The following is a 57671-nucleotide window of genomic DNA, read 5'->3' on the forward strand; positions in this document are numbered from 1 at the left end:
CACCACCGTAGTGCTGAAACTCAAAGTCAAAGTACCATTGGCAGGAACCGTTAAGTTCGTCCAGTTGATTGTTTGTCCGGTTAAAGTACCTCCATGACTGATCCCGGTAGCACCCGTTAATGTGGCAGGTAATACGTCACTTGCCGTAACGCCTGTTTTGGCGACGCTGCTACCGTTAGCCAATACTATCTGGTAAATCAAAGTTTGGCCGGCGGCAACACTTGTAGGGTTACCAAAAATAGATTTCGTGGCAGTCAGTTTATCAACTAAAGTTACAACCCCACTTTTTTTAATATTATTACTTACCCCACCGAAACCATTATTATCAATTTCAACATATGGATCAGTTGGTGGGACAATTGGAGTAATTGTACTTGTCGCATCGGGATCCGTTACATCATTGGGACGCATGATTGTGGCATCAACATTCATTGTACCAAAATTCGCTGAAGATGTTGCTCTTACTTTAAACACATAGGTAATTGCACAACCATTAGCTAGATCCAATTTTGAAGTATAACTAGTCTTAGAAGTAGAAATAGCTCCATCGTGCTCCACTGCAGCACAACTGGAAGTCGGAACTGGTGCTTCAATTATTTCAAAACCAGTCGGAACATTAAACGCAAATGGTGCTTTCAACACATCAGATGGGCCATTATTTCTCGCTATAACAGTATATACAATATCGTCACCAATTTTTACGATCACGCTAGGTGTAGTAATGCTAACGACTTCTAAATCGGCTGTTTTAACGCTGATATCAATTGCGCGTTCTTCCTGATCTCCTAATACATAAGTCCAGGTATCCATCGCTTTTTCATTTCCAAAACTATATGACCCTGTCCCACCGTTGCCTGAACCACCCGGATTATCAGCCGTATAACTTCCCCACTTATGACCATTAGGTGTTCCACTAGCGCTCGGCAAACCAGTTAAATTTGTAGTAGGATTTGACTTCTGATTTGCCTGTCCTCCTAACACCATGCTATCATCCCAATAAACAACATCTGATTCGACTGTAATATTGTCTGATTTTAATAGTTGTAACTTAATACCATCGGGATTTATTTCCATATCAATATAAGGGAAGTGAACCTCTGCCCCCTGTAACTGCACGGTTAATTTTGCCGGCACATTACCCGAAGGTAAAGGGTTACTTGCTACGCCATCCCCTGCCGGCCCTCCGTCCTTACCATCCCAACGAACGCTATTAGTACCTAGAACAGCATTCCCCTTTATTGTACGGGCAGGAAAATATAATGGGTCTCCTATGGCTTTTAAACTTGAAATAATCAAAGTATATCGCCCGGGCAAATTGGCATCAAATTTAATAAAACCACCTTTATTGCTTACTTGTCCAATCGTTCCGTCAACACCTTCTACATCAAGATTCTCAACCTTAGGAGCTAATCGACTATTCTTCAACCAGGTGCTACCTCCCGGTACCGCTCCTGTAGAAGTGCTTGGTAAGTCACTATTTGGAATTGTATAAAACATTTTATGTGTCACACTAGTCCCTGCATCCTGTTTTCTTGGATCCTGAAGCTCATCCACCGTAAATCCAAAGGATTTATCCATACTCTTGTATGACGGTTCAATAACTCCGGATAGCTTAGTTGTAAAACCTTGGTTATTTACAAAAGAGGTAAAACCAACGCCATTATTTCCATTATTATCAACTTTATAAACATACCCGTCGCTTGTTAAAACGTAGTAAACTGCTTTAAAACCTTTGCTAGAACTAGCCAGAGCCGACCCTCCATTTATCAAAAAAGTAAAGACATTTGAATACACTCTTCCTTTAATAGGTATAGTTCCTGTAGTTGCAGGAAATACTGATACATCCCAGGCAGCAATCAAGCTTGAGTTTGTAGCTTGACTCCAGCCTGAATTAGCACTAATATCAACTTGAGTTGCTGTGTTTGAATTCTCGCCTCCTGTCGGGACAAATTCTATTTTATAAATGCCCTCCTCGGCAGCGATGTGATTAAAAGGAGTATAACCAATTCTCGGTCCGGACAACTCATTTGCTCTCCTGTCGTTAGCAGTAGCTCCCCCTATCTGACCAATCGTATTACCTACCACACTTTGAACAACAACTCCATTAGGTCTAGTAATGTAAATCTGTCCATTTCCAACCCCCTGCGCACTCGAAGCAACTGCTATACTTTCTCCTACATTAGCATATACATAATGTACACCTAAATTTACAAATGGATAAGAACGGTCAGAAGTAGTCCCAAACGGATCCTTTTTACTCAACATAAATGCTCGATTTCCGCCAACCCCGCTTGGATACAAATCCTTTGATCCGTCAGCATAACTATACTGCCCCGAGAACAGAAAGCAGATCAATAATGATGTGAAATAATAAAATTTAGTAAAATGTTTCATGCGATAATTTTTATCCTTATAATAGGTGATGGTATAGTCTTGGCAGACCTTTGGTTTGGTTGTATCAATGTCGTATGACTTTTCTATATGACAGTTTGTGTGGGGGGGCGGAGGCTGATTTTTATGCTCTTAGATATGTCTTTAATCAAGATATCTCCGATTCGGATAGCGATTAATGACACCCGTGGAATCGAAATAAAATGTCTGTAGCACATTAAGACATTCCAGATGTGATTTCAAATATCCATCTCCTATTGTGTTCAATTTATCAAATCATAAACTGTGACCTTACAGGATTATAGAGAGCAAACAGCAGCCCGAAAGCGATAATGAGGTTAATTAGGCTTTTGTTTCATAATCTAGTTCAATTGTTGTTTTTCATAGGTTAGTGCGTTTATACTTTTTAAGCTGGTGTAGTTTAGATTTGTCATACCAACACCTAAAAGTACTACTGTACAACAACAGTGAAACAGATGTCTATGCATTATAACATCTTTTTATTACGATATTTAGTAGAATAACAATAATTTGCTATTGAAACATGAAACAAATAATACATGGGAATTAATGTAACCCATACAATTACAACAAGTGGGATTTAATAACGAAAATCCTAATATCGTTATTCAAATGACTTGGTATAATTCTACATAAATTGACTATCTTAAGCCTGGACTAACCAAAAATAGATACCTAAAAAATGCTATTATATGATTAAAACATGGCATAAATCAGCTATTCATATCCATTTGTTTACAATCATTCGTACTTATGACCAATCTAACACCATACTTTTGCTACTTTAAACAAAATTTATGGAGAAAACTAACGCAATTGCTATTGTCCTTGATGACCACCTTTTATTCGCCGATTCTTTTTCGTCATTGATAGAACGGGTGAATCTTTTCAGTGCTGTGCACACGCTTAATGATGAACGAGAATTAACCCGTTTTCTAGTTAAACATTCTCAAGCACCCATTTACTTATTTTTGGATTATTACCTGAAAGATGGAAATGGACTTACACTCATCAATGAGGCTAAACGATTGAATCGGCAGCTCATTATCATTGTAATGAGTTCCATCATCAGCCCTACAGCAGTGACGAATGTTCTGGATTATAACCCAAACGGATTTGTCAGCAAATCATCTGGATTCAATACAATACTCCAATGCCTGACAACAATAGCTCTTGGCGAACAATACCTTTGCCCGATAATCAGTGAAATTGTAGCGAATACAAATCATAGTAGTAAAATACCATTTACGGCGCGGGAACTGGAAATTTTGCAGTACTTTGCGAAAGGATTATCTATTGCCGACACCGCGGAACAGGTGCACCTTAGCAAACATACGATTGTGGCGCATCGGCGCAAGATGATGGGGAAGGCAGATGTAAACTCGATTACGGAATTATTAGCGTATGCGCGTGTGCAGGAGTTAATCTAACCATAGTTTTTATACCCATTATGCATCGCCTAAAACCCAGCCCCTGCTTGCTCCTGATTTTGTTATTTTGTCTTTGTAATAACTTTGCACAGGGCCAACTCCCGCAGATTAAGCAGGAGCTACGGGCACTGCCATTCATTAAGGATAGTGTTAGCATGGTCAACAGCCTAAACCGATTGGGAACACTTTACCGGAGCAGAAATGCAGACAGCTGCTTTTACTATGGAATGAAGGCCAAACGTATGGCAGCTAATATACATTATCAGGAAGGGCAAACAGAGGCAGAGCATATCATTGCTTTTGCTTTATTTAAAAGAGGATTATACGCACAATCGCTGGAATTACTCGGCAAATTATTACCGCAGTATCAGCAGTATAATGATATAGAAAAAATTGTCCGCGTATATCTGGACATGGCAGAAGTTGAGAATAAGGGTATCTCCGACAGGACAAAGATTCTATCGCTATTGCAAAAAGCTATACAAACTGGAAAAAAGCTAAAAAAAGACAGCATTATGTCTGAAGCATATGCGAACTATTATAATAGAAATTCGAGTCTTTCCAATGACTCCGTTAATTACTACATGGGCAAATCCAGAGCAATTGCAAACCGCTATAAAGATGAACGCATGCTGATTTTTAATCAATTGGGGCAGGCACGTTTATTGGATTCAAATGGTCTATCTCAGCAAGCATTGCCCCGCGCAAGATACTTATTATCAGAAGCACAGCGGGTTGGCAACGCAAATCTGCAGATCAATGCACTCTTCCTAATCACTGGTTTTTATGAAAACAAGCCCAGAGTGGCACTTAAATATCTGTACCAGGCTTATGAAGTAGCACAGAAAAGTGGGAGCTTGAACTTTGAAATCTACATTTTAAATTGTGCTTTAGAGACTGCTAACAAACTGGATGACAAAGACGAAATCATTAAAATCTATGTTGAACTGGAAAAAGCGATGGCAGTAGACTGGGAAAAATCAAAAAAATTTTTCGGGGATTACGTCAAGTATAATGATATACAGAATGATAACAAGCTCCTAAGTGAGAAAAATGCACAACGAACGCTATGGCTACTGGTCATTTCTATTTCCTCCATCCTTATTGTCTTAACCACCTATTTAATCATGCTCCGCCTGAACAGGAAAGCAAAAGCCCGAATAGAAAGCCTCAACAACGTGGCCAATTTGCAGATCATCGCCATGGAGGAAGCTAAACATCAGGCTGTAAGGGAAGAACAACAGCGGCTTGGCCAAGACCTTCATGACGGCCTTTCCTCGTCCATTGCCGCAATCAAACACCAGTTGGAAACGTTATCTATAGACACCAATGATGTTGACTTAAAAAAGAAATTAAGTGAATTACAAACAGACACAGAGCATGCCTACGCAGCAGCCAGAAACAAAAGCCATGAATGGTTTAGTGCCGCTGATAAACAACAAGAACAGTCTTTTGAAAAGCAGATCATATTACTTACCGACAGCTCCCTGCCTGATAGCCGCTACAATAAAGCTATTCACATTGACGATAGCTCATTAACAGGGGTCGGCATGGATACACGAATTGCATTACTCCGTATCATACAAGAGGCGATCACCAATATTATCAAGCATGCCAAAGCTAAAAATGTAGGTATCCTAATTTACGAGGAAGAAGATAACCTTATATTGACTATAAACGATGACGGGATAGGATTAGACGAAAAGAAATCCGTCAACGGAAAATCAACTATGGGCCTGCAATCCATCAGACGCAGGGTTCAATCCCTAAACGGTGAAACTAAAATACATTCAGACTCGAAAGGCACCGAAATAACCGTATCCATCCCGTTGGCGTAATATAAATATCCGTAATTTTCATACCACTATAGTATGATCCTCCTTTCCTTTGTAGCAACAAAGTTGCACATAATTTCAAGGAACATTTGGTCAGTCCAACATAGATAATGCATCTTTGTTGCATTATAAATTCAACTTACAGGAAATGAAAAAACTATTACTAGTTGCGTCTCTCGTGTTTTCGTCCTTTATGGCATCGGCACAGGTTAGTCCCTTATGGTTAAGGTACCCTGCGATCTCTCCTGATGGAAAACAGATTGCATTTGGCTATAAAGGCGATATATATCTGGTCGCCAGTACAGGCGGACAGGCTGTACCTTTAACTTTAAATGAGGCACATGATATGATGCCAACATGGAGTAAAGACGGCAAATCCATTGCCTTTGCTAGTAACCGCTATGGCAATTTCGATGTGTTTTTAGTGGCTACCACAGGTGGTTCCCCTACCCGACTCACCTTTAACAGCGCAAATGATTATCCTTATGATTTTACACCTGATAACAAAAATGTATTATTTGGAAGTGCCAGAAACGGTACTGCAGAAAGTGCAAGATTTCATAGCCCACGTATTTTCCAGAATCTTTATAAAGTAAAAACTGAGGGTGGGAAGCCTATATTGGTTAGTCCTGCGGGCATTGAAAATGCGAGCTATAACAAAGACGGAAGCTTGCTCGTGTTTGAGGATAAAAAAGGATATGAAGACAGTTGGAGGAAACATCATACATCATCGGTAACCCGTGACATCTGGATCATGGATGTAAAAACAAATACCTATACTCAGGTATCTGGTTTCGAGGGAGAAGACCGTAACCCGGTTTTTAGTCCTGATGATAAAAGCATTTATTTCCTCAGTGAAAAAAATGGAAATCAGAATATCTACCAAATACCTGCCAGCGGACAGAAAAACTATCAGCAGCTGACTACTTTTAAAAATAACCCGGTAAGACATCTGACTATCGCAAAAGACAATACGCTTTGTTTTTCTCAAAACGGAGAGATTTATACATTAAAAAACGGACAACCGAAAAAACTGAATATAAATATTCTGAATGATGGGCGGGATAACCTGACCAGAACGGAACCGATAATGGGTAATGTGAGTGAATTTGCACTTAGTCCGAATGGTAAAGAAATTGCTTTTGTTAATCGCGGCGAAGTGTTTGTAACCAGCGTAGAAAATGGTCAGACCAAACAAATTACAAAAACTCCTCAGCAGGAAAGGATGGTAACCTGGTCGCCGGATAGTAAAATACTTTATTATGCTTCTGAACGTGGTAGCAGCTGGGATATTTACAAAAGCAGCATTGTACAAAAAGAGGAACCATACTTTTTCGCGGCTACTGTAATACAGGATGAGCCCGTTATCCAGGGAGTATCTGAACAATACCAGCCTGAAATATCTCCTGACGGGAAAGAGATTGCTTATATCGAAGACCGGAACATTCTAAAAGTATATAATATCAAAAGTAAGAGCAGCCGTACGATTTTGCCTAAAGGGCATAATCATTCCTACAGTGATGGCGACTGGGGTTTTCAATGGAGCCCTGATAGTAAATATATTCTGACAGATGATCAGAAGGGATATATGTCGCGGAGCAATCTGGCTATCTTTAAGGCCGACGGATCTGGAAATGCACTTTACCCCGTAAATAGTGGCTTTGGTGAGTATTCCGGCAAATGGGCATTGAATGGAAAGATGATTACCTGGGCAAGTTCAAGAGAAGGGCGCAAATCACTGGCTATTCAAGGTAGCAGGGAAATGGACATATTTGGCCTTTTCCTGGATCAGGAAGCTTACGACCGCGCTTCTATGAGCAAAGCAGACTTCGACTTATTAAAGGAAAGAGAACAACGTGAACGCTTAACACCAAAAGACACCATAAAAACGACAGCAAAACCAGCTAAGCAGGATACCAGCAAAAAAGTGTTTGTTCCAGATTTCACTAACCTGGAAAACAGAAAAGTAAAACTGACCATAAACAGTAGTTCTTTAGGAGGTTATGTTTTAAATGCAGATGCTGGTAAATTATATTATTTATCATCATTTGAAAGTGGTTACGATCTATGGGTTACCGATACACGCAGCAGGGAAACTAAGATTTTAGCTAAGCTTTCCGGTAGTCCGGGAGGGATTGAAATAAGCAAAGATGGGAAATCATTGTTTGTAAGTAACCGTGGCAGACTTGTAAAAGTAGATAGCGAAAGTGGTAGGGTTACCCCTATCGGCATTAGTAGCGATATGATGATAGATGCCTCAGCCGAAAGAGCCTACATTTTTGATCACGCATGGCGACAGGTGAAAGCTAAATTTTATGATCCTAAGTTGCACGGTGTTGACTGGGCAATGTATAGAGAAACTTATGCGCGCTTCCTGCCTCATGTTAATAATAATTTCGATTTCCAGGAATTACTAAGCGAGATACTTGGAGAACTCAATGCTTCTCATACAGGCGGACGCTATACCCCAATGGTCAGCAATGCAGATGAGACAGCAAAACTCGGATTGTTATTTGATGAAACAAATGCAGGCGAAGGCTTAAAAGTTACCGAAGTAATTACCGGAGGTCCATTGGCGACAAAGAAAAGCAAAGTAAAAGCCGGTCATCTGCTAATGGAAATTGATAACGAGGTTATTACCGCTAATGTGGATTGGGCGAAATATCTGAACAACAAAAAAGGTAAGAACACCCTGCTAAGCTTTTATGATCCATCCAGCAAAAATAAATGGACAGAAACCATCAGGCCAGTAGGAATGGCTGAAGAGAACAGCCTGATGTACAAAAGGTGGATTGCTAAAATGGAGCAGATGGTAGATAAATTAAGTGGTGGTAAAGTTGGATATGTTCATGTAGAAGGCATGAATGATGCCAGTTTCAGAGAAACTTTTGATGTAGTTCTGGGCAAAAATCTCGAAAAAGAGGCGCTGATTGTAGATACCCGTTTTAATAGTGGTGGATGGCTGCATGATGATCTGAATACCTTCCTTTCGGGCAAAAAATACCTTGAGTTTTCGCCCCAGGGGAATAGGTTAAAAGGAGGAGAACCCAATGTGAGATGGTCTAAACCCAGTTGCGTAGTGATGAATGAAGCCAATTATAGCGATGCATTTATCTTCCCTTATATCTACAAACAAAACGGACTGGGCAAACTGATCGGTATGCCTGTTGCAGGTACGGGAACTGCAGTATGGTGGGAACGTCAGATAGACCCTACCCTTGTTTTTGGAATACCTATGGTTGGTACGATTGGAAAAGAAAACCGTACAACAGAGAATCTGCAGGTTGAACCTGACATTCGGGTTCCTGTTAAATACGAATCTTATTTAGGTGGATCAGATACACAAATAGAAATGGCTGTTATAGAAATGTTAAAATCAATTAAATAATTGTCAATCTGAAATATCTTTTTTAGGCCTAATCAAGATACTATCCAGTGCTGATTAGGCCTAAATTGTTATACACCTTAATTAAATAAATCAGATATATCAATCAATATTTCAGAGAAAATGAATAAAAAAAGAGGGAATCTCATTGCTGAAATTCCCTCTTTCTGTGGTGCTCCCCTTCGAACTGAACTCAAAAAAATTCATTGACGATTTAAGGAAAATTGCTCGGATTAGTGAGTTGGTTACCCAGGAACCCCTTAGTAGAGATTTTACATTAAAATATAAGCGGACCTGGAAAAAGAAAAAGGATAAAAAATAGCTCTTGTCGTGATAATTTAGCAGATAATGGTTTTATCCAAGTACTAAATAACTCAAATCAAATAATGCAATGCAATCTCTAGGAGAGTGTTTTTTATGTGTATAAAAAATCACATTTATCTCTACTGGGGATATGCTAAAAAATGATTTTATCTCTAGTAGAGTAGTTTGAAGTTTAAATAATTGTTTCAACTTTAAATCAGAAATACATATCCAATTCTTATAGGGCAAACTATTTGTAAATTCATTAGCCCCATGTTATGAGAACTTAGACAACCCTATCAGATGACTCTTTTAATAAAGCTAGACTTAGTTTAAGAGAATACGGCTATTGTAAAAAATCAGATCCTAATACTCATTGTATTTTGAATTAGGATCGATTATCTTGCCCCCCAAAGTAATGCTCATGATCCTACAAAACAGAATCCAAAATCCAAAAGAACTTGACCATCAAGTAATCGAAAAACAGATCAAATCAGGTTGGGATGTCATCGTACAATTTTCGGATAAATTTTATACCGATAAGCTTCTCAATGAGATTAATAATCTTTGCAAGCACTGTGATTCTCATTTTGGTGTCAGGTTCTATGGCCACACCTTCGATTGTAAAAACCTGGAAAGGATACCTGACGTAAAATATTTGTCTCTGGACTGCATGTTGGAAGTTAAAAACTTGGAGATCGTTACTAAACTTATGCATCTTGAACGATTTGGACTCGGCATTTTTGAAATGAAAGAAACCGAAATATTGGGTGCGGAAAATCTCCATAAGATTAAATACCTAATGCTGACAGATACCAGAACAAAGGCATTTAATTTGGAGCACCTAAGAAACTATCGCAACTTGACGACACTGATGGTTGGTGGACACACGAAAAACATTGATGCAATAGGAGAACTCAACAAATTGAATCAGCTTAATCTGAATTCGGTTTCCAAAGTCCCTCTAAACTTCATTAATAAACTCAAAGAACTTAAGACCTTAAAAATTATTCTTGGTGGTCGAAGCAATATTGAGGAGATAGAAAAAAATGATATTGAAAATTTAGAAATTGTTTGGGTACGAGGCTTTAATAGTTTCAATAACATATCCAACTTTAGCAAATTAAAGACTTTGCGAATTGAGGACAATATACAATTAAAAGAATTACACGTTGATCAGACCTTAAAAGATTTAGAGGATTTTAAGCTATTAAACTGCAAAACCTTTACCACACTTACAGGTATAGAAAAATTAAAAAACCTGAGTCATCTTAGAATTTATGAAACAGCAATTGACTTCGAAAATTTCGTTAAACTTCCTAGACCAGATTCATTGAAAATTCTTGCCTTTTATACCACTAAAGCTAAAATAGACAAAATTATAAAGGAAAGACTCAAATCTATGGGATACACCGACGGCCTAGACAGAGATTAGAATTACATTAAACGCAAAAAAGCCTTAGATTTCTCTAAGGCTTCTCTCTGTGCTCCCTTTCGAACTGAACTCAAAAAAATTTATTGATGATTTAAGAAAAATCGCAAGGATTAGCGAGTTGGTCAAACAAGAACCCCTTAGTAGAGATTTCGCATTAAAATATAAGCGAACCTGGAAAAAGAAAACGGACAAAAAATAGCTTTTAAAGTGATATTTGGCAGATAATTGTTTTATCCAAGCATCAAACAATTTAATTGAAATGGTGCACTTGCAGTCTCTAGAAGAGTGTTTTTATGTGTATAAAAATCACATTTTTCTCTACTAGAGATATGCTAAAAAATGAATTTATCTCTAGTAGAGTAATTTGAAGTTTAATCTATATGATTATTATGGATAATTTTAAAATCAATGCTGTAACCCTCCATTTGATTTTGCCAAAGATTCTTTTTGACCAACAACCTAGCGTTGGCTTTTATAAAAGAATAGTTTTGACCCTCTAAAATAGCTGTTTTAATCTCCCTAGGTAATATTTCTTCATATACGCCTTGATAAAGTGTTTCTGCACAATTCAGCAGTTCCTGTGTAGAAGTTGAGTCATCAATTGAACCATCAAATACTTTTAGTCCCAAATCAAGTTTCGTAGCGAACAGCTGCTTTCCAATTACCATAAGGGTTATAGTATCTGAAAATACGGAACTGCCGTAGAGCTTTACAGGAAAAGAAATAGCGGAAAATTCATCATCAATTGTATTCTTGTAATCAGATGTTGTTATTCCTTTTGTATCCAGAAGATCTTTCACCTGATAAGGTGACCATCCCAAACCTTCATTAACAGTATAAGGTTTTCGCTCTGACCTTTGTAAAGTCTTAATTAGATTGACAGCATTGTCGAGTTCAGCTTTACTTTTTAAGTTCTTGCTTAAAACCATCTGCTTCCACCGAAGCATTCCTTCCAGATCAGCATTGAACCTGATCATCGCCATAAACAATGCATATCGGTACATAGAACGGTGCCGAAAGTGCCGTTCCAAAACCTGAAAAGTACTTTCATAATGGACATACATAGCTAGTCCATATAATAGGGGTAAAAATAACAGGGACAAAAACAACGGCATTAAAAACTGCATTAGTACAAGGCGGTTTGTATACTGTTCGTAATACTGAAACAAGTGGATACAAATAAATATTAAACTTGTTAATCCCAAAAAGGTAACTGTTCCATTAAGTAACTTATGTACCTTCTGATATTCAGGATTTCGTTCACTTACAGCTATCATACCACCGATCATTACCATTAAGGGAACCGTAAGAAATTCTATCCACCATCGGAAGGTATACAAGCCGAAGATATATTCAAAAAGTATCGAAAATGCAATCAAAGGTTTAATGATCTCTTTTATGAACTCTTGGAAACTTGTAATCTTAGATGCTTTAAACATTAATGGCCAGGCCACAAATATCGTCCACATGATAGTATCTTTGACTAGAGTTTTATCCCATATTCCCATTTTATTAAGGAAAACTATACAACAGCCGATATAAATTAGTGCAATAAAATACACATACACAAACTGCCTGCAAAAAAAGGCCATCACAACACTTGCCAAGGAAGCACGCATATTTTCTGACGAAATCAACCAAATTAACAATATTGAGCACCAAAATATTAGGGATAATTCTCTGGTATTAAATAGCTCAACAGCGTCAGTTAAGAAAGAAAAATCAGCTTTCACCATGGTCAATTGATTAGATAAACTTTTTACCATTCATCCAAGGCTTTAGATTCGCATAAAAATCAGAATTTATTATTCTGTAATCGCTAAACTCATCATCAGTAAAATCATAATCTTTCCATTGCAAAAAATAGTTTTCGACAATGCGGTAAAGCTGAAGGTCAATCTTTCGCAATTGCCCGAGTTCATCTTCGTAGTCGAATGTGGGATTAGGATCGCACTTAAAAGCAAAAAACTTACCAATAAAATTTCTAACCGCTAATAAATTATATCGATTTCCTTGTTTATAATTTTTTCCTATCCGATTGATAAAACCTGCCTCGGCTTTAAAGGTGTGATAATCCAGTAAGAATTTTGTTCTGTCAAATCCCCTATCCAGATAAAGAGGCAACATCAGGGTATGGGAAATGCTATTTGTCAGATGCTCAGCCAGCTGATTGTCAAATAGTATTCTTAAGATATTGCTTTGCCACATAGTGTTCTTAAAATTACTGCCCAAATATATCTCAAAACAATCTATGTAGCCATGCAAAAGCTCATGGCTAAAACTATCCACACAATAATGATCAATAGGAATATAGAACGTCATCTGTTTATCAATTCGATAAACAGAGTACTCACCGTTAAACGAAGACTCAAACGCGACTTCAAACTTAGAGGTTATCAGCTCGTACAAATCTCTACTTCGGTCATCAATAAGGCTTAATATGTTGATTGCGTTGTTCATTTAGATAAATGTATATTTGATTAAGGTATTAATTCTTTAACAAATGACAAAAAAGCTGTGCCTCTATGATTGAGATGACCATCGGAATATTGGGTTTACTGATAGCTTGGTTTACCTATAAGAAAACCTTTCTTGACAAACCGAAAGAAGAAATTGAACATTTAATTATTCAGTTTCGGTCAACTCAAGCCACATCCATGAAAGTTCGCAATGACCTGATTTCCATTTCTAAAAAACATAGTCTTGGTTCTAGTGAACTTTTTCCCGGAATTTCAATCGACGCCTATGTAAAACTTATGGAGGAAAGCTATGAAAAAAATTTGTCAGATGAGCTTTTAAGTAAAACCATTGAACTCAACCCTTCCAAACTAATACTAAAATCTATGATCAACAGTTTGGAAAGGCAACATACTGAACTGATTAACATGGAGACAATGATATATGCACATTTTGGTAAATTATAACCAAGTTCCGCATTAATTGTCAATAGTAGGACAAATTAAGAATCTAATCATTTGGAAAACTAACAGCAAGATTTAAACCTTAAATTTTACGGTCAAAATGCTAGAAAGTGGTATTAAGTATTCCATTCTTTGGTTTCTTTAAATCTTCACGGAGGCATTCAGCCAGATCATTAATAGTACCTTTTTCGAGCATTTGGCTTTTTGTTTAGTATGTAGTTAAAATAGGTTTTTAAATTTCTGCCAGAACCCTTGTTTCATGGGCATTGAACTCTGGACAACTACTGACGTTTGCAATACCTGCTGCTTTACTAAATGTTGGTCAAGGCTTGTTACTATTGAATGATCTACAAAGGTTTCAGTTATATTTGCTTGCTCTTTCTCAGTCTTCTTTTCAAAATCAGGTTTAAAAAGATCCATAAAAAATTGTTCCAGTGCATAATTGTCAGGAATCAGAACTTCCCTAGCTTTGCTACCTTCAAAAGGACCAATGATACCTAGAACTTCCAGCTGATCTATCATTCTTCCAGCTCTGTTGTATCCGAGTTTGAGTTTACGCTGGATTAATGAAGTTGAGCCTTGTTGATGCATGACAATGAGCCGTGCAGCATCTTCAATCAAAGGGTCCAACACATCTAGGTCTATTTCAGGCTCAGGATTCGGATTGAATAGTCTATAACTGTCAGGATATCCCTTTTGTGCAGCAATGTCCTCTACAAGGCCTTGCAGTTCTTCGTATTCGACATAAGGCTGCTTTGCTTTAATAAGCTGTCCGCTGAAGTTATAAATCAACTCTCCTGGTTCAGTGAGCTTTTCTGCACCAATACTGTCAAGGATCTTTTTGGAATCACTTTGGGATATCAAGCGGAAAGCTAACCGCAGTACAAAGTTACTACGGAGCTGTCTGGATATGTTGGGGCTGTTAACTTGGCTGGTGGCAGCCATTACGTAGACTCCGGTGTGGCTATTTTTTTGGGTAAGCAGGATCAGCAGACTATCCAGTTCTTCAGTACAACTAAAGTTGTAGAGGTCATCTATAATCATCGCGATATCAGGCAGAAAGTGATGACCCTGGTTGTAGTTTAGCTGCTTTTTGATGATTAGTGCATTGTATTGCTTGATGGTTTTTACCCCCGCCAAGGTAAACAACCGGATGCGTTCGTCGATTTCAAAGATCACTCCGGCAGCAGTCTCTCTGAAATTTTCCACGCTGACAATACCACTACCTTTATCTATAGCAGCAAGAAAGTGCCTCTCCAATTTTCCAAACAGGTTATAGTCTATAGTCTTGCTACCACAGAAAATGAATTTCAACTGGGCAGGATGTTTATAGAAAAGCCAGAAAGCGATCTGGTTGTACAAGAACTGAGTCTTCCCGCTGCCAGTGGTTCCAGCTATCAGCAGGTTTGGGCGGTTGAACAAATCTTCCACTTGAATGCTAGGGTGGTCTCCCAACATCAATGGGAAGCTACATTCATCGCGTTTAGATATAGAGTTGGCTATTGTGCATCTGAATTTTTCAGATACTTGAGCGAGTTCAGGATATTTATAATTTGAGAGATCCATTATCGAATTAGATGACGCATCAGATAGATCGTTTTGGCCGGCTTGTCCCTGTTGTTCCATAATATTTTTAGTGGTGAACTACTCTTCTTAGAAAGTTTTTTTGAAGGCACGCATATTAGCAGATAAATTTATTTTTTTGTGAATTGCAATTATGTTCTCTCCTTCAGGATCTCATCTATCTCTCTTTTAGTTTTTAAAATAGCCGCATTTTCCTCTCCTTTCAAATGCATTTCTAATTGACTCATTAACGGATCTGCGTACTCGGAATTAATCCTTATTTCCTCTCTTGTGTAGTTTACAACTGCTAAATTGAAAACCAGTTTATTTTTTAATTTCCGAGCATCCTCTATCGCTAGATGATAGAAATGTCTTCCAGCATCAGGGAAGCCCGTTCTAAAGAAAAACAGCCCCTTCGTAGCTAACCAATAAATATTCTCGTGCTCAGTTTTCGCTAGGTTATCATATTTATTAACAAGAGTTTCTGCTTCTGTCAATTCATCCAAAATACAATAAGAGTAAATGAGATTATTTATTAGAATGGCATCATTTGGATGTGAGATAAGACCAATTTTTCCGAGTTCTATTGCTTTTTGATGATCATCTAAATGGGTCCGAGCAATATGAGAACCAAAAACAATAGGGCTTTTAGAAAAAGGCAAGTCAAGAAACCATTGTGTAGCATTCTCAAGCGCTCCTTTCCAATCCTTCTTGTCATAAAAACTCCTTGCTGCTGCTTCAAAATAATTTTCTTCGATCTGTTGAGCAGGCATTATTAAACCTAAATTCTGATCTTTTTTGAATGCCCATTCCGCTTGTGCTAGAGCATTATCATTAGGATTCTGTAAGGAAAATTGGAATAATTTTTTACTTTTCTTATGACTACCATTAGTCATTTCTAATGTTCCGATTGCGCTAGCAACTTCTGACAAATTAAAATGAGATAACTTTTTTGAATCAATAAAATTCATTCCAGACTTTACAAACATCGAATTTCTACCTCGAATAGATGCAAGTGAGATCTCCGTTGCTGTTAGCCAAGGATCCATTTTTGTTATCGGTTGTCTTCTAATAATGTCATGCGCCATATCAATTTCACCAATATGAGCAAAAAATCTCGCCATTGATCGCAGTACAAACCTATTATTAGGAATTAAATAAACTGCATTTAAAATAGACTTTCTGGCTTGATCATTTTGGCCAAGTATTGAATAGTAGCGAGATAGGTCAATCCACGATATTGGGTTTCTTGGATTAGCAATGAGCCTTTTCTTTAGTTCCCTTATCTGATCAAAGATCAAATCAAGATTATTGTAATTATTGAAAACATTTAAATCTGAAATTTCAGGGGAGGCTTTTCCCAATTGTTTGTTATAAGAGCTAAAATTTGATGCAGTTCTTATTAGTTCTTTTGAAGACTGTGATTTGTTCTCGAGCACAAATTTACCGGCCTCATTAATAGTATCAGAAACTATTCCAAAAGCAGAACCTAGACTAATTAATTCAGCCGCAATGCCAATGTTTTTATCTAATTGCCAATCATTTTCTAAATCGGATATATCGGGCTTAAAATTTGTATTTAAACCCGCTGGTTCAAACCCATTTATCTCCCCCATCTTTGTTGTGTTTTCGAAGCTACGCCAGTTAGGTATGACGTTTCGATCACTTTGCTCAAAAAAACTTGCCATTACTCTTTAATTAGATATTCAGATTTCTTTGCAATAACATCTAGTCTAGTGACTATCTTTTCAAAATTGTACTTTATTGGAGTAGAATTATTCAAATGATAACCCCTCTTAGTTGGACACGGGTAACATAAAATACGAAGAAGCTCTACCAACTCAAACTTGAAAGGAAGACTGTCTACAGATTCCTCAAATATTATAAGTGATTTGTCAAAGGCCTCTATTAAATAAGGCAACGCTTCATCAAAATTTTTAAATGTACTTAAATCAACGCCCGAATTTACGTTTCTAAAAAGTAAAGAAGTCATACTACTTCCAGTAAAATAGTAGCTAATCATACTACCTAACAAATATAAATCTACAGATAAGACTCGATCTTCCCAATTAGGTAACATATATCCGAAAAAGTAATCTGGCGGCGCATATCCACGGTCACCAGAAAAATTTAAACCTGAATGTGGCCCATCATATGTTTTGCAGAGAGAACGTCCCAAATCGCCAACCTTAGATACTGTTTTATCAAAAAGAAACACGTTGGAAGGCTTAAGGTCTTGGTGTGAAATATCAATACTATGCAACTGCTTTAAACCTACAGCTATATTATGTAATGAACTCAATTTCCAAATAATATCAATTTCTTCAGAAAAATTAATATAGCTACGGACGTCACCATCTGCCTTTTCAAAAATTAGGTATAGTACCCTAGAAACAAAATGCCCGGGAATAACCTCTTCACCCGCATCTAGTAGTTTCGACACCTTGGATAATTTTTTTGAAGCACAACGGGTCAACAGCTCTCGCTCAAAGTTAAACGTTTGCAACATATCTGACATTGCAGTAGCAAAATCAGACCTTTCGTCGTTTAAGAATTTTAAAATATTCAAAGCCTTAAGAAACCCAACTTGTCCATCCTTCTCAACAAGATAGCAAATTGAGAAATGACTTCCTGTAGAGCCTGGCTTTGCAACTACTTTTTCGCGAACAAACCATCCGGAAGCTAGTGTTTTACCTACAAGTGCATGAGCTGCACTAATTTGTTCATCTGAAAATGTTGCAAAAGGATTGTTTGAATTTATCATTCTAGAGGTCGTTGTTTATATTTAGAAATCGAATATATTAAAAATAAGGCTCGGTTCACTTAAACTTTTTCAATACAACACACTTCCTAAAGTCGAATAGATTTAAAACATCATAAAAAAACTTCTGTCAATTCCTTAGGGGTTGATTCAATTATCGTTTCAATAAATAGGATATCAAGATCAATTGTGAAGGGATTGGTTGTGCCTTAATTAACATTTTTTATTAATTTGCCTTAAACTACAATTAAGCTCTAAGAACCCATGCATTTCCAAGAGATATTTAAAGATTCATTGCTCAGGCTGCCGAAAACAGTGCCGACAAAAAAAAATTATAGAACCCTGATCAAAGAAATGTTTAACAATTACCTTGGATTATTTGAGCAAGTGGACGAAATAGCTGTAAAAATCAGAGGGTTAAAGGAAGAACGAACGATAAAATCCATCATTAGTGTACAACAAAAATTCATCGATGGGCTTAGTGAGTCCTTGGATTTTTATTACGATGGTCAGCCAGCAAAAGCTTACGAAAAATTCCGCAAGACCATGGACCAAAGAGTCAGATCTTTCAAAACCTTACAAAACATCCGTGAGTACCCTAAAGGAGAGAGCTTTTACCGCATAAGGATCAAAGAGGAAAACTATCCCTTCAATACTAGCGAAATGTTTCATATCCCGTTTCATCTAAGGGGCAAAGTTACTACCCAACGGTATAGCATACCCGGTTTCCCTTCACTTTACTTATCAAAAGCCATTTTTGTAGCATGGGAAGAACTCAAGCGTCCAAATTTGGATAAGTTCCAGGTGGTTAGATTGGAATCAATTGAACCTATCAGTTGCTTGAATCTGACCAAACCAGAATGGGGTGATGATCCCATGCAAATCTCAGCTTACCGTTATCTTATCATTTGGCCTCTAATTGCGGCTTGTTCCATTCGGGTGGCTAATCCCTCAGACAGCTTCAAGCCAGAATATATTATCCCTCAAATGCTACTTCAATGGATCAGAAATAACGGAGAAATAGACGGGATCATTTACGCCTCTACCAATATCAACCTAAAAACAGGCAAAGCGCTCAAAAACCTCTACAATGTGGTATTGCCTGTAAAAGACAACAAAGACCAGGGACTCTGCAGTGCACTAACAAAGAAATTCCACATGACTCCTTCTGTTTCCAGGCAATTGCTACATGCCTCCGCATCAGCCGGGATCACTATTAGAAGCAGAGCCGAAAATCAACGGATCGACGACAAAATCCCTGTACTGGAAATTATCAAAGGTCACAAGTCTAATTATAGTTCCTCAGAGTTAGGTAAACTTGAAATGGTACTAGATTCCATGAAGACGGAACCAATCGAACCCGAGTAATAAACGCTTTCTGCGTTGTACACAAAAATTAGTTAGTAGCAAATACTTGCGTTAAATACCCCCTATCGCGGGATTATTAGTCGTTTTGTCAAATACCAAAAGATAAATAATCTAAGTAAGAGATATACTTGCTTAATAAGCTTAAAAATAATTTTATAATAGAGTTGTCATCTTACCCCTATAAAAAATGTGATTTTAAACCAAAGATACAATCGTTTATCTAATCCCTATCATGCAAACAGCAACGTTATACATTCGTGTAAGTACTGATGAGCAGGCACAAAAAGGATACTCACAGCAAAGCCAAAGAGAACGTTTAGAAAAGTTCTGTTTCGCTAATAAAATTCAAATTCTACAGATTGTATACGAAGATCATTCAGCAAAGACCTTTAATAGACCTGAGTGGTCAAAATTATTCTTAAGCTTAAGTCGAAGAAGAGCTAACAGACCTGACCTTATTTTATTCTCCAGATGGGATCGATTCAGCAGAAACGCTGCTGATGCATATTCCATGATTGAAAGGCTCAAAAAAATGAACATTGAAACCAAAGCCATTGATCAACCACTTAATTTGGCTATTCCAGAAAATAAAATAATGCTTGCTATTTACCTGGCAACATCAGAAGTAGAAAATGACAGGCGAAGTTTGAATGTCAGGCAAGGCATGCGTAAAGCAAAACAAGAGGGACGATATATGTGTCATGCACCGATAGGGTATATAAATATCACCTTAATCGACGGCAAAAAATGTATAATACCTAAAGAGCCAGAGGCTACCTTTATCAAGAATATTTTTATCGAATTGGCCAAAGGATATCATTCCACACGTTTTATTTATAATGAAGCAATAGAGAGCGGATTCAAATGTAGCTTAAATAATTTCTGGCTGATGATCCGAAATCCCATTTATTATGGTAAAATCGTAGTTCCAGCATACGAACAAGAAAATCGGTATTTAGTTAATGGCTTGCATGAAAAATTAGTATCTGAAGATGTTTTTGAGCAAGTTCAAAAAGTATTAAATAACAATGCAAAACCACAACTTAGAACAACAATTAATAATCAACTGCCATTAAGAGGTCTATTAACATGCCCGTTATGCTTTAAGAACCTAACAGGCAGTGCCTCGAAGGGTAGAAATACGTATTACCATTACTACCACTGTATGAATGGTTGCAAATTCCGAATTAGAGCTGATTTTATAGATAAATTGGCTCTAAAAGAGTTAACACAGTTAATTCCTGGAGAATTTTATTTATCTCTTTTTCGTGTGGTCTTAAAACGTGTTTATAATAAACATTTCGGCGAAGCCTCAAATACACAATCCCAAATCTTTAAAAGTATAGAAAGAACATTTGAAAGGCTAAACAAGGCCAAGGAACTTTTATTATCAGGTGAAATAGACAATGATGACTATTTAGCAATAAAAACCGATTGTGAATACAAAATCAACTCCATAGGAACTAGTTTGAACAACGCAGCATTTATGATTTCGAAAGCTGAAAAAATAATAGCTGAGGCTATGCACAAATTCTCAAATATCTCTTTAAGCTACCAGCAATTTGAAACTACATACAAAAGAAAAATAATCGACATCTTAACTGACAAGCGGATAATTTGCGATGATAAAAACTTTCATATCCTTTTCACTGATGCTGCGAAATTCATTTTCAATCTGGATTATGAAAATTTGGATGCGACTGATGAAATCCAACCAATTTCCGATTCAAATTCAGTAGAAGAATTTGTTTATTTGAAAGAATGTGACGAAATCATAAGGTTTGAAAGCAATAATAACCGAAATATTGAATTTAGGAATGCTCAAAATGTTATATTTTTCCTAGAGAGATTTGCAGAGCTGGTCATCCATAGCTAAAAAATGAATTACTTTACTAGGGATAAAAATTCCTAAAATCAATATCTAATCGTCCGTTAACGACTATTTTTTATTAAATCGACAATTTTACTCTACTAGAGATATATTACTCTGGTTCGACTCTCTTTAACTCACCCTTCCGGATATCGAACCCTTTTTTTATAATTTTGATTAAAAATATTAATCAAACACCTATATATCAGTACATTAATTAAAATAACACTTAAAAATTTATGAAAACACTAAGATTTTAGAGCTCAAAAATCAGCTAATTCTAAAAAACTACAACCACCTGATTATCAGATACATGAATAAAAAAAAGAGGGAATCTCATTGCTGAAATTCCCTCTTTCCGAAGTGCACTTGTAGGGATTCGAACCCCAAACCTTCTCATCCGTAGTGAGATGCTCTATCCAATTGAGCTACAAATGCGTTTTTTCCGTTTCGTTAACGGACTGCAAAAGTAATGCTTGAAATTGATTTTCCAAACTTTTTTTGAAAAAAATCTCAAGCATTACTGATAAAAATCAGGATTAAGCTTCAACAGATTTTCTAATCACATCAAAATCAGGCATATTACCTGCATCCTCTAAAATTTCAGAATGAATAATTTTTCCTTCCTCATCAATTACAAAAGCTGCTCTTTTAGCTACACCTTTTAAATTAAAGACAAATTCATCATAAAATGAACCATAAGCCTGCGAAACTTCTTTATTAAAATCAGATAATAAAGGGAATTGGTAAGCATTCTCTTCTTTAAACTTTGCCAATGTAAATGGTGAATCAACAGAAATGCCAACAACCTCAGCATTCATGCCCTGATAATAACCAAAACTATCTCTCATTGTACATAGCTGAGTAGTACATACACCAGTAAATGCCATTGGAAAAAAATGTACAACCAATTTTTTACCTTTATAATCTGAAAGAGAAACTTCTTTCAAATCAGAACTGAACAATTTAAAATCAGGGGCTTTATCGCCAATTTGTAGTGCCATATCTATATATTTTTTAACGTGAATTTCTTTCTCAAACTTAAAGAATTATTGACAGTTTACTGAACATCAAAAAAACTTTAACAATTAACGACAGTATTTGTACCAGAAGCCTTAGGTAAGTCTTCGCAATGAGAGCACAGTGAGAGCGCCATGAGTCCGCGGTGAGTCCACCTTTTTACGGAAAAAAGGCGGACTCACCGCGCTCGAATTATTCTGGGAAGGCGCACTCATGACGAAGGCCTACCAACCCCTTCCCGGACTACCCTTTTAGCTGTTGATCAACTATCGCCAGCCCTTCTTCAAAACTTCTAGGATTATAACCCAATTCTGAAATGGTTTTGTCTAATATAAAACCTGTTCTCACTGGTCTTTTCGCGGTTTGATTTAAAGTTTCTGCACTGATTTCGTTGATCAGCGATTTATCCAAATGCCAGAAATCAGCTACGCGGGCCACCAACTCGGAGATACTCATCATATCTTTCCCCGAAGCGTTATAAACACCTCTCGCATCTTTCTCAACAGCTAATAAGCAGCAATCAGCCAAATCCTCTGCCAAGGTTGGCATTCTCCACTGATCATTTACCACATTAATTGGGTTTCCTTTTTCAAGTGCACCCTTTGCCCAAAGAACGATATTACTTCTACTCATATCACTCACAATACCATAAACAATAATGGTACGCAATATTGCCCAGCGACATGTTGAATTTTTAATCACCTCTTCGGCTTCCAATTTTGTGATGCCATAATAACTTAAAGGATTAGGAGCTGCGACCTCATCGTAAGGCCCGTGGGCACCATCAAATATAAAATCGGTAGATAAATGTACCAATTGAATATTATGCTCTTCACAAAGTGCAACCAATGTTTTAACAGATTCAACATTTAACTGATGAGCCAGTTCCTTTTCCGATTCGCAAGTATCCACATTTGTCATTGCAGCTGTGTGAATAATCGCATCTGGCTGAAACTTTTCCACAACGGCTTTTACATTTTCCGGATCAAGGATATCCATTTCTGCATAAGTATAACCTTGCTTTACAGGAAAACGATTGTCGCCTTTTGAGGTCGCAATTAAATTAAACTGCTTCGTTTCCAATAAACGTTCCGTTATTTTCTGCCCTAAAAGGCCATTACTGCCCGTTACTAGTATTGATTTCATCTATCTGTTTTTTCTTGATTAGCAGCGTTCACGGCCATTAAAACGAAGTATTGTGAACTACTTTTATACCCGCTAAAATACCATTTTAAAAACTGTTGAAAAACTTTTTATTTATATATACAATTCTTGTATAAAAATTTTAACTTTGCAAACCGAATTGTAGGCTTATAAAAGGGCCTTTAACAATTTGATATTTATAATTTTACCCAAAACAATATATGCCTAACATTGGAAAAATAGCGCAGATTATAGGACCGGTAGTTGACGTGAGTTTTGCTGACGATGCTCATTTACCTCAAATTTTCTCTGCATTAGAGATTGAAAAAGAAAACGGACAGAAAGTCGTTTTAGAAGTTCAACAACATCTTGGTGAAGACCGCGTACGTGCAATTGCAATGGACTCGACCGATGGTTTGGTTCGTGGAATGAAAGCATTGGACACTGGCTCTCCTATCAAAATGCCGATTGGTGATCAGATTAAAGGTCGCTTATTCAATGTTGTTGGTGAAGCTATTGATGGAATCAACACAGTTGATAAAACTGATGGTCGTCCAATTCACAATGCTCCCCCTAAATTCGAAGATTTGTCAACTGAAACTGAAGTACTTTTTACAGGTATTAAAGTAATTGACTTATTAGAGCCTTACGCTAAAGGTGGTAAAATCGGATTGTTCGGTGGTGCGGGTGTTGGTAAAACAGTATTGATCATGGAATTGGTAAACAACATTGCAAAAGCATATGCTGGTTTATCTGTATTCGCTGGTGTAGGTGAGCGTACTCGTGAAGGAAATGACCTTTTACGTGAGTTTATCGAATCTGGCGTAATCAACTATGGTGATGACTTCCTTCATTCAATGGAAAAAGGTGGATGGGATTTAAATACCGTTGATACTGAGAAATTAAAAGAATCTAAAGCTACATTGGTGTTCGGTCAAATGAACGAGCCTCCTGGTGCACGTGCACGTGTTGCTTTATCAGGATTAACTGTTGCTGAATATTTCCGTGATGGTGATGGCGAAGGCGCTGGAAAAGATATCCTTTTCTTCGTTGACAACATCTTCCGTTTCACTCAGGCAGGTTCTGAGGTATCGGCACTATTAGGTCGTATGCCTTCAGCAGTAGGTTACCAGCCAACATTGGCTACTGAGATGGGTTTAATGCAAGAGCGTATTACTTCAACTAAACGTGGTTCAATTACATCTGTACAAGCTGTATATGTTCCTGCGGATGATTTAACTGACCCTGCTCCGGCTACAACTTTCGCCCACTTAGATGCAACTACTGTATTGTCTCGTAAAATTGCTGAGTTAGGTATCTACCCTGCTGTGGATCCTTTGGATTCTACTTCTCGTATCCTTTCTCCAGCTGTTCTGGGTGACGAACACTACAATACTGCTCAACGCGTAAAAGAAACTTTACAACGTTATAAAGAATTACAAGATATCATCGCCATCTTAGGTATGGACGAATTGTCTGAGGAAGATAAATTAGTTGTATCACGCGCTCGTCGTGTTCAACGTTTCTTATCTCAGCCGTTCCATGTTGCTGAGCAATTCACCGGATTAAAAGGTGTATTGGTTGACATTAAGGATACCATCAAAGGATTTAACATGATCATGGATGGTGAAGTTGATGAATATCCTGAAGCTGCATTTAACCTTGTTGGTAGCATCGAAGAAGCTATTGAAAAAGGTAAAAAATTATTAGCTGAAGCAAACTAGTATATAGTAGTTAGTACTTAGTATATAGAGAATACCTCTGGCCTAAGTACTAATTCATTAATTTATTAAGTAGAAATAGTCTAACTGCTAGCTACTAAATACTAACTACTAAAAGAATGACATTAGAGATTTTAACACCAGACAAGAAAGTTTTTGAAGGCGAAGTAACTGCAGTTACTGTACCGGGAACAATGGGCTCTTTCCAAATTTTGAAAGACCATGCTCCTATTATTTCTACTTTGGAAGATGGTCCCGTGATTATTAAAAGCAAAACTGCTACTGAAACCTTTATTATTAAAGGCGGTGTCGTTGAGGTCTTAAAAAACAAAATTATTGTTTTGGCCGAAGGGGTTGCTTAATATTTAATCGTACAATATTGATAAGCCCTTTGAAATTTCAAAGGGCTTTTTTTGTAGCCCATATTTTTGCTTTTACGACTCGTCATTCTGACGAAACGTATACCTACTCCCTTGTACTAAAATACAAATGTAATGACTAGCAAAAAATATGATTTTAATCAACTTTTTTCACGGCTCAGGCAGTTTTAGGAAGAAATCTACAAAAATTACAATGCTGGCATAACAACAATACCGAATACCGAAATCATATTTGGTATAACAGTCACCAATTAACATACCAAAAAGCACAAAAACACAAAATAAAATATTAAATAAATAAAAATAAATAGAATTATATTTTTTTTTCAATTATTTTCGTACAGCTATTGATAGTTTAAACGACAACGACTAAATTGGATTTATAAAGCAATAACAAATAAACAAGAGAATGAACCTTTCAATTACAGCATTATATAATGTCATTATTAACCTAATTATTCTTCTGATTCTTCAGAAGGACAAGGCGCTGTAAATGAATATTTAATAAAAAAAATATGTAAGCGCCCCCTAAAAGTGGCGCTTTTTTAATGAAATAAAAACGAGACAACCTAATACCTATAACTAAATGCAATATTATAACTCAAATACAGTGCTTTACTTAAACGGCCAGTTTCAAAAAGCAACTGACACGACCGCCGATGTTTACGGGCAGTCACTACATTATGGCTATGCTGTATTTGAAGGAATAAGAGCATACAATACCCATAACGGAACCAGGGTTTTTAAAGTCAGAGAACATTATGAACGTTTAAAACGTTCTGCTGAACTTGCACATATTCCCTTTCCATGGAAGATTGCAGACCTGATTAAACAGACTTACAAATTATTGGAAATCAACAATCTTAAAGACGCATACGTACGTCCTTTAGTTTATTGTGCACCAAACATGTCGCTGATTGGTGGAACCAAACCATCTATTATGATCTGTGCCTGGGAATGGGGCGCCTACCTTGGTCATGAACAATTAAAAGTTTGCATCTCCAGCTATGAAAGGCCTAACCCTAAGTCAACACCAATAGAAGCCAAAATAAGCGGCAACTATGTAAATTCTATTTTAGCTACAACTGAAGCTAAAAATAAAGGGTTTGATGAAGCCTTGTTACTGGATATGAACCAGAATATTGCTGAAGCTCCGGGGGCTAACATATTCATAGAAAAGAATGGTAAGCTTTTTACCCCTCCGCTGGGAAATATTTTACCAGGTATAACCCGTGCTACAGTGATGGAGCTCGCCCGGATCCTGGAAATTGAAGTGATCGAAAAACACTTGACGGTAACTGATTTAAAACACGCCGATAGTGCATTTTTCTGCGGTACAGCCTCAGAAATTGCAGGAATAGCTTCGATAGATGAATATAAATTTCCGATCAGGTGGATTGATACCATTGGTGCTACCATACAACGGACGTATAAATCCCTGGTCCTGGAAAAACAGAACTACGAAGTAATTATTTAAGCGCAAGGGTTCAAGAACAAGGATTAAGGAGCAAAGATTAAAGAATAAAAAGTAAAAATTAAACAAAACACATAAAGCCTAATACACCAAAACTACAATATGTCACAATCACCAGAAATTAACCGATACAGTAAAACATTTACACAAGATCCAACACAACCTGCTGCACAAGCGATGTTATACGGAATTGGATTAACCAAAGCCGATATGGATAAAGCTCAGGTTGGTATTGCCAGCATGGGTTACGATGGAAACACTTGTAATATGCACCTAAACGATTTAGCTCAAATTGTAAAAAAAGGTGTCTGGGATAATGATATGGTCGGTTTAACTTTTGGTACAATCGGTGTAAGTGATGGTATGTCTAACGGTACAGACGGAATGCGTTACTCGCTGGTATCAAGAGATGTAATTGCAGATTCTATTGAAACCATTTGTGGCGGACAATATTATGATGGTCTGATCACTATTCCTGGTTGCGATAAAAACATGCCAGGATCGGTCATGGCAATGGGACGTTTAAATCGCCCGTCTATTATGGTATATGGTGGAAGTATCCACTCTGGAAAATATAAAGGTGCCTCGTTAAATATTGTATCTGCATTTGAGGCTTTAGGCCAAAAATTAGCAGGTAACTTAGAAGAAGAAGACTTTCAGGGCGTAATCAAAAATGCTTGCCCGGGTGCTGGCGCTTGTGGTGGTATGTATACCGCAAATACCATGGCTTCCGCAATTGAGGCTTTAGGAATGAGTTTGCCTTATAGCTCCTCTCACCCTGCTGTGAGTGACGAAAAAAAGAATGAATGTATTGAGGCCGGAAAGTATATCCGTATCCTTTTAGAAAAAAATATCCTTCCTTCAGATATCATGACTGACAAAGCATTCCACAATGCAATTGTAACAGTAATGGTATTAGGCGGTTCTACAAATGCGGTATTGCACTTAATTGCAATGGCCAAATCTGTTGGGCTGAACCTGAAACTGGAAGATTTCCAGAAAATTAGTGACAGTACTCCGGTATTGGGCGACTTAAAACCAAGCGGAACTTATTTAATGGAAGATCTGCATGAGATTGGTGGCGTACCTGCGGTATTAAAATACTTGCTAAAAGTTGGATTGATCCATGGCGACTGCATAACTGTTACTGGTAAAACTTTAGCTGAAAATGTTGCTGACGCTATTGATCTGGATTTTGATACACAGAAGATCATCTTCCCAATAGAAAACCCGATCAAAGAAACCGGTCACCTGCAAATGCTTTATGGTAACCTTGCAACTAAAGGTTCTGTGGCTAAGATCAGTGGTAAAGAAGGTGAGAAATTTACAGGCCCTGCACGTGTGTTTGACGGAGAGAAATCTCTTATGGCTGGTATCCAAAGTGGACGAGTGAAAAGCGGCGACGTTGTGGTAATCAGACAAGTTGGTCCTAAAGGTGCACCAGGCATGCCTGAAATGCTGAAACCGACTTCATTGATTATCGGTGCTGGTTTAGGTAAATCGGTAGCCTTGATTACAGATGGTCGTTTCTCTGGTGGAACTCACGGCTTTGTAGTAGGACACATTACTCCTGAAGCATGGGACGGTGGAAACATTGCATTGGTTCATGATGATGACATCATTACCATTGATGCAGTAAATAATGCTATAGATGTTCACCTGACTGATGAGCAACTGGCTACACGCCGGGCGGTCTGGACACAGTTACCTCCACCCGTCACCAAAGGAGTACTCTACAAATACATTAAACAAGTAAGTGATGCCAGTAATGGCTGCGTTACTGACGCCTATACGGATTAAACAAATTTAAAAACCTCATTACCTAAAATATAATACAATGGATACAGCACAAGAGGAAGCAACCACCTTAACAGAACCAAAGAAGACGATCAACGTTTCTGGTTCGGTAGCTTTATTGGAAGGATTAATTGCCGAAGGTACAGATACCATTTTTGGGTATCCTGGTGGCGCAATCATGCCAATTTATGATGCATTATATGATTATAAAGATAAATTAAAACATATTCTTGTACGCCATGAGCAAGGTGGTACACACGCTGGTCAGGGTTATGCCCGTACATCAGGAAAAGTTGGCGTAGTATTCGGTACCAGCGGTCCGGGTGCAACCAACCTGGTTACAGGTCTTGCTGATGCGCAGATTGACAGTACCCCTATGGTATGTATTACCGGACAGGTTTATGCACACCTTTTGGGAACTGACGCTTTCCAGGAAACAGATGTGATTAACATCACTACACCGGTAACCAAATGGAATTACCAGATTACCGATGCAACTGAGATTCCGAGCGTATTGGCCAAGGCATTTTACATTGCGCGTAGTGGCCGACCTGGTCCGGTATTGATCGACATCACTAAAAATGCTCAGTTGCAAATGTTCGATTATGAAGGCTATACCCCTTGCGATCATATCCGCAGCTACCGTCCGAAACCACTAATCAGAAAAGAATATATCCAGCAGGCTGCAGAGCTGATCAATTCAGCAAAAAAACCCTTTATATTATTTGGTCAGGGGGTTTCATTAGGCAATGCGGAACAGGAGTTTAAAGCTTTTGTAGAGAAAACAGGTATTCCTGCTGCATGGACCATCTTAGGTGCCGGAGCAATTTCAACAGATCACCCGTTAAATGTTGGAATGTTGGGTATGCATGGAAACTACGGTCCGAACGTACAAACCAATGCCTGCGATGTAATGATTGCGATCGGTATGCGTTTTGACGATCGTGTAACAGGCCGTTTAGATAAATACGCGAAACAAGCTAAGGTAATCCACCTGGATATTGATCCTGCGGAAATCGACAAAAACGTAAAAGCAGACGTACCGGTTTGGGGCGACTGTAAAGAAACTTTACCGATGTTAACGGCATTGGTTGAAGAAAAACAACATACAGAATGGTTAGCTGAGTTCAGGGCTTATGATAAAACTGAGCAGGAAACTGTCATTCAAAATGAGCTACATCCAGGTACTGGTGAGCTAACTATGGGTGAAGTAATTAACCAGTTAAACGAATTGACTAAAGGCGATGCTGTAATTGTTACTGACGTTGGTCAGCACCAGATGATAGCTTGTCGTTACGCTAAATTTAACCACACTAGAAGCAACATTACCAGTGGCGGATTAGGAACTATGGGATTTGGTTTACCAGCGGCCATAGGCGCGAAATTTGGAGCGCCAGATCGTACTGTTGTTGCGGTAATTGGTGATGGTGGTTTCCAGATGACCTTACAGGAACTGGGTACCATTATGCAAACCGGTATTGACGTTAAAATCATGATCCTGAACAACCGGTTCCTGGGCATGGTTCGTCAGTGGCAGCAATTGTTCCACGACAAGCGTTACTCTTTTGTTGACATTGCCAGTCCTGATTTTGTAAAACTTGCCGACTCTTACTCCATAGCTGGTAAAAAAGTATCTGAACGCGAAGACCTCGTAGGAGCTCTGGAAGAAATGCTGAACCACAAAGGATCTTATCTTTTAGAGGTAATGGTGGCACAGGAGCACAATGTGTTCCCGATGGTTCCCCAAGGTAGTAGTGTTAGTGAAATCAGACTTAAATAATTAAAGATCATGAGTAATACCCAGGATATAGAATCAAACGCAAGACAGGAATTTACGATTACTGCCTACACCGAGAATCAGATCGGTATATTGAATCGTATAGCCATCATATTTTCCAGAAGAAAAATAAATATAGAGAGCTTAAACACCTCTCCTTCTGAGATAGAACACATCCACCGCTTCAATATCGTGATCCACGAAACAGAAGAAGTGGTACGCAAACTTTGTCGCCAGATTGAAAAACAGGTTGAAGTATTAAAAGTATACTACAATACCAACGAAGACATCATCTGGCAGGAACTTGCACTGTACAAAGTACCTACGGATATCGTTGCAGAACGCGCTCCTGTAGAGCGTTTACTTCGCGAGTATGGTGCCCGTGCAGTAGTGATCCGTAAAGATTACACTGTTTTTGAAGCAACCGGACACAGAGAAGAAACCGATAAGCTTATTGAAGTATTGCAGCCATACGGACTGATTGAATTTGTCAGAAGTGCAAGAGTTGCCATCATCAAAGACAGCGAAGGCTTTAATGCTAAACTAAGAGAGTTTGAGCGCAGAGAACCGGGACAGGACGTTATTGAAAACGAGTTCCTGGATAAAGAAAAGAATGTATTTAGCATGTAAAACTGAGTAGAGATGGAATTCCTTTTAAATGTTACTAAACAAACGCGCGAGCACTTCATCAGGCTGATCGAAACATCAACTGTTGAAGAGTTGAACGAAATTCCGGCAGGTTTTAACAACAACATCATCTGGAACTTCGGACACATCGTTGCGAGTCAGCAAGGCTTATGCTACCTGCTGGCAGGTGTAGCACCTGTAGTAGAAAAGCAGTATATGCTGCCGTACAGAAAAGGAACCCGACCTGAAAAGTTTATCGATGCGGAGGAAATAAATACCTTAAAAGATTTGATGCGCAGTAGCATCGATCAGCTGGAGGAAGACCTGCAAAACAATAAGTTTACGAGCTATAATAATTTCATGACCGATTACGGTGTAGAGGTAAAAAGTAGCGACGACGCAGTACAGTTCTTTGTGGTACATGATGCCTTTCATTATGGAATCGCTACAGCTATTAAAAAAGTGATCAATAACAAGTAAATATTAAACGAACCTTAAAAAATCTAAAACAATAAAAAAGATGTCAAATTACTTTAACACATTACCTCTTAGAGAACAACTAAACCAATTGGGCGTTTGCGACTTCATGGACAGCGCTGAATTTCTGGATGGCGTAAATGTTTTGAAAGGGAAAAAACTGGTAATTGTAGGCTGTGGTGCACAAGGCTTAAACCAGGGTTTAAATTTAAGAGATAGTGGTTTAGATGTTTCTTATACTTTGCGTAAGGAAGCTATTGAAGGCAAAAGAGATTCATGGAAAAATGCTACAGAAAACAACTTTACTGTAGGCACTTACGAGGAATTGATTCCTACAGCTGATGTAGTGATCAACCTTACTCCTGATAAACAACATACTGCAGTAGTAACTGCAATTATGCCTTTGATGAAAGAAGGTGCTACTTTGCTATACTCACACGGTTTCAACATTGTAGAAGAAGGTATGCAGATCCGTAAGGACATTACTGTAATCATGGTTGCACCTAAATGTCCAGGTAGTGAAGTAAGAGCTGAATATGTAAGAGGTTTTGGTGTACCTACCTTAATTGCTGTTCACCCTGAGAATGATCCGCAAGGAAAAGGTTTAGCACAGGCTAAAGCTTACTGCGTTGGAACAGGTGGCCACAGAGCTGGTGTTTTAAGATCTTCTTTCGTTGCTGAAGTAAAATCTGATTTAATGGGTGAGCAAACTATTTTATGTGGTTTGTTACAAACTGGATCTATCCTTTCTTTCGACAAAATGGTTGAAAAAGGTATTGATGCTGGTTATGCTTCTAAATTGGTTCAATATGGTGTAGAGGTAATTACTGAAGCCCTTAAACATGGTGGTGTTACCGGCATGATGGACAGATTGAGCAATCCTGCAAAAATTAAAGCTTTTGAAATTTCAGAAGAATTGAAAAACATCATGCGCCCGTTGTTCCAGAAACACCAGGATGACATCATGAGCGGCGAATTTAGCAGCACTATGATGGCTGACTGGGCTGCTGGTGATAAAAACCTATTGGCTTGGCGTGCAGAAACAGGTGAAACTGCTTTCGAAAAAACACCTGCCGGTGATGTTAAAATTGCAGAGCAGGAATATTTTGACAACTATACTTTGATGGTTGCTTTTGTTAGAGCTGGTGTTGAATTGGCTTTCGAAACAATGGTTCAGGCTGGTATCAAACCAGAGTCTGCTTACTATGAGTCGTTACACGAAACTCCACTTATCGCAAACACCATTGCACGTAAGAAATTATTTGAAATGAACCGTGTAATTTCTGATACTGCTGAATACGGTTGTTATTTATTTGACCAGGCTTGCAAACCTTTATTGGCTGATTTTATGACTAAGGTGGATACTGACCTGGTTGGTAAAAACTTTAATGAAGGTAAAGATGGTGGTGTAGATAACAGAACACTGATTGCTATAAACGAAGCACTGCGTACACACGAAGTTGAAGTAATTGGTACTAAACTGAGAAAAGCAATGACTGCAATGAAATCTATTAAAACCGCATAACAGTACTCTAATGTTGCTGTATCAGCCTCAGTTGATACAGCAACTTATAAAAAATATAAAATATGTCACAACCCGTCGTCAAAATCACCAATCTCACTTTGAAGTACCAGCACAAGCCTGTATTGCAGGATTTGAACTGGACTATAAATCGCTATGAGAATTGGTTATTATGCGGCGAAAGCGGAAGTGGTAAAACTTCATTAGCCAGGGCCATTGCTGGTCAGGCACACAGTTACGGTAATATTGAGATTGGTTTTGACCCACAAAGCAGTTTACCTGCTGTGGTTTATTACGTAGCCAACTGGTTCCAGTTCAAAGATCTGGAAGGCCAATCTAATTTCTATTACCAACAACGTTACAATAAACAATCTACAGAAACCACGGCCAGTGTTAAAGCTGAGCTGGAAAGCTTTGGTAAAAAACATGGTTTACTTTTTAATGAGGTAGAACCGGTTTTAGCAGCTTTAGGGTTTTCTGAATTAAAAGACGCGACACTTATCCAGTTATCCAGTGGAGAACACAAAAAATTACAATTGGTTAAAGCCATTTGGCTAAAACCACAATTGTTGATTTTAGATCTTCCCTACAACGGACTGGATGTAAATTCCCGTCAGAATCTAAATACCTTACTGGAAGAAATCACCGAAGCAGGCACACAGTTGATCTTAATCAGCAACGAAACAGAATTGCCGGTTTGCATTGATCGCATTGCGATGATTAAAGCAGGCCAGCTGGTTGAAATTTCGGAAGAAGAACGCAGCTGGAATGAGATTGAAGCAAACAATTTACCTGTTCCTTCTTTCTTAACTGAAGCTATAGCCCCTTCTTCTTCAGCAGAAATCATCAAAATGATTGATGTAAACATCAGCTATGGAGAAAAGAAGGTGCTGAAAAACATCAACTGGGAGGTTAAATCCGGAGAAAAGTGGGTATTACATGGTCATAATGGTTCAGGTAAATCAACTTTATTAAGCTTAATCTGTGGTGATCATCCTCAGGCCTACGCCAACAATTTCCACCTGTTTGGAAACAAACGTGGAAGTGGTGAAAGTATCTGGGAGATCAAAGAAAGGATTGGTTTAATATCTCCTGAGTTACACTGGTATTTTGATCCTTCATCAACGGTATGGCAAAGTATTGTATCAGGATTTTACGACAGCTCTGGTCTGTTCTGTGATCCGGGATATTCAAAAAAAGCACAAACTGACGAGTTGATCAGTTATTTCGGTTTAGATGAATATAAAGACACCCTGATGAATGAACTTCCTTTGGGTAAACAGCGACTGGCTTTGCTGGCCAGAACGATTGTAAAGAACCCGGAAATATTGATACTGGATGAACCTTGTCAGGGTTTAGATCAGCAACAGACAACACACTTCAATAACCTTGTTGATGAGTTGTGCAAAAATGGCACCACATTGATTTATGTTGGTCATTTTGAAGCACAGATACCAGGCTGTATTGAGAAAAGAATATTACTAGAAAACGGAGAAGTAAAATCCATAGAGTCACTTATCTATACTAACTAAAAAAAGAAAATTATGTTACACGATCCGAATAGAGTTTATGTATTTGACACCACCTTACGTGATGGTGAGCAAGTGCCGGGTTGCCAATTGACAACTCCGGAGAAAATAGAAATTGCAAAGGAGCTGGAAGCACTTGGCGTGGATATCATTGAAGCGGGCTTCCCTATTTCGAGCCCTGGCGATTTCCAAAGTGTGGTTGAGCTTTCTAAAGCAGTATCTGAGCCGATTATTTGTGCTTTAACACGCGCAAACAAGGGCGATATTGATTCTGCTGTTGCCGCGCTACAGTTTGCTAAACGTCCGCGTATCCATACAGGCATCGGTTCGTCTGACATGCACATTAAGCATAAATTTAACAGCACCCGGGAAGAAATTCTGGAGCGTGCCGTTGAAGCAGTTAAATATGCCAAGAAATCTGTAGAGGATATTGAATTCTACGCTGAAGATGCTGGCCGTGCTGATGTTCGTTTCCTGGCGCAAATGGTGGAAGCAGTTATTGCTGCCGGTGCTACAGTGGTGAACATCCCAGATACCAATGGCTATTGCTTACCAGATCAATATGGCAGCAAAATCAAGTTTTTGAAAGAAAACGTAAAAAATATTGACCAGGCGATCATCTCGGTTCATTGTCACAATGACCTTGGTTTAGCGACAGCAAACTCAATTGCCGGTTTGCAAAACGGTGCACGCCAGATTGAGGGTACCATTAACGGTATTGGCGAACGTGCAGGAAATACATCTATTGAAGAGGTGGTTATGATCTTGAAAACACACCAGGCATTGGGTTTACATACCAATATCAATACGAAAAACTTCTATGAGTTGAGTCGTATGGTGAGTTCACAAATGCGTATGCCGGTACAACCTAACAAAGCAATTGTAGGTAGCAATGCCTTTGCACATAGCTCTGGTATTCACCAGGATGGTTTCTTAAAAAACCGTGAGAACTATGAAATTATACGTCCGGAAGACGTTGGTTTTCCTGATGCAAGTATTGTGCTTACCGCACGTAGTGGCAGACATGCGCTTAAATTCCACCTTGAACGTCTAGGCTTTAGCTTAACTAAAGAGGAATTAGGCGAGGCTTATCACCGCTTCTTAACGGTAGCCGATCAAAAATTAGATATTAATGACCAGGATCTTTTGTTGATGATGGGCAAACAACAATTGGCATAATAACCCATCTTTTACAACATTGAATTTATACTAAAATTAAAAAAATGAGCAAGACATTATTTGATAAGGTGTGGGACACTCACGTAGTACGTAAGATAGAAGGTGGCCCTGATGTGCTTTTTATTGATCGCCATCTTATTCACGAAGTAACCAGCCCTGTTGCCTTTTTAGGTTTAAAAAGCAGAGGAATAAGCGTATTGTATCCTGAGCGTACTTTTGCTACAGCGGATCACAATACACCAACAATTAACCAGCATTTACCTGTTGCAGATCCACTTTCTGCAAACCAATTAAAAGCATTGGAATCAAACTCTAATGAGTACGGCATCAGTCACTGGGGCTTAGGTCACCAGAAAAATGGTATTGTACACGTTGTGGGCCCTGAATATGGTATTACCCAACCAGGTGCTACTATTGTTTGCGGTGACTCGCATACTTCTACCCACGGTGCTTTTGGTGCTATCGCTTTTGGTATCGGTACATCAGAGGTAGAAATGGTACTGTCTACACAGTGTATCATGCAGCCGAAGCCTAAGAAAATGCGTATCAATGTGAATGGCAAATTAGGTTTGGGTGTTACGCCGAAAGACGTTGCCCTGTTCATCATCTCTAAGTTAAGTACTTCTGGTGCTACCGGATACTTTGTAGAGTATGCTGGTGATGTTTTTGAAAACATGACTATGGAAGGCCGTATGACGGTTTGTAATTTAAGTATTGAAATGGGTGCCCGTGGTGGTATGATTGCTCCGGATGAAACAACCATCAATTATGTAAAAGATCGTGAATTTAGTCCTAAAGGCGAAGCATGGGATAAAGCATTGGCTTACTATAAAACGTTAAAAACTGATGCTGATGCCGTTTTTGATAAAGAATTAACTTTCGATGGTTCTTCAATTGAGCCGATGATTACCTACGGTACTAACCCTGGAATGGGTATGGGTATTTCTCAGGATATTCCTGATGCTGCAAATGCTGAAGGTGGTGCTGAAACTTATGCAAAATCGCTGAATTATATGGGCTTCTCTGAAGGCGACCATATGATTGGTAAGAAAGTAGATTTCGTATTTGTGGGTAGCTGTACCAACGGTCGTATTGAAGATTTCAGGGCCTTTACTTCTATTGTAAAGGGTAAACATAAAGCTGACGACGTTACGGTTTGGTTGGTTCCTGGTTCTCATATTGTAGAGTCGCAGATTAAAGAAGAAGGTTTACTGGATATCTTAACTGAAGCAGGTTTTACCCTTCGTCAGCCAGGTTGTTCTGCTTGTTTAGCGATGAATGATGACAAGATTCCTGCTGGTAAATATGCGGTAAGTACTTCGAACAGAAACTTCGAAGGCCGACAAGGCCCTGGTTCAAGAACCATGCTGGCTAGTCCGCTTGTTGCTGCTGCTGCTGCTGTTACTGGTGTAGTTACTGATCCAAGAACGTTAATTGAGAACGTTGAGGCTGAAAGCGTTTAGAGCGCGTTTAGAACGTTGAAGAAACCGTTTAACACAAATTATTAGAGAATTAAAATGGCTTACGATAAATTTAATACCTTAAGAAGCACCGCGGTTCCGCTTCCTATTGAAAATGTAGATACCGACCAATTGATCCCTGCCCGCTTTTTGAAAGCTACAGAACGTGTAGGATTTGGCGACAACCTTTTCCGTGACTGGAGATACAATGGCGACAATACGCCAAAACCTGACTTCGTATTGAACAACCCGATTTATAGTGGTAAAATACTGGTTGGCGGTAAAAACTTTGGTTCAGGTTCATCAAGAGAGCATGCCGCATGGGCTGTTTATGATTATGGGTTCAGATGTGTTGTTTCCAGCTTCTTTGCTGATATTTTCAGAAACAACTGCTTGAATATTGGTGTACTACCAGTACAGGTTAGTCCTGAATTTTCTGAAAAAATCTTTGCAGCAATTTTTGCTGACCCAAATACAGAACTGGAAGTAAACCTGCCTGAGCAGACCATTACAATTTTGGCTACTGGCGAAAAAGAAACTTTTGAAATCAGTGCTTACAAAAAAGACAATATGCTGAACGGCTTTGATGATATCGATTATTTACAGAGCATCAAACCAGAAATACAAGAATTTGCCAAGCATCTTCCGCTTTAAAAACAAGGTATGCTATTGCCCGTCATCCTGAATTTATTTCAGGATGACGATGAGTATAAAGAAAAAAGTAAGATCCAATACATGGAAAAAAGGAAAATAGAGATTATGGATACTACACTCCGCGATGGAGAACAAACATCGGGAGTGTCTTTTTCCATTTCAGAAAAATTAACAATAACCCAGTTGCTATTGGAAGAACTCCATGTTGACCGGGTTGAAATTGCTTCTGCACGTGTATCTGACGGCGAATTCCAATCTGTAAAAGCTGTTTTGAGCTGGGCAGAAGCCAATGGGTATGCAGATCGTATTGAGGTATTGTCTTTTGTTGACAATGGCGTATCAATTGACTGGATGCTAGAGGCGGGAGTTAAAGTTCAGAATCTGTTAACCAAAGGTTCATTAAACCACTTAACGCATCAGCTTAAAAAAATACCTGAGCAACACTTTGCTGAAATTAAACACGTTGTTGATCTTGCTGCTTCCCATGGTATTGCTACAAATGTTTACCTGGAAGACTGGAGCAACGGCATGCGTAACTCTCCGGAGTACGTGATTCAGTTCCTGGATTTTCTGTCGACACAACCTGTAAAAAGGATATTACTGCCAGATACACTTGGTGTGTTAACCCCTGGTGAAACCTATAAGTTTATTGCCGATCTACAAGCGAAATATCCGACTATCCATTTTGATTTTCATGCACATAATGATTATGATCTGGGCACGGCCAATGTATTGGAAGCTGTAAAAGCTGGAATCAGTGGTTTGCACCTGACCGTAAATGGTATGGGGGAAAGAGCCGGAAATGCTGCGATGGCCAGTGCTGTTGCGGTAATAAAAGATTTTGCGCCAGAGGTTGAAGTGCAGATCAAAGAATCATCCATTTACAAGGTAAGTAAGCTGGTAGAAACGTTTTCGGGTGTAAGAATCCCTTCAAACAAACCTATTGTAGGCGATCATGTATTCACACAAACAGCTGGAATCCATGCCGATGGTGACAATAAAAACAATTTATATTTTAATGACCTGTTGCCTGAGCGATTTGGAAGAAAACGTAGCTATGCTTTAGGAAAGACTTCCGGCAAGGCTAACATCGAAAAAAATCTACAGGAGCTGGGCTTAAAGCTAAATGATGCCGACCTAAAGAAAGTGACGCAAAGGGTGATTGAACTGGGCGACAAAAAAGAAACGGTTACTAAGGAAGATTTACCTTATATCATTTCTGACGTTTTAGACAGCAGTCTTTACGAAGAGCATGTTACCGTTGAATCCTATGTGCTGATGAATTCGATGGGACTTCGCCCCTCTGCAACGATCTCCGTTTTAATTGAAGGAGAAAAGTTTGAAGAGAATGCACAGGGTGACGGGCAGTTTGATGCTTTCATGAATGCGCTGACCAAGGTTTATGCCAAGAAAGGACGAAGCTTACCAAAGCTGATTGATTATGCCGTAAGGATAGCACCTGGTAGTAACTCTGATGCACTTTGCGAAACCATCATTACCTGGGAAACGGATCAGAAGATGTTTATCACAAGAGGACTCGATTCTGATCAGACAGTTTGTGCAATTAAAGCTACCCAGAAAATGTTGAACATCATTTAAGGTTGTACCTTAGAGAAGAAATACAGTAAAAACAATTTTTAAACCACAATTACAAAATATATGAAACTTAATATTGCTCTGTTAGCAGGAGATGGAATTGGGCCGGAGGTTATAGACCAGGCTGTAAAAGTATCGAATGCAGTAGCAAAGAAATTTAACCACGAGATTGTATGGACTTCAGGCATTACCGGTGCAGCAGCAATTGATGCTGTTGGTGAACCCTATCCGGATGCTACACACGAAATCTGTATGGCAGCTGATGCTGTACTATTTGGTGCTATTGGTGATCCACGTTTCGACAATGACCCTAAAGCTACCGTTCGTCCGGAGCAAGGCTTACTGAAAATGCGTCAGAAATTAGGTTTGTTTGCTAATGTGCGTCCAACCTTTACTTTCCCTTCTTTAATTGACAATTCTCCGTTAAAAAGAGAGCGTATTGAAGGTACTGACCTGATTATTCTTCGTGAATTAACCGGTGGTATTTATTTCGGCGAAAGAGGTAGAAAAGACGATGGCAATACTGCTTTTGATACTTGTACTTATACCAGAGCTGAGATTCAGCGTTTGGCTAAATTAGGTTTTGAAATGGCAATGACCCGCAGCAAGAAACTTTGCTGTGTAGATAAAGCGAATGTATTGGAGTCCTCACGTTTGTGGAGAGAAACTGTACAGGATATGGAAAAAGACTATCCTGAAGTTACAGTAAGCTATGAGTTTGTTGATGCAGTTGCAATGCGTTTGGTACAATGGCCAAGCTCATACGATGTATTGATTACAGAAAACCTGTTCGGTGATATTCTAACTGACGAAGCATCTGTAATTTCTGGTTCTATGGGATTGATGCCATCGGCTTCAATCGGTGTTCATACTTCATTATTTGAGCCGATCCACGGTTCTTATCCGCAAGCTGCAGGTAAAGATATTGCCAATCCTTTGGCTACAGTATTATCAGCTGCAATGATGTTTGAAGATGCTTTTGGATTAAAAGAAGAAGCTGAACTGATCAGGGCAGTGGTTAACAAATCATTAGCAGAAGGTATTGTTACAGAGGATCTATCTGGAAAAAACAAAGCATACAAAACCAGCGAAGTAGGCGATTGGTTGGCTGCTAACATATAACTATCTTTGTATACTCCTTTTGGAGCGTACAATTAACAGGCTGTATCATTAATACGTTCGTTATTCTGAATTTATGATACAGCCTGTTTTATTTTTCATAAAAAATGACTGACTTCAATCTTAAACTAGACTCCAAAGCTGCCTCGCAGCGCTTGGCATATGTTGTAAAACATACTCCCCTCATTTACAACTCCAAATTATCTGAAGCTTATGACTGCGAAATATACCTGAAGCGTGAAGACTTGCAGGTTGTCCGTTCCTATAAATTGCGTGGCGCTTATAACATGATCAGTCAGTTAACACCCGATGAACTGAGCAGAGGGATTGTTTGTGCCAGTGCTGGTAACCATGCCCAGGGCGTTGCTTTCTCTTGTGATAAACTGGGAACAAAGGGTGTCATATTTATGCCTGAAATTACGCCGAAACAAAAGGTTAAACAGACTGAAATGTTCGGAAATGGCAGTGTAGAGCTGGTTTTGGTAGGCGATACTTTTGATGATTGCTTAAAAGAAGCTTTGGCTTATACACAACAACACAACATGACTTTTATCCCTCCTTTTGACAACTATAGTATCATTGAAGGTCAGGGTACAGTTGGAGTAGAAATCCTGGAAGATTTACCTGGTGTTGAAGTAGTGATTATGCCAGTTGGTGGCGGAGGACTTTCAGCTGGTGTTGGCCACTATTTAAAGCAACAAAAGCCGGATATCTTACTGGCCGGCGTTGAACCGGAAGGTGCTCCTTCCATGTTAAAAGCCTTTGAACATGGCGGACCAGTTACTTTGCCAGAAATAAACCGTTTTGTGGATGGTGCTTCTGTAAAATGTGTTGGAAAACTAACCTACGAAATCTGCACAGAGGTACTGGATGATGTATTGCTGGTAGCCGAGGGTAAAGTTTGTACTACAATTTTAAAGCTGTACAACGAAGATGCTATTGTTGTGGAACCGGCAGGTGCTTTATCTGTTGCCGTCCTTGATGCTTACAGAGATAAAATAAAAGGTAAAAAGGTTGTATGTGTAATTAGTGGCGGTAACAACGACATTGAACGCATGCAGGAAATCAAAGAGAAATCTTTACTATATGAGGGCTTGAAGCATTATTTCATTGTCCGCTTCCCGCAAAGACCAGGTGCCCTGAAGTTATTTGTAAATAGTGTCTTAGGTCCACATGATGACATTACGCGTTTTGAATTCATTAAAAAAACGAACAAAGAAAATGGGCCGGCTTTAGTAGGCATTGAACTGGCTAACCGTGTTGATTATGACTCACTTGTAAAGAGGATGAAAGAATTTAAGTTCGAAATTATTGAATTAAATAACGACCAGACTTTATTCGAATATTTGGTTTAAAACGCATTTATATAACAAAATTCCGTATAACATTTTAATTACAGAATAAGCGAAGGAAGCACCTTACATATTGTGGCAATAAATTTGCTGTATGAAATTCAAAACACACAAATACATGAAAAAACTTATATTATTATTGTTATGCACGGCCACGCTGGGCCTGGTATCGTGCAAGAAGGAAACGCTTATACAGGAAAACCCTAACAGGACGTATAATTTTACCATACAACCAAATCAATGGGTATTAAGTAACGATGGCTTTACCTACACGGCTGATATACCTACTTCTGTTATAAAGCCAATTACAGTAGATGATGATGGAGTTTTGGTGTATATAACGCATCCAGTAAGTACAAGCAGCTACGTTCAGGTTCCTTACACTTTTGATCAATTAGCTTATAGTTACGAATTGTATGATGGCGGCTTTGCAATTGACATTCAAAGTTCTGATTTCCAAGAAGCTGCACCAGAAAAACCTACAATTCCAATATTAGTTAAACTTGTTGTGATAGAGTCACTATATGGTCAATAATAGATGATCTTCACTATAAACAAAAGGTCGATGTTCTGGTGAACATCGACCTTTTGTTTTACTATAGCTTTAGATTTTACTTCTGTTGATTCATAACAACTGCCATATCATAAAACTTCATGGTTTTATCAATGTAATTGATGTCTACATAAAAGTATTTTAAAAACTGGAAGCCCAGAATACCAGCTATTGCTTTCTCCTTGTCAAAGGCAGGCATAGTATGTAATCCCATCTGGATCTTATCCATGTTTAATCCGCCGATAGTCATCCTGTCAAGCACTCCCCTTCTCACGTTACCACCATTTCCACTACCTTCAGTCATATTCACTTGTTGAGTTTGCTTCCAGATTCCAGCAATTTCAGCTTCGAGGCTGGTATCAATCAGGTTATCTGTAGCGCCTGTATCCATCACAAACCGAAGGTTTTTCCCCGCGATATTTACCTCTACTACGGGAAAACCGCTAACTAATGTAAAAGGAAGCTTTATAATGGGGAGGATATTTTTAACAATAGCTGCATCACCTACCGACTTTTTTAACTCAAGCTCCCGGGTTGCAAAATTTAAAGTCAGCTGATAAGGTTTAAAAAATGCACTACCGATCAGTCCCAACACCTTTTCAACTGTTCCAGTATTTAGTTGATTCATTTTTATGGCTGGAAGTAAACGATCCTTTAACTGTAGATTCTGCCATTCCAACAGTTCAACCTTTACTTCCTCCATCGGAACAGTCCCTCCCATTCCAGACATAGTTTGCCCGGTTAGCTTGGTTTTAAAATACTCCGCATTCAATAATATAAAACCATTACTACCTGTATCTACCAGCAGAAGTCCTTTGGTTCCATTAATAACCACTTCTACAAACATTAAACCACCAATAAACTTAAACTGGCTTTTGATGCTCGTAGGTAACCCATCATTTGCAGCATAGCTGGTGGTGATTCCTACATTTTTCGCATTAGAAAACGCTGGCAAAGCGACTGCTTGCAGCATCAAAATAATCAACGCATTCCGCATCATTTTATTTAACAAACTCATATTAATTGCTGATTATTTTAGGGGTTGGATTTACAATTAACGATCTTTTTAAATACTCCTGTGGAGTAATATCAGGATAATTGGGCCTGGTTTTACGTAGGGTAACTAAAGCTTTTCCGGCATAATCCAATGCTTTTTCAGGTTGTCCTACATAGCTATAAACTTTAGATAAGGTTTGGTTCATCAGGTGATCATCCGTTTCCGGGTAAGTAGAAAGCAGTGCGATGACCAGCTGATTATCGTCCTGATTTTTACCGTTCCGCATAATCATTAATGATAGCAATGCCGCTTGTTGCATATCTGGCTTTACAGCATGATTTAACAGTGTTTTGGCTTTTAAATAAGCCTGTTGCTCGTCCAGCATTTTAGAGATACTTGCAGTATGAAAGGCCGCCAGGAAAGCCGAGGTATCCGCAGCATAAAACCTGGAGAAATATTTCAATAAAGCAGACTCATCCACCCAGTGTTTTATTTTCTTGCTGTCTTTATCAGCTTCAACTTTTAGTCCGGTTGAAGTAATTCCCGCATCTATTACTTTTTTTAGGTAAGTATCTGCCTTAACCTTCCCGATCGCAGCATACAGTTTGTTTTTGTTTTTAGCCAACAGATCGAAGTATCTGCTGTTACTTCCAGTAGTCATAAACATCATTATGCTTACGCTTTCGGCAGAAAAAGGATCTTTTTGCAATTTTAAAAACTCGTCTGCCGTTTGTTCCAGCAATGGATCCTGGGCTGCTGCGAGTTTGTAAATGTAAGTTTTCATAAACTCATTGTCCCTTACACCCTGGCTATATTTCTTTTTGAAAGACATCAACTGTTTTCCTGGATCAAGTGCTTCCTGTCCAATCGCGATAAAGTCGGCTACCTTTAAACCACCTCCGCCAGCCTGGTGAATCAGCTTTCCGTTGCTGTCAAAAAACAGGTAACATGGATAGGCGGTAATCTGATAGTTCTTTTCGAACCACTCTGCATCAGCATATTGCTTTTTAATCTCAGGAGCATCGGCGGCTGTTTTATCCATTTGGAGTTTAAAGCTGATGAAATGCTCATTAAAGAAATCTCCGGTTTCCTTTTTAGGGAAAACATTTTTATCCATTTGTTTGCATGGACCACACCAGGTGGTATAAACATCTACAAAAATTGCTTTACCACTTGCTTTGGCTTTAGCCTGCACTTCCTTCCAGGATAATTCACGTTCAAACTGAATTCCCTGGGCATGAGCTGTTAAGCTGACCGCGAGGATCAACAGCATATATATGTATTTCATTTTTTTATTGAATTAAATGTAAAACCAACCCCAGAGGGCAAACACCCGGGGTGGTTTACGGAGAGAATTACAGACGTAATTCAAATTATTTCCAGAGTACTGCGCCAAAAGGAATAACGTTAAACTTATACTCGACGTCCTGAACCTTTCCAAACCCATCATACTTACTTGCATAAGTATCATTTTTAATATTTCCGGTTGCTTCTAAATCAAAAAAGTAAACAGCCCCGGTGTTCGCGGATTTGCCATTAGCTACAGCCATTAACTTGGTACCGTTCGTTTTTAACCTATCAATAGATATATCAGATTCCGCAAAAGTGTATATTTCCCTGGCTTTATCATTGGTAAAATCATAGACATAGATTTTATTACCAGAGGCATAAAAAGTAAGCGGATTATTCGCCGAATTTACATAAGCTGTAGCAGTAGAAAATCCTGGGGCAGTTACTTCATGTACACTTTCACAATAGGTCACTAAACTTCTAAAAAAGCCAAACTTATACATAAAAGTCTTCCCATTTTTATCGCGACAATAAGCAATTGGTTTTAACAGATTGTAATTTGCAGCGGATGGCGCTACAGTAGGCTGTAGGTTATGATCAAATAATAAACATTCCTTATCGCCGATGTCATTTACATCAAAAACATCCTCAACGGGATTTGGTGTAATCGTCGACATTCTGTTTCCTCTTTTGTCCAGCTTCAAAAAGCGATGGTTCAGGTCGTCATAGATAAATACATAACCAGACATAAACAGCCACTTCGTAGCTTTGTAGTTACCCGCGGCTTTATAAGCAAAAGCCGGAGGTGATACCGGACTTAAGGCGATATGAACGTTACCATCGTTGATGAGGTAGGCATTCGCACCAAAAAAATCGGTATAAATCGCTGAACCTGCATACTGAGGCTGCGCATCAAAGAACCAATACCTCGCATCCTGTAGGAAAGCAAAACTAGACCCCAAAGAAAATCCTCCTTTTTTTTGGAATACGTAAATTGTACCAGAGGAATTACCAGCCGATTGCAGCATCCCCAGGCGTGTTGCATCTTTTAATTTAATGCTGTTGTTTGCAGAAAAAAGACCGAAAAAGATTTCAGGTTTAGTATTATCAACAATTACATCAATATCCTGTTCGCCATTATCTTTGGTATTAAGGACCATAAATCCCTGCGCCCCTTTTAGCCGCACAACTACACCAAATGTCCTGCTACGCATAATCGATGTTTGAGGATCTCTGATTTCCAGCAGGACTGAATAAGATCCTACAGGAACTTTAACCTGGTATTCAAGCTCCCTTTTATTAGAGATCACCTGAACTCTCGGGTCGTCAGGCTTTACATTTAAAGGGAATATTTTCCAAGTATATTCAAGTTTGGATTCATCACCTGTAAAAGTAAATTCAGGTGAGATTTTTAACAAGTCAAACTGCTGCAGCGCATAATTCTCCGGGCCTGAAACCGGTCCACCTATTTGTATTACATCTACAGGGGCAAGGTCATAATTACCTTTATCCTTATAGCAGGAAGAAAGCACTAATCCTCCTAAAAGGAAGATTAAAGTAGTCATATAATTGAATATTTTCATCTCAATAGATTTAAGGATTAAGGGAAAGTAACAGCAATAGGATCATCTACATCATCACCATCTTCGTCGTACACCAGTGGGTAGGTGAATGGATCTGCAGGATCTGGAGTAATTGCTTTTGAATTCAGATCATTCAGTAAAGAGCGCAGTTTGTTTTGGAACTGAATGAAGCTTGTTACATTATACACATACTTTTCAGGATCTTGAACTGACGAACCTGATGGGGTAATATTGATTTCAGGAATTCCTAAATGATACAATATGAACTTATGTTTCATTTCTGAATATTCTCCAAAATAGGTTCTCATTCGAGTATCCCAGGTTGAAGGTTTCACCATAAAATTAAAGAAACTCACTTTTCTTTTAAGTTGCTTTTCAATTCCCGGTGCAAAATGTTCTGAAGAAACGATACGGAATGTCACCGTTTTAACCTCTTTATCCAATGCAGAAGTTTTCTTAAGCAATAGTTCTATTGTTCCTTTGGACTCCCCTGCTTTAACTACAGATTTTCCGAAGTCAAAATCTACGCCCTTAGCCGCAGTTGTTTCGCTAGCGATTATTTCTACTCTTATGTCACGGTCAAAAGATGCGACTCTTCCAGTTATATCTACAGGAAAAGCTATTGTAGCACTTTCCGGACTCCCCTTAGCGGCAAAGGAAAAATCCTGACTACCAACATAAGGAAGTGCGGCATTTTGGCGGGCAAACTGCACACGGTCACCACCATGATACACTTTTACATCTTCCTTTTTACAGGCCAGCAGACCTGACAATAGCACAACTGCTATATATATTTTTTTCATCTCTTTTCTTATTTAAGCATTAACATTTACCGGCCACCGAAGATTTTTTCATCATCAGGTAACGGGAGAACATAAGTTTGGGCTGTCATTTGCGTTACAGGACTGTCGTCGAGTTGATTTGCGTTGAGCCTTTTATAATAGTAAAAAGTCTGTCCCTCAGTAAAAAATTCCTTCCTATATTCACTTTTCAACTCTGCCTGCAGATCAGCTGTCACGGTTAAGGTTTGTAGTCCTCTTGAAGTTAAAACCTTGTTCAGGTACTCAAATCCCGTGGCTGCATCTGGCGCAGCCTCAGCAGCTATATAATATATTTCAGAAATACGCATTAGCGGTATATAGTTCTTTTTCATACCTAATGTTGAAGGTGAAAGATCCTCATACAGATATTTGTGCGGAGTAAGGTTTCCTGAAAAAGGCATAATCATTGGCATTTTAAAACGGACATCTGTAGGCTGATTTTTAAAAATATTAGTCGACAACTTAGTCTGCGTGGTAAAATAATAAGGCACGCCTCCATTTCCAGTTCCATCACCAACCCTAAGCCAAACTACAACACGGGTATCATGCTTCTCCTTAAAAATTGAAAATAGATGTTCTGTATGAAAACTACGATCCAGGTTTACATCCGTACCTGCAGCCATCAACCTTACTTTATTAGCGTCAATTACCTCCTTTGCTTTAGCAAAAGCGAGAGGTTTGTTACCCATATATAAATAAATTCGCGCTTTCAACCCTTTCACAGCGTAAAGATTCATTCTTAACTGTCTATCTACAGTTCCTCTGTTTCCAATAGGATCCTTTACCAACAAAACTTCAGCCTCATCCAGATCTTTCAGCGTAGCGTTAATAACGCCATCTACATCAGAAAAAGGAGTCGCATTCCGACCATAACTAGTTACATAAGGCAAGTATTTCTGTGCATCCTTAGCAACATAGGCGGGAGCAAATAAGCGTAACAGGTCGAAATGAATATAGGCCCTTAACGCCAAAGCTTCCCCTTTAATCAGGTTAAAATTCTCTCCTGTGAACAAATGTTTTTTAGCATCAATATTCTCCAATATGGCATTCACCTGTGCGACGGTATTATATTGTTTAAGCCATATCCCGCCGATCATAGATTTAAACTGTCCCTTTTCATAGTCGAAATTCTCAACAGGTTTTAGGTACTCAATGGCCTGTTGAGAGGAACTCTCAACCGAATAATCCGAAGCCATCACACTTAACATCCCTATGGTAAGTTCCCTCCCATAAGTTCCCTCATCTGTCATGGTCACATAAGCTCCTGTCATTGCCTCATAAAAACCTTGTTGCGTGGAAAACAAATCTTCCTGCTTCAACTCAGTTTTGGGCTGAACATCCAGCCATTTATTACAACTACTCAGCGTTAGACCTGTTCCAAGCATCAGCAATAGTGCTGCCTTTTTTGTATTGATATATACTTTCATAAATACTTGCATTAAAATGTAACATTGGCACCAAAAGAAATCCTTTGTGCAAACGGGTATTGGGTACCTCTTTCTATTTCAATGGTAGAGAAACGCGCCAAATCGTTCATACTCACACTGAATCTTAAATTCTGAATCTTTAGACGTTTGACCAAAGCGGTCTGATTTAAGCTATACCCCAATGTTATCGCAGAAATAGTGAGATAATCATTCTTTTGTACGAAGCGTGAAGTAGCTCCAACACGATTACTTCCAATTACAAAAGAATTAGCACTGTACTTTGCTTCATCGCCAGGTACAGCCCATTTCCAATGGTAAGCCCTTTCGTCCACATTGTTATTTCTCAGATCAATATCTTCTACTTTAGATACCAGTGTAGAATTATACAGGTACCCACCTCTTGAATAACTACCTGCTATTACAGCATCCCAGCCTTTATAATTAAAAGTAGCGCCGAAACCACCCGCCACTACAGGACGTTCGTCAGCAATGGCAATTTGTTCAGCAGCTCTCCATTCGTTACCGATTGTACCGTCACGATATAAAAAAATCTCGTTTCCGGTTGCTGGATCTATACCCAATGAAGGCAAGGCATAAATAGCAGATCTCGAACTACCCTCAGTAAAGATATTTGGCGGAAGCGTAGTTAATTTTTCATTGTCATAAGCACTTTGCATGGCATCCAAAATAGTTTTGTTGCGCTGTTTCATAGCATCCGATATTTTAGAAATCCTGTTTTCATTGGCGCCAATATTACCCCATACGGCTACCCTTGGCTGATCGGAATGACCAGGCATCAATACCACATTTAAACGAATTTCGTATCCGTTATTTCTGAGCTCACCTATATTATCGGTAAAGCCGGAAAACCCTGTTGATGGTGCGAGTGTGATACTCTGAAGTAGATTAGATGTATTTTTAAGGTAATACTCGGCATTCACTGTTACCCTTGAATTAAATAATCCTGCGTCGAGTGCAATTTTTTGCTGACGTGTGGTTTGCCATTTCAGGTCAGGATTTCCCATTCCCTGTATAACAGTACCAAAGTCAAGACCATAAATTTTATCTGTTTCGTACCTGTATTTTGTCATTGCCTGATAGGGTGCAAAATTCTGACTGGCAGTTTCAGCTATCGACCCCGTAACCCTCAGTAAACTAAACACATTTAAATTTTTAACAAAATCTTCACGATGCAGGTTCCATCCTATACCGGCAGACCATACCGGTGCAAATTTCTCATTTGCTCCAAACTGAGATGATCCATCCAGCTTAAAGGAAAGATCCATAAAATATCTGCTATCATAAGCATAGTTAAACGCTGCAAGAAAACCTGCGAGGCGGCTGGTATTGTCCAGACCTTGCGGCCGTCCCCCCTGACGATATTGTTTTGCGAAGGCCAGATCATTCATTTTTGGATTTGGAAAACCTTGTGCCTCGGTCAGGCTAACGCTGGATATAGATTCCTTAATATTAAATCCGGATTGGAAAAATATACTATGTTTTTTGATCAGCTTACTGAAAATACCATAAAAAGTACCCTCATAACCGGTTGTTTTGGTATTAGATACATTTAAATCGCCTCTTAATGGATAAGCAGCCATATCTGGTGTTACAGACAAATACCGGGAATGATCGGCAGGATAAAACTCCTTTCCATCTGAAAAACGTTTAGAAAGTCCGGCTGTAGCTCTAAATCTCAAAGCAGCGGTTACATTCCATTCTGCTGAAAAATTGTTCACAATTTCGGTATACTGATTGATGCTTTGCGTATTCAGGGTTGCATCATACAAAGGATTGATGATATAACCCGACCGCTCTCCATTGGTAAAAGTCTCGTACAAAAATGGTGAAGCTACTCCATTAACCTCAGGAATTGAGAAATAAGGTTTTGCATTCACATAAGACTGAAAAGAACCATATGGACTATTTGTTCCTTTGGTATTCGCAATTTGCAAATCATTGCGGAACAAGAATTTGCCTGTGTTGTAATGGAAGAGCATATTTCCCTGGTACGTATTTCTGGAAGACCCTTTCATTATACCTGGGTTTGCCGCAGCACCAAAACCAATGCTATATTTTAAAGCCTGATCTCCGCCATCTAACGTTAAGGAATGGCGTTGCTCCATTGCTGTTTTTAAAGGTTGCGATAGCCAATAGGTATCTACACCACTTTTCACATTAGCCAAACGCTCATTGTATAAATCCTGCATTCTAACCTGATCGCTCATGAATGCGCCACTGTATACTCCTGCCTTTTGCTCAAGTTCCAGTAAGCGAGGTGCATCCAGCATCCTGTAATCACGTAAATCAGGTATCACCAGGTTAGAACTTACCGCATAGCTTGCTCTCAGTTTACCCGCAGCCGGTGCTTTGGTTACAATTACCACAACTCCATTGGCAGAACGTGTGCCATAAATTGCTGCTGCTGAACCATCCTTTAGCAAGGTTAAAGATTCTATACGGTTCATATCCAGGTCAATGATCCTTTCCAGTGAAGTCTCAAATCCATCCAGAATAAATAAGGGAAGGTTCGGATTGCCATAAAAGGCTGCACGAAGATCACCCTGAGGGTAATTCTCAGAAAGGGTATTGCTACCCCTGATCTCTATATTGGGCATTGCATTTGGGTCAGACCCCGCGAGGTTATTGTCTATAATCCGGAACGATGGATCAAGCAAACCAAGTCCCTGAAGGATATTACTAGAGCTTAATTTCATCAGATCTTTACCGGTAAACGTAGTTGAACTACCTGTATAAATTTCTTTCTTACGTTCAGAAATACCTGTAATGACTACATCTTTCATTTTGTTCTCGGTCATATCTAACCGCACATTTACTGAAGTCTGCCCCTCCTTTAATTTGACTTCCCTGGTATTGTATCCCACATAAGAAACCAGGATAATATCCTGATAGTCATTTACCGTGATCTTAAATTCACCATTACTATTGGTCACTGCTGCTCGATTTGCATTCTCTTTTATCCTTACAGAAGCACCCGGAATAGGGTTTCCATCCTCATCAGTAACCTTACCTTTTATTTCAAGGGCAACGAAATAGTCCATTACCTTTTCAACTACAGACTTATCTTTCGGTTTTACAATGATCATATTCGCTTCCATTGTATAACTAAGATTACGTCCTTCCAGCACCTTAGTCATGACTTCATCAAGTGTGGCATTGCTAAAATTAGCATCGATCTTAACCGAAGTGCTGATTCTGGCAGTAGGGATTAGCACATCATAGCTCGTTTGCTTTCTAATTTCACGAATGACATTTTCGAGCGTAGCATTTTGCTTTTTGAAAGTTACGCGCTGCCCGAACGATGCGGCGCTAACCTGCATGAGTGTAAATATGAAGAGGATTGTGGTCAGATTAATTCTCATGATCCATTTTCTTTTATCTTTTTCATTCATGTTGCTCCAGGCAGCATGAATAAACAATAAGCATTTGGGTATGTAGCCCGGAGGTCTGCATACCGTTTTAGTAAAACTCTGATACATTCTATCATTTGTTGTGACAAGACTTAGCGGCATGATAAGAGACCGTCAATATTGCTTTGTTGCACAATATTGCCTAAGTTTGATTGTCTTGTTAATCCTGAATAATTGTTCGCTCAATATTTCCAGCCGGTCTGATCGGCGGTAAGCTTAACAGATACTGAGAAGGGGTGTTTCCAGCACTCCTTTTCTATTCTGAAAAGCCTCAAAAACATGCTTAAGTTTCTTTTTTCTGATATTCCATTGTGGTTAGTTTGGTTAATGATTTGGTTAACTAGTTGAATTTCTATTATTTTTCGATGACGATAATACGTCGCCCCTCTACCTCAAATTTTACTTCTCCGGTCCCTGCCAGCATATGTAATACCTGCGATATATTACTGTGACGGCTCACAGTACCGAAGAATGTAATTCTTCTGTTAGATACATTTTTATATTCCACCTCTACATCGTACCAGCGGGCTACTTTACGCATAATATCTTCTAATGACTCATTATTAAACATAAAGTATCCGTTTTTCCAGGCCACAACATCTTCCGTTTGTACCTGTACAACTTTAGTTTTTCCATTAATTAAAATAGATTGTTGCCCGGGTTTTAGCAAGGTTGATACATTTGAATAAGAAACACGAACAGTACCTTCTAATAAAGTAGTTTTCGTTGCCTTTTCATCTGGATAACCATTGATGTTAAAGTGCGTACCTAAAACTTCAACCTCTTGCCCCTTACTCACAACAATAAAAGGTGTTTTACGAACTTTTGCTACTTCAAAATAACCTTCTCCTGTTAGCTCGACCTTGCGGTAATTGCCTGTAAAAGTAGATGGATACTTTAGCGATGATGCCGCATTTAGCCAAACGACAGTACCATCAGGTAATATAACCTGATATTGTTCTCCAACTGCAGTAGTTATGGTATTCAGACCTGGAGCAACGCCGGCATTGGCACCACCGTTGACAGTGTACACCACCTTTCCCTCTTTTGTCTTTTGAATGCTTACACCGCCTTCTTTTGCCAGCTCACCATTAGCAGCATCAGATAATACGATTTTCCGGCCATCGGCAAGGGTTAACGTCGCTGTGTTTTTTCCAGGTTTAATATCATGCCCAGCTACCATTGGCGACTGACTATTAGACAAAGGGGATGATTTATAAAGATAAATGCCAACACTCGCAATCAATAATACTGCTGCTGCCGAAACAATTTTCGGCCAAAGTGTCTTCCGTTTTAAAGGTATAATACTGGCATCTATGTCTTGTCCTTTTACAATAGCATTCAACATCTTTTCTCTGCCACCTGCAGCAAAAGGCTGATGTTCCGGTTGAAAATTCTGATAACTTTCCTCCATTAATTTTCGGATCTCCTGTTCAACCTCCTCCTGATCTACAAGTGCAAGGAATTCATCCCGCTCTGCTGCACTTGCAGTTTTATCAAAATACTTGTTGAATAAATAAGCTAATCTTTCTTCCTGCATATATCACTAAAGACGCAGGAGATCTAAAAAAGGGGTAGTGGAATTTGAAAAAAGTTAAATTAAAATAAATTGCTCATGAGCACGAACAAAATTGTGGCATCCAATCTTGACCTTAAGTCATTCTGGATGAACCGCGTAGCATATTGAATATGCTTTTTAACCGTCTCTGTGGAAAGCTGCAGTTTTGCAGCAATTTCTTCATGTTTTAACCGTTCGTAACGACTTAAGACATAAACCTTTTGTTGTTGAGGAGGTAATTTGGCTACAGACTGCTCAATCCATTCCCGGTATTCTTCTACAGGATTTTCGAGTCCATCCAATTCAGATTCATCTTTGAAGAACTGCTCCAGTTTTTGCTGAAACAAATGTTGCTTTGCTTTTTTCCTGAGTGCATCAAAGGTTTGGTTACGGCATAAAATGAACAGATAATTCTTAAAGCTTTTTAATGTACTGACCGTTTCTCTTTTAATCCAGATCTTAATAAAAACATCCTGTACAATCTCTTCGGTGATAGGTAAAGATTCTGTTAGTTTAAAAACATACTCACCCAGAGGCCTATAGTACGCATCAAATAATTCAGTAAAAGCGCGCTGATCTCCGGTGGCTAACCTATGTAATAATTCATTTTCATTTGGAGGAGAGATAATAGCCATTTAATGCTCGCGGTAGTTTGATTTAGTGTGTTCCTGCAAATAACGAAATATTATCTGAAATAAATGACCAGAAATAAGAAGAGGTTGTAACATAATTATGGTACAACCTCTTCAATTATTGAGTTCTATTATTAATCGGCCAGTACTCCGAATTTGCCTTGATTAAAATCAACTATAGCCTGATTGATTTCTTCTTCGGTATTCATTACAAATGGTCCGTAGCTTACAATCGGTTCATTAAGTGGCTCACCACTCAACAACAGCACCACACTTTTCTGGTTCGCTTTAATGTGAATGTCTTCACCTTCGTTCGCAAACAATATGAAGCTATGTTCCGCTGCAGCCTCTCCATTTACTTCTACACTACCATTTACGACCAGTAAAGCTGTATTATGCCCTGCCTGGATCGTAGTGTTCAGTTCCGCACCTTCGTTTAATTTGATGTCGAACAAATTAACAGGACTATAAGTCTCCGCAGGACCAGCCACACCATTAAAGTTTCCGGCAATTACATTCACCACACCGCCATTTTCAGGCAATTCTATTTTACCCATTCCCGCAGCAGTTAACTCCTGGTAATGCGGGGTGGTAGATTTATCCTTTTTAGGAAGGTTCACCCAAAGCTGTACCATTTCAAAAGGTCCTCCTTTTTTTGAAAACTCTTGCTCATGATACTCTTTATGGAGAATACCGCTACCTGCAGTCATCCATTGCACATCACCGGATTTAATCACCCCATGGCTACCTGTACTGTCGTGATGGGCAACACTGCCTTTGTAGGCAATAGTAACCGTTTCAAAACCTTTATGTGGATGCACGCCAACTCCTCTTAAATGATCTGATGGTCCGAAGTCATATTCAGGATTAAAGTCCAATAGTAAAAAAGGACTTATTCTCTCCTGAGGAATACCTGCTCCGGGGATATAATTAAATACCCTGAAACCATCACCAACCATATGTGGTCGGCCAGAATTTGTCACGATTTTTTCAATTAACTTTTTCATCTTGTTTCTCCTTTTTTAAGTATACAAATGTACACTGGTCAACAGTGTTAACAATTGATGTAGGATAAGAAGTAAACCAATTTTAAAATGGCTTTGCACTTTCGTCTAAAATACGATCCCATTCAGGATGTCTTTTTAAATATGCAGCAACCAATGGGCATAATGGGATGAGTTTGTATCCATTATCCTCAATATAGGTCAGCGTTTTTTCTATAACAGCTGTCGCCGCACCCTTTCCCTTCAACTCTTCCGGCGCTTCGGTATGAATTAGCCAGATCTTTTTGCCATGTTCTTTGTAGTCGATAAAGGTTGTATAGTCGCCTACCTTTAATTCAAAACGCATACCTACCTGATTTTTAACCAAGGGTAGATTCAGATATTCCTCATTCATAGCTGCAAGTTTTAAAAGTTTATTTCAATAATCTAATTTACCCCAATTATAGGATAAAAGAAAGAAGATAGGTTATAATATAGAGAACACATAAGCAACTTAATTGCATTTACCCTTGCATATCACAAATTATAAATGCAACTTTGATGCAGTTATGAATTCGAGTACGAAACTTCTTTGGACCAAACTGCAGCGGAAAGGCTCCTTTCTGTTGGTTTTACTGTTTTTGTTCATCTCGACTTCACAATTGTTTCATATCCATACTGAGGGGCATTCCGATTTTGAATACGGAGCTAAGAAACAGATTCAGCATATCAATAAATGTGCTATCTGCGACTATTACCATCATGTCCAAGGTCAGCAGATCCTTTTGTTTTATCCTACAGCACTAAAGATTGCAAGTCCTGAGGTGATTACCCTCAATACCCTGGTCATAACACGAAACTATGAATTTAGCTTGCAGGTTATTGCCAACAAAGGTCCGCCAATTCTTGTTAAACACGTTTAAACACTCCTTTTCTCCTACCTGATTCTTAGCCCTGCTTTTAGCAGACAGGTACGCTTATGTCTATTTTTTCCCTTAACTGAACTTCAAAATTTAATGAAGAGCTTCTATATATTATTATTTTTTCTGCTGACCGTTCTTCAAACTGTTTTCGGGCAGCATACAAATCGACAGCCGGACTCAACCTCAAAGAAAAAGGCCAGCCAATCTGTTACCCCTCAGCTGAAAGAGGTTGTGATTAAAGACAAACGTTTACTACTTCGTCAGGAGGAAGAATCTTTAAATGTGATAACAGTCGGGAGTGATTTTATACAGCGAAACCTGGGAGGAAGTTTAATGAAAACACTGGAACGCTTACCTGGCATTAAAACCATAGGCATTGGATCGGGACAGTCGAAACCACTGATACGGGGTCTTGGTTTTAACCGCGTAGTCGTTGTTGATAAAGGTGTAAAACATGAGGGACAGCAATGGGGGGCTGATCATGGTCTGGAGATTGATCAGTTTGCCGCAAGCGAAGTAGAGCTGGTAAAAGGCGCTGCTTCCTTTTTATATGGTTCAGATGCTATAGGGGGTGTAATTGACGTAAAACCTGCTATTGTACCGCCCAAAAATACCTTAGCTGGTTCCGTTGATCTTATCGGAAAAAGCAACAACAACCTGTATGGGACCTCCATAAATTTATTTGGCCGAAACGATCACTGGTTCTTTGATTCCCGTCTCACCTATCAGAATTACGGAGACTACAGTGTCCCCACTGATACAGTGTTTGTATATGACTATGCTGTAAGGTTATACGACAGACAATTGCGGAACACTGCGGGTACAGAAACAGGATTACATTTAAGCACAGGCTATGTGAAGGAAAATTTCAGATCGATATTTTACTTCAGTAATATTTATAGTAAAAGTGGTTTTTTCGCCAATGCACATGGTCTGGAACCAAGAAGAGTAAATACTGAAATGCACGATGCATCCGCCAGAGATATCCAGATGCCCAATCAGCAGGTCAACCATTTTAAGTTAATCAATCGCAGCAGTTATCAGACTGGGGTACATAAACTGGAAATGGAATTGGGCTATCAGCGAAATTTCAGACAGGAACACAGTCAGTATGTAAACCATGGTTATATGCCTCCTGTTTATCCTGATTATCTATCAGTTTCTCCGGAGTTGGAAAGAGAATTTGATAAACAAGTATATAGTATAAATCTGAGGGATAGGATTGTAATTGGAAATCATCACCTTACTGCAGGTATCAATTCAGAGTACCAGGACAATACCATTAACGGCTGGACATTTTTAGTACCATCCTTTAAACAGGCGACCACGGGATTATTTGTATACGATAAGTACAAAATAAGCG

42 protein-coding genes, 1 tRNA gene and 1 pseudogene (1 of these 44 running past the window's edge) are annotated in these 57671 nt (G+C 38.8%); 25 read left to right on the top strand and 19 right to left on the bottom strand.

Features of this window, described 5'->3' with window-relative positions; genetic code table 11:
* Positions 1-2394: pseudogene (locus R2Q84_RS21630) on the bottom strand (gliding motility-associated C-terminal domain-containing protein); the annotation flags it as partial.
* A gap of 815 nt (positions 2395-3209) precedes the next feature.
* On the opposite strand from R2Q84_RS21630, the gene R2Q84_RS21635 reads away from it, so the two are divergent.
* The 4 genes from R2Q84_RS21635 (at position 3210) to R2Q84_RS21650 (ending at position 10800) form a co-directional block, all read left to right on the top strand.
* Entirely contained in the window at positions 3210-3842 is a 633-nt protein-coding gene (locus tag R2Q84_RS21635; protein WP_316818689.1) for a response regulator transcription factor, read from the top strand.
* Between the two features lie 155 nt (positions 3843-3997).
* Positions 3998-5680: a sensor histidine kinase gene (locus R2Q84_RS21640; protein WP_316818690.1), complete on the top strand. Its 1683-nt coding sequence runs from the start codon at positions 3998-4000 to the stop codon at positions 5678-5680.
* 145 nt (positions 5681-5825) lie between these two features.
* Positions 5826-9065, top strand: coding sequence for a S41 family peptidase (locus tag R2Q84_RS21645; RefSeq protein ID WP_316818691.1), 3240 nt, complete (start codon positions 5826-5828; stop codon positions 9063-9065).
* 724 nt (positions 9066-9789) lie between these two features.
* Entirely contained in the window at positions 9790-10800 is a 1011-nt protein-coding gene (locus tag R2Q84_RS21650) for a hypothetical protein (RefSeq protein ID WP_316818692.1), read from the top strand.
* Positions 10801-11171: 371 nt separating this feature from the next.
* On the opposite strand, the gene R2Q84_RS21655 is transcribed toward R2Q84_RS21650, so the two are convergent.
* Together R2Q84_RS21655 and R2Q84_RS21660 are read right to left on the bottom strand one after the other, a co-directional pair.
* Positions 11172-12566 carry a hypothetical protein gene (locus tag R2Q84_RS21655; protein WP_316818693.1) on the bottom strand — a complete coding sequence of 465 codons (1395 nt, stop codon included), beginning with the start codon at positions 12564-12566 and terminating at the stop codon, positions 11172-11174.
* Positions 12547-13260: a hypothetical protein gene (locus R2Q84_RS21660; RefSeq protein WP_316818694.1), complete on the bottom strand. Its 714-nt coding sequence runs from the start codon at positions 13258-13260 to the stop codon at positions 12547-12549. The genes R2Q84_RS21655 and R2Q84_RS21660 overlap by 20 nt, the downstream gene beginning before the upstream one ends.
* Before the next feature lie 65 nt (positions 13261-13325).
* Between R2Q84_RS21660 and R2Q84_RS21665 the strand changes: the two genes are divergently transcribed.
* A complete protein-coding gene (locus R2Q84_RS21665; protein WP_316818695.1) occupies positions 13326-13724 on the top strand; it encodes a hypothetical protein in 399 nt (132 codons plus the stop codon).
* 216 nt (positions 13725-13940) lie between these two features.
* Here R2Q84_RS21665 and R2Q84_RS21670 read toward each other — a convergent pair whose 3' ends face one another.
* From R2Q84_RS21670 to R2Q84_RS21680, 3 genes are all read right to left on the bottom strand, one after another.
* On the bottom strand, positions 13941-15347 hold the full coding sequence (locus R2Q84_RS21670; protein WP_316818696.1) for a DNA translocase FtsK: 1407 nt from the start codon (positions 15345-15347) through the stop codon (positions 13941-13943).
* Between the two features lie 89 nt (positions 15348-15436).
* The gene (locus tag R2Q84_RS21675; RefSeq protein ID WP_316818697.1) at positions 15437-16972 is read right to left on the bottom strand and encodes a hypothetical protein; all 1536 of its coding nucleotides are present in this window, start codon (positions 16970-16972) and stop codon (positions 15437-15439) included.
* Positions 16972-18048 (bottom strand): protein kinase domain-containing protein, encoded by a 1077-nt coding sequence (locus R2Q84_RS21680; RefSeq protein ID WP_316818698.1) that lies wholly within the window; start codon positions 18046-18048, stop codon positions 16972-16974. Before R2Q84_RS21680 ends, R2Q84_RS21675 begins: the two co-directional genes overlap by 1 nt.
* A gap of 351 nt (positions 18049-18399) precedes the next feature.
* Between R2Q84_RS21680 and R2Q84_RS21685 the strand changes: the two genes are divergently transcribed.
* Together R2Q84_RS21685 and R2Q84_RS21690 are read left to right on the top strand one after the other, a co-directional pair.
* Positions 18400-19413: an RES domain-containing protein gene (locus tag R2Q84_RS21685; protein ID WP_316818699.1), complete on the top strand. Its 1014-nt coding sequence runs from the start codon at positions 18400-18402 to the stop codon at positions 19411-19413.
* Positions 19414-19645: 232 nt separating this feature from the next.
* On the top strand, positions 19646-21289 hold the full coding sequence (locus R2Q84_RS21690) for a recombinase family protein (protein ID WP_316818700.1): 1644 nt from the start codon (positions 19646-19648) through the stop codon (positions 21287-21289).
* 358 nt (positions 21290-21647) lie between these two features.
* Here the strand turns inward: R2Q84_RS21690 and R2Q84_RS21695 are convergent.
* From R2Q84_RS21695 to R2Q84_RS21705, 3 genes are all read right to left on the bottom strand, one after another.
* Positions 21648-21721 (bottom strand) — tRNA-Arg (locus tag R2Q84_RS21695).
* 101 nt (positions 21722-21822) lie between these two features.
* Positions 21823-22287 (bottom strand): peroxiredoxin, encoded by a 465-nt coding sequence (locus R2Q84_RS21700; protein WP_316818701.1) that lies wholly within the window; start codon positions 22285-22287, stop codon positions 21823-21825.
* A gap of 259 nt (positions 22288-22546) precedes the next feature.
* On the bottom strand, positions 22547-23449 hold the full coding sequence (locus tag R2Q84_RS21705) for an SDR family oxidoreductase (protein ID WP_316818702.1): 903 nt from the start codon (positions 23447-23449) through the stop codon (positions 22547-22549).
* A gap of 218 nt (positions 23450-23667) precedes the next feature.
* Here R2Q84_RS21705 and atpD point away from each other — a divergent pair, with 218 nt between their 5' ends.
* The 16 genes from atpD to R2Q84_RS21785 all read left to right on the top strand — a co-directional run bounded on the left by atpD (position 23668) and on the right by R2Q84_RS21785 (position 42645).
* Complete coding sequence (gene atpD / locus R2Q84_RS21710) at positions 23668-25170, top strand: F0F1 ATP synthase subunit beta (RefSeq protein ID WP_316818703.1); 1503 nt, start codon at positions 23668-23670, stop codon at positions 25168-25170.
* A 116-nt stretch (positions 25171-25286) separates the two neighbouring features.
* Positions 25287-25529, top strand: a complete 243-nt coding sequence (gene atpC / locus R2Q84_RS21715) for an ATP synthase F1 subunit epsilon (protein ID WP_316818704.1) — start codon at positions 25287-25289, stop codon at positions 25527-25529.
* Between the two features lie 604 nt (positions 25530-26133).
* Positions 26134-27024: a branched-chain amino acid transaminase gene (locus R2Q84_RS21720; protein WP_316818705.1), complete on the top strand. Its 891-nt coding sequence runs from the start codon at positions 26134-26136 to the stop codon at positions 27022-27024.
* A 99-nt stretch (positions 27025-27123) separates the two neighbouring features.
* Complete coding sequence (ilvD, locus tag R2Q84_RS21725) at positions 27124-28821, top strand: dihydroxy-acid dehydratase (RefSeq protein WP_316818706.1); 1698 nt, start codon at positions 27124-27126, stop codon at positions 28819-28821.
* A gap of 37 nt (positions 28822-28858) precedes the next feature.
* Positions 28859-30598, top strand: coding sequence for a biosynthetic-type acetolactate synthase large subunit (gene ilvB, locus R2Q84_RS21730; protein WP_316818707.1), 1740 nt, complete (start codon positions 28859-28861; stop codon positions 30596-30598).
* A 9-nt stretch (positions 30599-30607) separates the two neighbouring features.
* A complete protein-coding gene (gene ilvN, locus R2Q84_RS21735; protein ID WP_316818708.1) occupies positions 30608-31225 on the top strand; it encodes an acetolactate synthase small subunit in 618 nt (205 codons plus the stop codon).
* Between the two features lie 12 nt (positions 31226-31237).
* Complete coding sequence (locus tag R2Q84_RS21740; RefSeq protein ID WP_316818709.1) at positions 31238-31702, top strand: DinB family protein; 465 nt, start codon at positions 31238-31240, stop codon at positions 31700-31702.
* Between the two features lie 40 nt (positions 31703-31742).
* Positions 31743-33224, top strand: coding sequence for a ketol-acid reductoisomerase (gene ilvC, locus R2Q84_RS21745; RefSeq protein ID WP_316818710.1), 1482 nt, complete (start codon positions 31743-31745; stop codon positions 33222-33224).
* Between the two features lie 62 nt (positions 33225-33286).
* Entirely contained in the window at positions 33287-34753 is a 1467-nt protein-coding gene (locus R2Q84_RS21750; protein ID WP_316818711.1) for an ATP-binding cassette domain-containing protein, read from the top strand.
* A gap of 12 nt (positions 34754-34765) precedes the next feature.
* The gene (locus R2Q84_RS21755; RefSeq protein WP_316818712.1) at positions 34766-35929 is read left to right on the top strand and encodes a 2-isopropylmalate synthase; all 1164 of its coding nucleotides are present in this window, start codon (positions 34766-34768) and stop codon (positions 35927-35929) included.
* Between the two features lie 44 nt (positions 35930-35973).
* A complete protein-coding gene (gene leuC / locus R2Q84_RS21760; protein ID WP_316818713.1) occupies positions 35974-37392 on the top strand; it encodes a 3-isopropylmalate dehydratase large subunit in 1419 nt (472 codons plus the stop codon).
* 54 nt (positions 37393-37446) lie between these two features.
* On the top strand, positions 37447-38043 hold the full coding sequence (leuD, locus tag R2Q84_RS21765; RefSeq protein ID WP_316818714.1) for a 3-isopropylmalate dehydratase small subunit: 597 nt from the start codon (positions 37447-37449) through the stop codon (positions 38041-38043).
* A gap of 81 nt (positions 38044-38124) precedes the next feature.
* Entirely contained in the window at positions 38125-39642 is a 1518-nt protein-coding gene (locus R2Q84_RS21770) for an alpha-isopropylmalate synthase regulatory domain-containing protein (protein WP_316818891.1), read from the top strand.
* Positions 39643-39702: 60 nt separating this feature from the next.
* On the top strand, positions 39703-40761 hold the full coding sequence (gene leuB / locus R2Q84_RS21775; RefSeq protein ID WP_316818715.1) for a 3-isopropylmalate dehydrogenase: 1059 nt from the start codon (positions 39703-39705) through the stop codon (positions 40759-40761).
* 104 nt (positions 40762-40865) lie between these two features.
* Complete coding sequence (gene ilvA / locus R2Q84_RS21780; RefSeq protein ID WP_316818716.1) at positions 40866-42113, top strand: threonine ammonia-lyase IlvA; 1248 nt, start codon at positions 40866-40868, stop codon at positions 42111-42113.
* 115 nt (positions 42114-42228) lie between these two features.
* Positions 42229-42645 (top strand): hypothetical protein, encoded by a 417-nt coding sequence (locus tag R2Q84_RS21785; protein ID WP_316818717.1) that lies wholly within the window; start codon positions 42229-42231, stop codon positions 42643-42645.
* A gap of 76 nt (positions 42646-42721) precedes the next feature.
* On the opposite strand, the gene R2Q84_RS21790 is transcribed toward R2Q84_RS21785, so the two are convergent.
* The 10 genes from R2Q84_RS21790 to R2Q84_RS21835 all read right to left on the bottom strand — a co-directional run bounded on the left by R2Q84_RS21790 (position 42722) and on the right by R2Q84_RS21835 (position 55800).
* Entirely contained in the window at positions 42722-43681 is a 960-nt protein-coding gene (locus R2Q84_RS21790; RefSeq protein WP_316818718.1) for a pepsin/retropepsin-like aspartic protease family protein, read from the bottom strand.
* A gap of 1 nt (position 43682) precedes the next feature.
* Entirely contained in the window at positions 43683-44948 is a 1266-nt protein-coding gene (locus R2Q84_RS21795) for a thioredoxin family protein (RefSeq protein ID WP_316818719.1), read from the bottom strand.
* Between the two features lie 85 nt (positions 44949-45033).
* Positions 45034-46533 (bottom strand): PKD-like family lipoprotein, encoded by a 1500-nt coding sequence (locus R2Q84_RS21800; protein ID WP_316818720.1) that lies wholly within the window; start codon positions 46531-46533, stop codon positions 45034-45036.
* 17 nt (positions 46534-46550) lie between these two features.
* The gene (locus tag R2Q84_RS21805) at positions 46551-47336 is read right to left on the bottom strand and encodes a DUF4843 domain-containing protein (protein ID WP_316818721.1); all 786 of its coding nucleotides are present in this window, start codon (positions 47334-47336) and stop codon (positions 46551-46553) included.
* Between the two features lie 26 nt (positions 47337-47362).
* Positions 47363-48781: a RagB/SusD family nutrient uptake outer membrane protein gene (locus R2Q84_RS21810; protein ID WP_316818722.1), complete on the bottom strand. Its 1419-nt coding sequence runs from the start codon at positions 48779-48781 to the stop codon at positions 47363-47365.
* A gap of 11 nt (positions 48782-48792) precedes the next feature.
* The gene (locus R2Q84_RS21815) at positions 48793-52281 is read right to left on the bottom strand and encodes a SusC/RagA family TonB-linked outer membrane protein (protein ID WP_316818723.1); all 3489 of its coding nucleotides are present in this window, start codon (positions 52279-52281) and stop codon (positions 48793-48795) included.
* 286 nt (positions 52282-52567) lie between these two features.
* The gene (locus R2Q84_RS21820) at positions 52568-53752 is read right to left on the bottom strand and encodes a FecR family protein (protein ID WP_316818724.1); all 1185 of its coding nucleotides are present in this window, start codon (positions 53750-53752) and stop codon (positions 52568-52570) included.
* 59 nt (positions 53753-53811) lie between these two features.
* A complete protein-coding gene (locus R2Q84_RS21825) occupies positions 53812-54405 on the bottom strand; it encodes an RNA polymerase sigma-70 factor (protein ID WP_316818725.1) in 594 nt (197 codons plus the stop codon).
* Between the two features lie 131 nt (positions 54406-54536).
* Positions 54537-55409 (bottom strand): pirin family protein, encoded by an 873-nt coding sequence (locus tag R2Q84_RS21830; RefSeq protein ID WP_316818726.1) that lies wholly within the window; start codon positions 55407-55409, stop codon positions 54537-54539.
* Between the two features lie 82 nt (positions 55410-55491).
* Positions 55492-55800, bottom strand: a complete 309-nt coding sequence (locus R2Q84_RS21835) for a GNAT family N-acetyltransferase (protein ID WP_316818727.1) — start codon at positions 55798-55800, stop codon at positions 55492-55494.
* 154 nt (positions 55801-55954) lie between these two features.
* On the opposite strand from R2Q84_RS21835, the gene R2Q84_RS21840 reads away from it, so the two are divergent.
* A complete protein-coding gene (locus tag R2Q84_RS21840; RefSeq protein ID WP_316818728.1) occupies positions 55955-56308 on the top strand; it encodes a hypothetical protein in 354 nt (117 codons plus the stop codon).
* A 93-nt stretch (positions 56309-56401) separates the two neighbouring features.
* On the top strand, positions 56402-57671 hold the 5' portion of the coding sequence (locus R2Q84_RS21845) for a TonB-dependent receptor (RefSeq protein WP_316818729.1). Its footprint extends 965 nt past the window's final position; only the first 1270 of its 2235 coding nucleotides appear in the window; its start codon is at positions 56402-56404; its stop codon lies off the right edge, out of view.

The sequence above is a fragment of the Pedobacter nyackensis genome, from assembly GCF_032678475.1.
Lineage (GTDB): Bacteria > Bacteroidota > Bacteroidia > Sphingobacteriales > Sphingobacteriaceae > Pedobacter > Pedobacter nyackensis_A.

Excerpts from the sequence above, each read along its gene's own strand:
- R2Q84_RS21685 (WP_316818699.1), top strand. The coding sequence starts at position 18,400 with ATGTTTAACAATTACCTTGGATTATTTGAGCAAGTGGACGAAATAGCT.
- leuD (WP_316818714.1), top strand. The coding sequence starts at position 37,447 with ATGGCTTACGATAAATTTAATACCTTAAGAAGCACCGCGGTTCCGCTT.
- leuB (WP_316818715.1), top strand. The coding sequence starts at position 39,703 with ATGAAACTTAATATTGCTCTGTTAGCAGGAGATGGAATTGGGCCGGAG.
- leuC (WP_316818713.1), top strand. The coding sequence starts at position 35,974 with ATGAGCAAGACATTATTTGATAAGGTGTGGGACACTCACGTAGTACGT.
- atpC (WP_316818704.1), top strand. The coding sequence starts at position 25,287 with ATGACATTAGAGATTTTAACACCAGACAAGAAAGTTTTTGAAGGCGAA.
- R2Q84_RS21820 (WP_316818724.1), bottom strand. The coding sequence starts at position 53,752 with ATGCAGGAAGAAAGATTAGCTTATTTATTCAACAAGTATTTTGATAAA.
- R2Q84_RS21690 (WP_316818700.1), top strand. The coding sequence starts at position 19,646 with ATGCAAACAGCAACGTTATACATTCGTGTAAGTACTGATGAGCAGGCA.
- R2Q84_RS21835 (WP_316818727.1), bottom strand. The coding sequence starts at position 55,800 with ATGAATGAGGAATATCTGAATCTACCCTTGGTTAAAAATCAGGTAGGT.
- R2Q84_RS21670 (WP_316818696.1), bottom strand. The coding sequence starts at position 15,347 with ATGGAACAACAGGGACAAGCCGGCCAAAACGATCTATCTGATGCGTCA.
- R2Q84_RS21700 (WP_316818701.1), bottom strand. The coding sequence starts at position 22,287 with ATGGCACTACAAATTGGCGATAAAGCCCCTGATTTTAAATTGTTCAGT.
- R2Q84_RS21810 (WP_316818722.1), bottom strand. The coding sequence starts at position 48,781 with ATGAAAGTATATATCAATACAAAAAAGGCAGCACTATTGCTGATGCTT.
- R2Q84_RS21650 (WP_316818692.1), top strand. The coding sequence starts at position 9,790 with ATGATCCTACAAAACAGAATCCAAAATCCAAAAGAACTTGACCATCAA.
- R2Q84_RS21825 (WP_316818725.1), bottom strand. The coding sequence starts at position 54,405 with ATGGCTATTATCTCTCCTCCAAATGAAAATGAATTATTACATAGGTTA.
- R2Q84_RS21815 (WP_316818723.1), bottom strand. The coding sequence starts at position 52,281 with ATGTATCAGAGTTTTACTAAAACGGTATGCAGACCTCCGGGCTACATA.
- R2Q84_RS21795 (WP_316818719.1), bottom strand. The coding sequence starts at position 44,948 with ATGAAATACATATATATGCTGTTGATCCTCGCGGTCAGCTTAACAGCT.
- R2Q84_RS21660 (WP_316818694.1), bottom strand. The coding sequence starts at position 13,260 with ATGAACAACGCAATCAACATATTAAGCCTTATTGATGACCGAAGTAGA.
- R2Q84_RS21705 (WP_316818702.1), bottom strand. The coding sequence starts at position 23,449 with ATGAAATCAATACTAGTAACGGGCAGTAATGGCCTTTTAGGGCAGAAA.
- R2Q84_RS21830 (WP_316818726.1), bottom strand. The coding sequence starts at position 55,409 with ATGAAAAAGTTAATTGAAAAAATCGTGACAAATTCTGGCCGACCACAT.
- R2Q84_RS21785 (WP_316818717.1), top strand. The coding sequence starts at position 42,229 with ATGAAAAAACTTATATTATTATTGTTATGCACGGCCACGCTGGGCCTG.
- ilvA (WP_316818716.1), top strand. The coding sequence starts at position 40,866 with ATGACTGACTTCAATCTTAAACTAGACTCCAAAGCTGCCTCGCAGCGC.
- R2Q84_RS21640 (WP_316818690.1), top strand. The coding sequence starts at position 3,998 with ATGGTCAACAGCCTAAACCGATTGGGAACACTTTACCGGAGCAGAAAT.
- ilvB (WP_316818707.1), top strand. The coding sequence starts at position 28,859 with ATGGATACAGCACAAGAGGAAGCAACCACCTTAACAGAACCAAAGAAG.
- R2Q84_RS21755 (WP_316818712.1), top strand. The coding sequence starts at position 34,766 with ATGTTACACGATCCGAATAGAGTTTATGTATTTGACACCACCTTACGT.
- R2Q84_RS21665 (WP_316818695.1), top strand. The coding sequence starts at position 13,326 with ATGATTGAGATGACCATCGGAATATTGGGTTTACTGATAGCTTGGTTT.
- R2Q84_RS21720 (WP_316818705.1), top strand. The coding sequence starts at position 26,134 with ATGCAATATTATAACTCAAATACAGTGCTTTACTTAAACGGCCAGTTT.
- ilvD (WP_316818706.1), top strand. The coding sequence starts at position 27,124 with ATGTCACAATCACCAGAAATTAACCGATACAGTAAAACATTTACACAA.
- R2Q84_RS21770 (WP_316818891.1), top strand. The coding sequence starts at position 38,125 with ATGGAAAAAAGGAAAATAGAGATTATGGATACTACACTCCGCGATGGA.
- R2Q84_RS21675 (WP_316818697.1), bottom strand. The coding sequence starts at position 16,972 with ATGGCAAGTTTTTTTGAGCAAAGTGATCGAAACGTCATACCTAACTGG.
- R2Q84_RS21740 (WP_316818709.1), top strand. The coding sequence starts at position 31,238 with ATGGAATTCCTTTTAAATGTTACTAAACAAACGCGCGAGCACTTCATC.
- R2Q84_RS21805 (WP_316818721.1), bottom strand. The coding sequence starts at position 47,336 with ATGAAAAAAATATATATAGCAGTTGTGCTATTGTCAGGTCTGCTGGCC.
- R2Q84_RS21800 (WP_316818720.1), bottom strand. The coding sequence starts at position 46,533 with ATGAAAATATTCAATTATATGACTACTTTAATCTTCCTTTTAGGAGGA.
- R2Q84_RS21680 (WP_316818698.1), bottom strand. The coding sequence starts at position 18,048 with ATGATAAATTCAAACAATCCTTTTGCAACATTTTCAGATGAACAAATT.
- R2Q84_RS21790 (WP_316818718.1), bottom strand. The coding sequence starts at position 43,681 with ATGAGTTTGTTAAATAAAATGATGCGGAATGCGTTGATTATTTTGATG.
- R2Q84_RS21655 (WP_316818693.1), bottom strand. The coding sequence starts at position 12,566 with ATGGTAAAAAGTTTATCTAATCAATTGACCATGGTGAAAGCTGATTTT.
- atpD (WP_316818703.1), top strand. The coding sequence starts at position 23,668 with ATGCCTAACATTGGAAAAATAGCGCAGATTATAGGACCGGTAGTTGAC.
- ilvN (WP_316818708.1), top strand. The coding sequence starts at position 30,608 with ATGAGTAATACCCAGGATATAGAATCAAACGCAAGACAGGAATTTACG.
- R2Q84_RS21750 (WP_316818711.1), top strand. The coding sequence starts at position 33,287 with ATGTCACAACCCGTCGTCAAAATCACCAATCTCACTTTGAAGTACCAG.
- ilvC (WP_316818710.1), top strand. The coding sequence starts at position 31,743 with ATGTCAAATTACTTTAACACATTACCTCTTAGAGAACAACTAAACCAA.
- R2Q84_RS21840 (WP_316818728.1), top strand. The coding sequence starts at position 55,955 with ATGAATTCGAGTACGAAACTTCTTTGGACCAAACTGCAGCGGAAAGGC.
- R2Q84_RS21635 (WP_316818689.1), top strand. The coding sequence starts at position 3,210 with ATGGAGAAAACTAACGCAATTGCTATTGTCCTTGATGACCACCTTTTA.
- R2Q84_RS21645 (WP_316818691.1), top strand. The coding sequence starts at position 5,826 with ATGAAAAAACTATTACTAGTTGCGTCTCTCGTGTTTTCGTCCTTTATG.